This is a genomic window from Sporosarcina pasadenensis, assembly GCF_047228845.1.
Taxonomy (GTDB): domain Bacteria; phylum Bacillota; class Bacilli; order Bacillales_A; family Planococcaceae; genus Sporosarcina.
In genome coordinates this window covers 173015-227070 of record NZ_JBFEGM010000006.1, presented here as the reverse complement: position 1 = coordinate 227070, position 54056 = coordinate 173015, and the positions used below count along the sequence as shown (strand labels likewise).

Here is a 54056-nt window from a genome sequence, read left to right as displayed (position 1 = left end):
TGAACAATCGTCAATGCAATCGGGTCTTCTTGCTTCACAAATTGTGACGTGTAAAAAATATGGAATGCGAAACCGATCGCACAGCAAAACGACAGGAAATCGCCGATATTCAGTCCCGCTGACCATTGAAGTGACAAAACCGCTACGCCGAACATCGCAAGAAAAGCGCCAATGAGTTCGAACAGATCCAACTTTCTTCTATAAATCGCAAGCCCAATAAACGGCACGATGACAACATTCACCGCAGTCAAAAAAGCATTTTTAGACGGTGTTGTAAATTGGAGGCCGACCGTTTGCAGCGCAAATGCTATGTATAAGAAGACGCCCAAAACTGCCCCTTTCACCAATGCACCTCTTGAAATGAACTTCAATTTCTTATAAAAAACCGCACATAATAAAACAGCTCCAATAAGGAATCTGCCTGCTAAAATCTGATAAGGCGTGTAGGAATCGAGTGCAACTGCACTTCCGACAAACCCGCTTCCCCAAATGATTGCTGTCAATATCAATCCGATTTCACCAATATATTTCCGCATAGTATCCTCCGGTATCCAAGTAATTAACAATTTATTTCATTATAGCGCAACTGTCTTCATTCAAAGACTCAATTTTAAAATTTCATTCATGTATTGTTTCATCGCCAGAGGAAAACCTAAGCACAAAACCGGATAGGAGGTTTCCCAATTGAAACACTTACGCTTCTTGATTCCATTCCTCGTGATTTCCATGCTCATCCAACCTCTTACGTCCAAAGCGGAACAGACCAATATTGACCAACAATCCATCCAAGATGCACTGCTGTCAACCCTTCAGCCGTATATTTCGGAAGGGATCATCGACTTTTACGGCTACGACAAATCGTATGGATTATACGATGCAAAAATATTGAACATCCAGCGAGACGAGAAAGGTGGATTTTCCTTCACTGTTGAAGTTCAAGTGAATACATTTGAGACAGCAGAAAATCCGCCATACGGCAAGGAGACATTGCAGTTCGGAATCAGTCCGAAAGGTGTCAAACTGCTCGACTTTACGCATGAAGGTGATGATGAGGAAAAGAAATTACATCAATTTTATAAGGAAGCGCTCATCGACATTAAAAAGTCATTCCATTTAAATTTACTCCCTTATGAGCGATACGATTATAACCAGTTGCGGTACAAGGCGGAAAAACAAAATGATTTCAATTCACTGGCACATATCGCGGAAGAAATTGTCATCAATATTCTTAGTACGGAAATACAACCGCCTTATAAAAACGTAATCAATCCTGTAACCTTTATAAAAGGCAATGAAGGATTCATCCTGTTCAAGAAAGCAGATGGAACCAATTTCTATTACAAAGTCCTCAAGGAGAACGGTATTTGGAAGGTCGTCGAGCAGGAGAGCGAGAAAGGGAAGAAGATGGGGTACGACTTACTTTGGTATATGTAAGTAAAAAGAGGTGGCTGAGGATATGCCTAGTTATTATTTTTGCCCCTAAAACAGAGTGTAGACATAGTCAAAAAACAACTTTGTCTACACTCTGAGAGGCGGCTCCAGCCGCCTCTATTTTATCGATAAAATTAGTTTGTCGTTGCACCTTTCCAGTGTGAAATGTCTTCTTCCAACGGAACTTGTGCAGCTCTCGCTCGGACTGCAGCGAAGAAAAACAGGACGACGAGGAAAATTGAAATGACCGTTGCCCCGATATACGCGACATTCATCGGCAATCCGAAGCCGATCGACGCATTCAAAATATACGTCATCGTTGCCATCAGCATGAACGTTCCGGGGACGAGTGCCACCCAGTAGTTCTTCCGTGCAATGAACAGATACATCGCACCTACGAATAACGCGATCACGGCTGTCGATTGGTTCGCCCATGAGAAGTAGCGCCATAGAATGTTAAAGTCGACTTGCGTCAACGCAATGGAAATGACGAACATCGGTACAGCAATCCAAAGACGGCTCACCATTTTCACTTGTGACAACTTGAAATAGTCTGCAATAATCATCCGCGCACTACGGAAAGCCGTATCGCCGGAAGTGATCGGAAGGATGATGACACCGAGAATTGCTAGCGTTCCACCAACTGCACCCAACATCAATGTAGAAGCTTCGCTGACGATCAATGCAGGACCGCCTGCCGCCAACATTTCACTCAAGCCGCCATACCCGTTGAACAGCGCCATTCCCGCAGCTGCCCAAATCATCGCGATAATCGCCTCTGCAATCATCATGCCATAGAAAATCTTTCGGCCTTGCCCTTCTTTTTGCGTCGTACGTGATATGATCGGAGACTGTGTCGCATGGAAGCCAGACAATGCACCACATGAAATCGTCAAGAATAGAAGTGGGAAAATCGCCAATTTGTCAGGGTGCATATTGGCAAATGTCAACTCTGGAATCTCTACTCCTTTGATGACCATCATTCCCCCTACTCCGACCGCACTGATGATTAAAAGTGCACCGAAGATTGGGTAGAAGCGGCCGATGATCTTATCGATCGGCAATAGTGTTGCAAGAATATAATAGGCGAAAATAAGTGTAACGATGATACCCATTGCCATCCAACCGTTCATCAAGTTGTAAAGCAAACCTGCAGGTGCGGAAACGAATACCGTTCCGACAAGCACCAATAACAGAATGGCAAAGGCATTCACGATATGCTTCATGAATTTCCCTAAAAACTTGCCTGCAAGCTCTGGCAGATGCGCTCCCCGGTTACGAATCGAGATCATCCCTGTCAAATAGTCGTGGACAGCGCCTGCAAAAATTGCGCCGATTACAATCCAAATGAAAGCAATCGGACCATAAAGCGCCCCCATGATCGGACCAAAAATCGGACCAACCCCCGCAATGTTCAACAGCTGGATCAGCGAGTTCTTCTTCGTGCTCATCGGTACATAGTCGACGCCGTCCCCACTCGTATACGCTGGCGTCGCACGGTCCTCCTTCACCCCAAACATCTTCTCAATGAATTTGCCGTACGTGAAATAACCGACAATCAATAAGACGATACCAAATAAAAACGTAATCATTTCTTTTCCCCTTCCCCCCGATAGGAGTAATTTCTTCCAGCCCGGTGAGATGCCCACAAAAAAAGATTAACCCCAAGATGATTTCAATTTGATTAACGCGGGCAATACCCCAACTAATCTGAAAGGTTTATAGATTATTATACTTCATTTCAAGGTAAATTAATATACAGTTTTCAGTTTCTTTTAAATATTACAGATAACACTAATAGAATTTATGAATACAAAAAAAGCATGCGGATTCAGCCGCATGCTTGTTCAATTTCCTTTTCAAATAAACTTCCCGATGACTTCGTTAACAGTTCCGCCCTTTGTTTCGTGGACGCTCTCTCCCGCCCATAACGACATGAATTCTGATTTGCCCAGTCTTGCCGATTCGCTCCGGATTTTCTTCGTCAAGTCGTTTTGGTATGGATAAGGGGCGATCGGTCCATCTGCCATTATGTCTATGAATGAATTTCGAATGCCTCTTGCCGACTTGCCCGAGAACACTTTCGTCAGAACGGTGCTATTTTCGGCAGCTTCTATGACAGCTTGTTTATAGATCGGATGTGCCCCGCTTTCTTCAGCCGCTAGCAACGCTGTGCCAATTTGCACGGCTTGCGCTCCGCGGAGAAGTTGCTGGTCTAGATGCTCTTTGTTAGCGATTCCACCAGCCGCAATGACAGGAATTCCGACAGCATCGACGACTAAAGGCAACAAATCCGCAAGCGGCACTAACTGCTCACCGATGAAGGAGCCCCGATGTCCACCGGCTTCCTTACCTTGTGCGACGACTGCGTCCATTCCGACTTTTTCGGCTGCGACGGCTTCTTCGACTGTCGTTGCCGTGCCAATCAAGTAGATGGCATGCTCCTTTAACTTTCGGACAACTGTTTCATCGGGCAAGCCGAATGTGAAGGAACAAACTCCAACGCCTTCTTCGATGATGACTTCGATCTGCCCTTCGAATGACGGTTTGGACAGCCGGGCTTTCCAAAACGGCATGCCAAGTTTCTTGCCAACCGGTTGCAATGCCAAATAAGCTTTTCGCAGCTGTTCCTGGTCCAATTCCGCATATTCCGGCACGAATAAGTTGACTGAAAACGGTTTGTCCGTTAGCTTTTTAACCTCTCTAATGAAATCCCGAGTAGCTTCTGCGGATAAATAGCCTGCTCCTATTGACCCTAAAATGCCCGCATCCGATGATGCCGCCACAAATTCAGGTGTCGTTACACCCGCCATCGGAGCTTGGATAATCGGATGCTGGATTCCTAAATTATTTGTAAGGGTCATGTTTTCGCTCTCCTTCCTTCATGCCGATGAAATAAATAGATGATGATCAACGGGACAATCGAGAACAATGCAATAAGTTTGAATGCATTGTTGGCGCCTAAGAAATACAAGGCGATCGGTAAAGAAGTGAAAAAGCTAATGAGCAATGATGTTTTAGACTTAGTGAATAGGCCGAAAAAGAATGATAGAAATGATATGATCAATGATATTTGCCAAAGGACAACGATCAAGTCCAAGCACCCCCTGTACGCTAATCATTCCGAAAGTCATACACATCTTTACGGACGTCCAACTCGACACCGTTGATTGACACAGTATGCTCGTCAATCCATCGAATGACCGCTTCACTTTCACGGTATCCCCAATAAATATTCTTCTTTTTATCTCTCTTTTTATGATAGACAACCTCACCGCGTACTGCGTCTGCCACTGTTGCTCCACTGCGGGAGACGTACCCTTTTACCGTATAGTCCCCGTCCGGAGAAATTTCTTCCGTTAGAAATTCTCCTTTCGGCAACTGTTGCATGCTGAAGAAGAAGTGATTTATCAATAGGAACAGCGCTCCTAAAACCCCTATAGCGATGCCGAGTAGTAGTCCTGTCACTTTCCAAGCCCGTCTCATTCTATCCACTCATTTCCGAATTGGTACGTACCCCGTCTTTCTAATAATCTCTTGTCCTTCATTCGATAATATCCATTCAATGAACGCTTCGACATGCGGGTTGTCACTGCCCGCTGTTATGGCATAAAATTCATTTGTAATCGGATATTCGCCCGACCTAATCGTGTCTACAGTCGGTTCAACGCCGTTCACGGCTAGCAGACGGATTTTATTGTTTTTCACCATTTGCGTCGAATAGTACCTGAAAGTGTAGCCGATTGCATTATTATGATTTTTATAGTCCGATACTTGCCCGATGATCGTACCCATAAGTGATGCAATGTCCTCTGTCGGAGGGTCCATGATCGGCACATCTCCCATGAAACTTTGCAATGCCGTTTGGCTGCCGCTATCTTCGGGACGTTGGAAAGCGCGAATCGGGTCGTTCTTCCCGCCGACATCTTTCCAATTCGTAATGTTGCCGGAATAAACCCCTTTAATTTCATCCTCCGTCAAGCTTGCCACCGGGTTCTTGGCGTTAACAAAAAAGACGAACGCTTCTTTACCAATCGGCGTCAACTTCAATTCCTTGCCAACGTTCTTCGCACTCTCTATTTGCGCCTTCGATGGCTCCAATGCGAAAATGATATCCGCCCGTCCATTGATGAGATTCACATAAGCGGCTCCTGTCCGACTTGACATCACTTCGCTACTATACGGGTCGTACTCTTTTTCCGGATAGACTGCTTGTGCAAACGCTGAGTATATCGGGTAAAGTGCAGTTGCTCCGTCGATGACCGGTAATTCATCCTTTATTTGCAAGGAAGCCGGCTTGTCTAGTGACACTGCCTTCGTCTTCTCCTTGAATGGCTGGTATTCGACTAGATCAACTTGACCGTCACTAAGTACTGGTCTCGTCTTATCATAGATTCCAGGAACAGCATAGATTAGCGAAAGTGCGACTGCTGCTGATGTTCCGATAATGAAAACCTTCTTGTATCGATACAATTCGAAGCGTGACATGACGGCATAGGCTCCGATTGTAAGATACGCAGCTACAACTAGAGGAATTAAATACTCCATTGCTGTAAAATATGCGGTAAACGCCCCGAGTGCAGCAAGCGGAAAAAGCAATGCCATGATGAATAAAACAGACAGAACACCCCAAAATGTTTGCAATCTATTCCCTCCTCGCAATCTCTCTTTCGTTTAGTATACATTATTTAGAATTTAAAAAAGGTGCCGAACAGAAAGAATCTGTCGGCACCTGTTACTAAGCAGTTCCTAATTTGACTCCCAGCTCCTTTGGGCGCGCGGGAAGCCGCTTTGGATGCGGACCACCCTACTTTGGACGCGCCGAGAGCCACTTTGGGCGCGGAACACCCTACTTTGGGCGCGCGGGGAGCCACTTCGGGCGCGGAACACCCTACTTTGGGCGCGCGGGGAGCCACTTTGGGCGCGGAACACCCTACTTTGGACGCGGAACACCCTTGACGCGATACCAGTAACCCTAGCTTTTATTCCAAAATATCGCTCACCCGTCCAACTTGTCCGTCCTCTAGCCGCACTTTAATGCCATGCGGATGGAAGCTGGAATTTGTTAATAAATCTTTGACGACTCCTTCCGTCTTTATACCTGTGCGCTGATCCTTTTTCAGGATGACTGCGACCTTCATTCCTGGCTTCACATCACTTCGATTACGTCCGTCCATCAGTTCGCTTCCTCTCTCTTTTGAAAAATGCTTTGTACGACATGAGCCGTTCCCGTATGTAGCTGTCCTTCTTCACGGTTCACTTCCCCGACGTGGAAGTGTTTAATGAAATATCCATCAAACTTTTGCAAAATGTCTGCTGGATCCATGAGCATCGCTATATCGCGCGGACCGCCTGTGCCATATCGGAGCTGCTCTTTCGTATATAATTCGCTAACATAAAAACCGCCGACTTTCAGCGCTTTCTGCACGCCCGCCATCGTACGATTCATGACATCTTCGGGGAAATGGCCGAAAATGTGGACGATTGCATCCCACTGCTCTTCTTCCCATTCGACTTCCGCCAAATCACGGAGCTCCGTCTTCACGGCAACCCCTTTTTCATTCGCCAATTGCTCTGTCTTGTCTAGCCCAGCCTGCGCGTAATCCCAAGCAGTAACGTCATATCCGAGGGAAGCCAAGTACACGGAATTCCGCCCCTCCCCTTCTGCGATACAAAGCACCTTTCCTATCGGCAGCATGCGCGCAGCTTCAACGACAAACTGATTCGGCTCTTTTCCGTATATATACTCTTCTGTAGAAAATCGTTCATGCCAAAAATTCGTCATCAGCAATCCGTCCCTTTCATGCCAATTTCCTTAAGTTTATCATAACGTGTCTCTCGCATAACCATTCGCATACTTCGGGCAAATACGTTATCACCGACTTTAGCGAGTTTACCACCGACTTTACGGGGTTTACCACCGACTCTGACCACTTTACCACCCAATCGCCTCTTTTTACTTCATTTACAAAACAAAATCATACAAAAGTTCCTGAAAATGAAATTTTCCTGCGAGTAAACCCGTTATACTGAATGAAACACAATCGACATGCGCATGTCCGTTTCAGTTAGGAGGTCACTATGGAACACGAACAGCAATGGATCCAGCAAGTGCTGGCGGGCGATAAACAAGCCTATGCACATATTATTAACAAATATAAAAACCAACTGTATGCGACCATCTTGCGGATGACGAAAAATCCACAAGATGCGCAGGACCTAGTCCAGGATGCATTCATCAAAGTGTATCGCAACCTCGAGAAATATGACGCTAGCGGTTCATTTTCCAGCTGGCTTTACCGGGTGGCCATCAATCATTGCATGGATGAGTTCCGGAAAAAACGGTATTCCACAGTTCAAGTAGAAATAGACGAGACGAAGGTGGTTAATCGTGAGCATCCAGAAGTGGTCTTCTTGAAGAAAGAGAAAAGCCGTCAATTGGAGCGTCTGATCGCCACTTTGCCTGAAGACGAACGGCTCATCATTCTTCTCCGTTATGTGAATGAAATCAGTTACGAGGAAATTGGTGAAGTGATGGACGTGCCCCTTTCGACGGTACGCAATAAACTGCATCGGGCGAAGAAAAAGATGAGAGAAACGGTGAAACGAGAAGGAGGATATTTTCATGAACTGTCCAACGGCGGATAAGCTTTCACAATTTGTAGATCAGTTGCTACCTAAACAGGAGATGGCTGAAACTGAAGCGCATGTACAGTCATGTGCGTCCTGTGGAAAAGTAGTGAATGCCTTTCAAGAGGAACAGCGCTTCATTGAAGAAACGTTGCAGACACCTACCTTGCCTGGGAATTTCACTGAACTTGTCTTAGATCAGTTGGAGCCATATGGGAAATCGAAAAAACAACGCAAAGCCGTTTGGAAGCGAGTAGTACTTACTGCTGTGGGCATAGTTTTGGCAGTTGGTATTGGCGCAACTGTGAACCCGGCTTTTGCGCAATTAATCAGTGGTCTATTCACTAGCAACCAAGTTGATGAAGGCTTGCAAAAGGCGGCGGAGGCTGGACTCACGCAGCGGCTAAATCTGGAAGTCGAAGATCAAGGTCTTACGTTTGTTGTGGAAGACGTCATTGCCGACTCCTCTAGAGTTACTCTTTCTTACAAGATATTGGATGAAAGTAGAAAACCACAAAAACCGAACTTGAACATATGGAATGCCGACAATAAATATACAGCCATCGATCAAAACGGCAATATAGTGGATATGTCAGGGATTGGTTGGCCTAGGGGAAGCGACTATGGATACATTGAGTTCTCACTTTTCGATCATAGCAATCATATAGAGAAATTGACGATTCAATTCAACCTCGTCGAGCTGAATGGTGTACAGGGGAACTGGCAGCTACAGGTTCCTGTCGATTTGAATGAAAATCGCAAGTTGACTAAAATGGTGGAGTTGCAAGATGCAACTGCCGTCCATCACGGCGTCGAAATCGATTTGAAGAAGCTGCACATTGCTCCATCAGCCATGGAATTGTTTTTTGAGACATCTCTTGCAAAAGAGGAACTTCAGAGGGCCGAAGAGGCAAAGCGCAAGCTAGAGGAAAGGTTCGGCAAAGAGAAAATGGATTCTCTTGTAATAGGCGATACCTCTGGGATTGCGTACCATATCGAAAATGCTGCTGGCAACATAATTTATTCAACAGAGCGCTCAACTGATTCAGAGATAGCTAGCCTATTACGAGGGTCAAGTGAGGATACAGCTATACTGGGACGCACCACATATGCGCATTCTTTCGTCCCGAAGAATGAAGATCAATTGACCTTTGTATTGGATGGAGTCTTTAAAAAGGAACAAGCTGGCTTTTCGGTTGTCATAAAACCAAAGGACATTGAAAGACATCCCTTGTCTCTTGACTATAAAGGATATCATTTAACGGTTAAAAGCGTGGAAAAATCACTAGTTGAAGCAGAGGATTCTGTCATCATTAAGTTGGAGGGCAAAGTGGACTTTCTTGACGCGGGCTTCGGCAGCAGCTGGATGGTCGTTGACGAAATTGGCAAGGTCTACCCTGGCAAGCTAAGTAGTGGTTCAATGTCAATGAAAGGTAAAGACGGACGGCATGATATATCGATAGAGTTAGAATTGGACGGGTTACAGGAAGTTCCCGAGCAATTGACATTGCATCTTTTATACACAACAAATTATTATCCTGCTGACAATCAATGGAGGGTTCCTTTGACAAATTAAGTGACAGTTTATAGGTCGCATCCACACGTTTTTATTTAATGTGGATGCGACCTTCTGTATTTTCATCTATTCTTATATTAGTTAATTTAAAGTATTACACTAATTAAAATGTTTTCTATTATGACCGTTACCGTTTTTGAAAGGTTGCGTCTAAGTAAGTAACAAGTGAGGTGACGATATGTCCAGTGAAGTTTGGTTTGATGAACATTATGATGCTGTCTACAGTTATATCCTCATTCTCGTAAAAGATTCTCATACAGCAGAGGACTTGTCCCAAGAGACGTTTATGAAGGTCATTCGGAATGAACATCAATTCAAGGGGGACTCCCTCGTTAAAACATGGATTTTCCGTATCGCCTACACGACGACGATGAGTTATTTCAGAAAGAAGAATCCGATAACGTATTATTTTGATATGTATACTCATAGCACTAAGCACGAACGATCATCAGAGGAGATTGCCCTTCTTAATTCACAGCAAAAGCAATTTTACGAAGCGCTCAACCAACTTAAGCCGAGTTACCGGCAAGTGATCATTCTACGAAAGATCCAAGGATTCTCGACAAAGGATACGTCAGCCATCCTTAATTGGTCTGAAGGAAAAGTGAAGATGAGTTTATCAAGGGCACTTGCTGCATTCAAAGGAGAACTGGAAAAAGGAGGGGTTACAAGTGAAACACTTATCCGATGATCAGATAGCGAAGGAATTGGAGAATCTTGATCAGAAGTTTAAACCAACACGTGCACAAAAAGAGAAGGCTCATCGTACTTTTTTTCAAGAGAATGGCTATAGAAAAAAGGTTAGGATTCAAACGTGGATACCGACTGTTGTTACGTTTATCCTTTTACTATCTCTCATCTCTGGTGCCTTCTTTCTAATTAACGATACCGTTTTGCAAAGTAACGAAGACGTTACTTCTGATTGGGATGAATTTTACGTCCAACAAACAAGCACAAATAGCAATACACAATTCACTATTTATTTCCACGATGGAACGCTGTTTATATATGATATAACTCCGTATTCTACATTCGATGATAATTTTAACGAAGAAAAATTCAAAAAGTATATTACAATCACTGATACGAAACTAATCCCGGGAGAGTATAAAAAATACAGTGTATTAAAGAACAAGGATGCTTATACGATTAAAGTAACGGGAGAGACAGAATTCACTTATACCCTAACCAAAGTTGCTCCAAGAAAATATATAGGTGAAGATGGGATAGAATATTCAACTAGTTTATATTTGGATCTTTCGGAAGTTATCACAGATGATATGACGCCGGAACGATTGGAAATTGCCCAACAATCGGAACATACATTTTTGATTGAATGGGGATCCGATTCCATGGATAGAGGGAATCATGATTTCGAATCCCACGAGCACGGGCAACTTGTCGTTTCAACTGAATTTGGCGAGCTACAGCGGGGGCAAGCCGTTTATTATCATATGCCGTCTTCCGTCATCGCCAAAAATGCAGCAGTTCCTGAAATGTATATCGGAAGAATCGTAGGATTACCCGGTGAAACAGTCGAAATTAATGGCGGCCAAGTGTATATTGACGGAAAGATGCTTGATACGTTTTATGGCAAAGCAACAAGGCGCGGCGCAGGCGAAGAAGAGTATTTCAATACGGTACCGAGCAGTGTATATAGGGATGAAAAAGGGATAAGGGATTACTTCAATATGAACATGGCAGCCGTAACTGTTGAGGAAAATACGGTGTTCATTCTCGTTGATCAATGGTGGCGAGGATACGATAGCCGCGAGTACGGTCCTTTGCCGATCGGAGAGATTGAAGGGATTATTACCGGGACTGCGGAGTAATGTGATACGAGTTTGAGTAATCCATGACAGCAGGTAAGGTCATTGAGAGGTTTTCATTAGATAAAATAAAATACAGAGCAGGATGGCTGAAGTGCCAATCTGCTCTGTTTCGATTAACCACTCTTTCCACCCAACTCTTCTATTAGCGGTTTCAACCAAAAATCTGCCAGTTCTCACTCTTAGCTTTCCGAATGTATGATCTTTTTCAACTCAATTAAGTCGTCAATTACGACATCCGCCTGAGCAAGTTCGTCTTCCCTTGCAAAATCGAAGTTACAGCCAATAGAAAGTAAACCGTTATCTTTCGCCGCGTTTATATCAGATAGTCGATCTCCTACTACCGCTCCGTTGGTAATGCCATACTTTTGAACAATACTCCGGACAAGATCCGATTTATTCAGCGACTCAACATGTTCGATGCTGAATATTTCTGTAACCCAACGATCCAAACGATAATAGTTCACTATGGCTTCGAGATAGTCAATTAACCCATTACTTGCTATGTAGATTGAGCAACTATTCTCTGTCAAATAAGTGAAAACTTCCGTTACATCAGGATACAAAGCGCCGTTCCCGTTTCTTATTTTTTCAAGCAACCTTTCAAGAAAATATGCATCCGCGAGTTCCCTTTCTTCCATAGAATGATTCGGCATCAATGTCTCCCATACTATCGGCAAAGGAACCCCCATAATTTCACGGTACATCTCGATAGGTGTGGCGCTGTTCCATTTATCGATTGACCGTAAATGTTCAAACGTATCATCAAGGGCTAATTCCAGGATGCTATCTGTTTGAAAAAGTGTGCCGTCCATATCGAATATAAAAGACTGTATCATATTCACTCTCCTATACAATGTTTAGTTAGAGATTACTATGTCCTCTCCTCTACAGTCGATGTTAAGGCTTCATTTTTAACCTCTAAAATGTATTCCTTCAATACGTATTCCCGTCCACCGTTCTTTGCGTACCAATCTTTTACACGTTCTACATGAGCATGATCACCTCTTATCTTGGATTCAATTTCTACATAATCTTCATAACTGTCATATTCCCATATTGCAAAAATCTCAACAGTATCGTCCTCATTTTCCTTCATCCAACGACCGATTAACCGGGTACCGTGTTTCAGTTGGTTAGGCAAATTGGTTTTATTGAAATGTTCATTAAAGATCTCGACAAATTCTTTTTTCACCGTATAAAACTTTCTCCGATAAAACATAGGTATCTCCCCCGAAAACTGAAAAGAAGATACCAGACGATCAACATCATGTTATCTTCCTTCAGAAATATTTTTATCAGTTCCGATACATCACGTCGCCCGCTACAACCGTCATAACAACATTCGTTTCGAGGATTCCCTCTTCATCCACCTCGAACAAATCCCTATCAAGCACCGTGAAATCAGCATCGCAGCCGACGCCGAGCTTTCCGCGTGAATCAGCCTTTCCAATCGTCGCAGCGCTGCCCGATGTGAATAAACCGACCGCCTCGAACATGCTCAGCTTCTCTTGCGGCAAATACCCTTCGTGTGTCTCCCCAGGTTTTCTCCTCGTCACCGCCGCATAAATGCCGAGCAGCGGATCGACCTCTTCAATCGGCGCATCTGATCCCGCACCGCAAATGAATCCTTCGTCAATAAGCCGCTTCCATGCATACGCCCAGTCCAGGCGGTCCTCCCCTAGCTTCTCCATCACCCACGGAAAGTCGGACGGCACGAAAGCCGGCTGGATATCTAAGACGATAGGCAGCTTCTTCATCCGCTCCACCAAGTCGTCACGCAACACATTCACGTGAATGAGTCGATCCCGCTTCCCTTCTGGCACTGGATGACGCTCGATTGCGTCCAATCCTTTTTCAACCGCTCCGTCCCCGATCATATGCATCGCCACTGCTTGCCCATATTTCCGCGCAGTCGCCACGAGTTCATCGATCTCCTGATCTGTCAACACAGCCGTTCCGTATGTCAACGGATCGTTCGCATATGGCTCACTCAACAAAGCGGTGCTTCCGCCAAGTGACCCGTCAATGAAAAACTTCATCTCTCCTGGATCAATCCAAGGTTCATCATACGTCGCTTCGTCTTCCAACAGCTGCGTAAACACCGTCGAGCGACGCAGCAAATGCGCACGGAATTTCTTCTTCTCGCCGATGACATTCTTGAATGCCTGCAACGGATTGCGATAATCGCCGTAATATCCGAGATCATCCGTCACCGCGCCGGTCAGTCCGAGCGACAATAAGTCGTCGACTGATTTCTCCAGCGCCTTCGTCAGCATCTCCTCCATCGGTTCCGGAATGAGTTGCAACACACGATCCATCGGGCCTTCTTTCAATACCCCTGTCGGTTCTCCGTTTTCATCCCTCTCAATGACACCGTCATCCGGATCTGGAGTATCTTTCGTAATACCTGCAAGCTCCAACGCTTTCGAGTTGACGATCGCCGCATGCCTGCATGTCCGTTTCAGATACATCGGAGAGTTCGTCACATGATCCAAATCATGTCTCGTGAAAATCTTTTTATCCGCAAAATTGTTTTCATTCCATCCTTCTCCGATGAACCACTCGTCCTCTTTCAAATCGGGATAAGCGTCTTCAAGCATCTTCATCATTTCATCAGCAGACTTCGCCTTGGATAAATCCAAACTGAGCAATTTCTGTCCGTGCCCAATCATATGCATATGGTTATCGATGAATCCCGGGTAGAGCACAGCCCCATTTAAGTCAACTTCATTTTCAGATTCACTTTTTAATTCCTCATATGTGCCCACCGCAATGATTTTACCGTTTTCCGTCAGCAGCGCCTCGACGGTTTCCCCTTCCGTTTCCATTGTATACAGCTTGCCGTTATGCCAAATCGTTTTCATCTTGATTCCCCCTTTTCTTCCTTAATTCTAAACTTTCGTGCAACGTTGGGCAATCTAATTCGAAATGCTATAATAGAACCATCATTACAGGGAGGGATTTTTTATGAGATTGACTGTTTATTTAGCAGGGGAAATCCATACATCTTGGCGTGAAGAGGTGAAACAGAAAGTCGCGGCTTTGAATTTGCCGATTGACTTCGTCGGACCGATGGAAGACCATGACCGCTCGGATAATATCGGGGAGGAGATCTTAGGCAAGCAGCCGGATGCGATTTTCAAGGATGCCGCCGCTTCCAGTTTTAACAACTTGCGGACTGAACTGCTCATGAAGAAAGCCGATCTTGTCATCGCTCTTTTCGGCGAGCAATACAAACAATGGAACACGGCAATGGACGCGAGTGCTGCAGTCGCATACGGCAAGCCGCTCATCCTCATCCGTTCCGAACAGCATCATCATCCATTGAAGGAGCTTTCCCGCAAAGCGCATGCAACGGTCGAAACTGTCGACCAAGCTGTTAAGGCATTGCATTATATCTTCGAATGAAATGAAAGGCTATCCGACTCGGGATGGCCTTTTCTAATTTCGATGACGTTCTAAATCAGTTACCACCGACTCTGAGCGCGTTACCACCGACTCGGCATAATTTGGCTCATTTACGCATCATTTTTCATTTACAAAACCTTAACAACACCTTCATACTCCCTCAATAATCCTCTCGTACACTAAACGTAAGCCTCAATCCAACTAGGAGGATTTCAAATGACATTACTTCTTGATCGTATAAAAGAAAAACCATTATCAGTTGTGCGAAACGAAAGCTGGCATAAGCCGATTTATGAAACGAACGGCTTGAATTTATGGTACGGCACGTCGCATGCGTTAAAGAACATCGATCTCTCGATCAATGAACGCGAAGTGACCGCCATCATCGGTCCATCAGGATGCGGGAAGTCAACGTTCCTGAAAACATTGAATCGGATGGTGGAAACAGCGACAGATGTCTCCATCTCAGGCAATGTCACGTTCAAAGGAAATAATATTTTGGGCAAAGCGATGCCTGTCGAAGTTCTTCGTTCCAAAGTCGGCATGGTGTTCCAAAAGCCGAATCCCTTCCCGAAATCAATTTACGAAAACATTGCCTTCGGACCGAAAGTGCATGGCATCCGCAATAAGGCAATGATCGACATGATTGTAGAAGAAAGCTTGAAAAAAGCGGCATTATGGGATGAAGTGAAAGACCGTCTCCATAAAAGCGCGTATAGCCTTTCCGGCGGACAGCAGCAACGGCTATGCATTGCCCGCTGTCTCGCCATTGATCCCGAAGTAATCTTGATGGATGAACCGACTTCCGCCTTGGATCCGGTATCGACTCACAAGATTGAAGAATTGATCCGATTCATTAAAAACGATGTAACGATCGCCATTGTCACACACAATATGCAACAAGCCGCCCGGATTTCCGATCGCACCGCATTCTTCCTAAATGGCGAAGTGATCGAGGAAGATCGGACGACAACAATCTTCAACAACCCTTCGGATACATTGACAGACGATTATATTAACGGCCGTTTCGGCTGAAGCATGAACCCACTTATTATAAGTGGGTTTTTATTTATTCATTAACATTAATTTACAATACCTTTACACATTAACAATACCCGCTTAACAATGAGCCGTTATGATTTAGTTGTGAGGGAGATTCCTTCATCTACATTAGAATTTAAACCAGGGGAGGATTTATCAATGAAGTTTAACAAGTATCTGTTATTCATGATCATCGCTGCGTTTGCAGTTGTTCTTGCAGCATGTGGCAAAGACGGCGACTCCGGGGAATCGGACAAAAACAAAGCATCCGCGCAAGGATCCGAACTGGAAGGCAGTGTCGCTATCGACGGTTCCGGAACAGTGTACCCGCTTATGGCCCGACTAGCTGAGGAGTATATGGTGAATGAACAAGAGAACGTATCCGTTGAAGTGAGCCGTGCAGGTACAAGTGCAGGTTTCAAGAAATTCCTCGTTGAAAACGGAACGGACTTCAACGATGCTTCCCGTCAAATTAAAGATGAAGAAGCAACAGCAGCAAAAGACCTTGGAATCGAAGTGAAAGAATTGAAAGTTGCCTTGGACGGCCTTACTTTCGTCATCAATAAAGAAAATGATTGGGCTACTGAAATGACGCCTGAACAATTGGTCAGCATTTTCCTCGCTGATAGCACTGTCGAAAAATGGTCAGATATCAATCCTGATTGGCCGGACGAAAAAATCAATGCGATGGGCCCGAATGAAAACCACGGAACGTACGAGTTTTTCTATGAAAGCATTTTGGATAAGCAAGATATGGATAGCTCAGTCAACTTGCAACAGGAATATTCAACACTCGTGAACCTCGTTTCAGAGGACAAGAACGGCATCGCCTTTTTCGGATTCGGCTACTACGTCAATAACAAAGACAAAATGAATGCAGTTGCAGTCGACTTCGGAAAAGGTCCTGTCGAGCCGGCGTTGGATACGATCTCCGAGGACGGGGCTTATGCAGACTTCACTCGCCCGGTCTTCACATACTTGAATGTGAATCATGCGAAAGAAAAGCCACAAGTGAAAGATTTTGCAATTTACGTCATGAACAATATTAATAAATTCGCAGGTGAAACAGGCTTTGCACCAATTCCAGAAGCTGAAGTGAAAGAAAACGTAAGCTTCCTCGAAGGACTATAAGAAGAAACAAAAGCGCAAGTGCCTGTTCAGGGGCGACAGGCATAAGACGGATTGGCGAAGAGGCGGTTTTTGGCCTCATAGCCAATATGGCTTATGACCCGAGCCCCTAGGCGCTGGAGTCTAGACGAGGAGAGGATGGGGGCTGTTAAAGCCTTCATCCTCTTGCATCTTAATAGAAGGAGTATCTCCCATGATAAATAATGAAATGAAGGCAGATAAAGTGAATATCCGGGACATGATCGATCAAAACCAGCGAAGCAATTCGATTAGAAGAAGAATTGAAAAGCTGATTCCCAACTTCCTCATGTTGATTGCCTCACTATCCGTCCTGACGACAATCGGCATCATTTGGACACTGTTATCCGAAACGGTAGAGTTTTTTAAACGGGTGCCGATCCTCGATTTCTTTACGGGCACCGTCTTAAAGCCATTGAGCCAGAACCCTGAATTCGGGGTTCTTCCGTTATTGATGGGCACCATCACTTCTTCTTTGATTGCGATGACGGTAGCTGCTCCAATCGGACTCATGGCCGCCATCTATTTGAGTGAATACGCTTCGCCGAAAGTGCGGAAAGTCGTCAAGCCGATTCTTGAGCTGCTTGCCGGCGTGCCTACAATCGTCTATGGGTTCTTCGCCTTCACTTTTGTGACGCCTCTATTACGTGAATTTATTCCAAGCCTTCAAGCGACGAATATTCTCAGCCCTGGGCTCGTCATGGGGGTCATGATCATCCCGATGATCGCCTCCCTATCTGAAGATGCGATGAGCTCCGTTCCGAACTCGATGCGTGAAGGGGCTTCTGGATTAGGTGCCACGAAGCTTGAAGTAACACGCAAAGTTGTCATTCCTGCTGCTCTTTCCGGCATTATCGCTTCGTTCGTCCTCGGCATTTCTCGTGCCATTGGGGAAACGATGATCGTGACGATCGCAAGTGGCAGCACAAAAAACTTCACTTTCGACATTACACAATCGATGCAGACAATGACCGCTTATATCGTTGAAGTGACAGGCGGAGATGCCGCTGCTGGTTCGACAGTCTATTACAGCTTGTATGCAGTGGCAATGACCCTTTTCGTTTTCACGCTTGTTATGAACCTACTTGCAAGAGCTGTCTCTAAAAAGTTCAGGGAGGAATATTAAGATGAATCAACTGAGCGAAAAGCAACTGACGCGGCGGACGAAACGCCGTTTATTCCTGAACCGGTTTTCGAAGTCCATTTTCATGCTATCTGCGTTCTTCGGATTATTCTTTCTTGCCGTTTTGCTTGTCCGTGTCGTTACGGAAGGCATCGGTTCAGTCAACCTCGATTTTTTGACCGGTAAATTATCGACCCAGCCGGAACGCGCAGGCATCATGGGAGCGATTCTAGGAACGTTCTGGCTTATGCTCGTCGTCGCCCCCGTCACGATGTTCATCGGCGTAGGCACGGCCATTTACTTGGAGATGTATGCAAAGAAAGGCCGGTTGGTCAGTTTCATTCAGACGAATATTTCAAACTTGGCGGGTGTCCCTTCCATCGTATACGGGATACTCGGTTTGACGGTGTTTGTACGGGCGATGGATCTTGGCAATGTTGTCCTCGCCGGTGGTTTGACAATGTCACTACTGATTTTGCCGATTGTCATCGTCGCGAGCCAAGAATCGATTCGCTCTATCCCTTTCCATTTAAGCGAGGGGGCTTACGGGTTGGGTGCGACGAAATGGCAAACGATTCAGCGGATCATTCTGCCGGCAGCATTGCCGGGAATTTTGACGGGGGCCATTCTTTCCTTATCCCGCGCAATCGGGGAAACGGCGCCGCTCGTCGTTATCGGCATTCCGGCATTGCTTATCCCATTCCCGGGAAGCATCATGGACCGCTTCACAGTATTGCCGATGCAAATTTATTACTGGACACTGGATGCTTCGTTAGTTGCGGAATATGCCAATCTGGCAGCTGCCACGATCATTGTTCTGCTAGTTGCACTGTTCATCTTGAATTCCACAGCTATCATCATCCGGAATAAATTCCAGCGTGTATTCTGAGGGGCTTTGTTATCGCATCCAATTACGGGTGCGATTTTTTTATTCCACAAAAAAAACTGGAAACTCCCCTATGAGAAGTTTCCAGTCCATTTCTTATTCTTCTATACCCATTTCTTCACGCACGACGTCCGCAATACGGTTGACAAAGCGTTCGCAAGTATCGTGATCCGGTGATTCGACCATCACACGGACGAGTGGCTCCGTTCCTGATGGACGGACGAGCACTCTGCCGTTGCCAGCCATTTCCTCTTCAACTTCCTTAATAACTGCAGCGACTTTTGCATTTTCGGTCACTTTGTTTTTATCCGTTACCCGGACGTTGACGAGCTCCTGCGGATAAATCGTCATCTCGCTTGCTAGGTCGGATAGCTTCCGACCAGTTCGCTTCATAATGTTGACGAGTTGCAAGGCAGTCAACAGGCCGTCCCCTGTCGTATTGTAATCGAGCAGAATGATATGGCCCGATTGCTCTCCGCCGAGATTATAGTTTCCTTTTCTCATTTCTTCAACTACGTAGCGGTCCCCAACAGCAGTCTTTACGCTCATCATGCCGTGGCGCTCCAATGCTTTGTAAAAGCCGAGGTTGCTCATGATCGTGGATACGATCGTATCGGATTTCAGACGGCCTTTCGATTGGAGATGGCGGCCGATGATGAACATGATCTGGTCACCATTAATGACACGACCAAGTTCATCGACCGCAATGAGACGGTCTCCATCTCCGTCAAAAGCAAGTCCGATGTCCGCGCCTTTATCGACCACTAGCTGGCTAAGTCCTTCGGGATGTGTAGATCCGACGCCGTCATTGATGTTCAGGCCATTCGGAGACGCGCCGATTGTTGTCAGGTCCGCATCGAGATCTGCAAAGACGTGCGTTGCCAGTGAAGAAGTCGCGCCATGTGCACAGTCAAGGACGACATGAAGGTCTGTGAATTCCTCATCGACTGTCTGTTTCAAGTATTGGATGTATTTATGGCCACCTTCAAAGTAATCCGTCACAGTGCCGACATCCGCACCTACCGGACGAGGCAGGCGATCTGTTTCTTCATGCAAGAGTGATTCAATTTCCTCTTCCTGCTCATCTGTCAATTTGAACCCGTCCGCGCCGAAAAACTTGATGCCGTTATCCTCAAAAGGATTGTGTGATGCTGAAATCATGACACCCGCCTGTGCATTCATGACGCGCGTCAAATAGGCAACACCCGGCGTACTGATGATTCCGAGCCTCATCACTTCGACTCCCATTGATAACAGACCTGCAATCAAAGCGTTTTCCAGCAAATGGCCGGATATACGGGTATCCCGTCCAACAAGCACTTGGGATGTCTCCTGGGAATCTCTCGTTAACACATATCCACCAATCCTGCCAAGTCTAAAAGCAAGCTCTGGCGTTAATTCTTTATTTGCAATCCCACGGACGCCATCCGTTCCGAAATACTTTGTCATTGTCCATACTCCCTTTCAATGCTCATAATCAGCTTCTTCATTATGCAAGCTTTATTTCCAACGTAACTTCATTATCTGAAAGCTTCCAAGCGACATTATCAGGCGCAACTACAGATATCGGGTATGCATGCTCTCCTTCTTCGTCCGTGCCGGAAGCATCGATGCTAATATCGAAGTCCGAAGCGTCGAGTGAATTAATGACATCCTCTTTAGCAGTTACGGTCACATCGACAACTCCATCCGATGGCTTCAAAAAGGTGCTGCTATATTTTTCATCCAACCCTTTGACAGCGACTGGGATGTTTTTGAACTCCTTTGTTACATCCTCCTCAGTTGGAGTGATCGATACATCGGGAGGAGGATCTTCACCATTCATGATCGTTACGCTAATATTCACCTTGATTTTGTCCACCGAAAGCTTGGAAACTCCCTTCGGCTTTGGAAGGTTCAATTCTACCGTTCCTGATTCCTTCATCTTCGATATATCGACATCCACCCGAAGCTCATCGATGTCCTCAAGCGTCTTTTGCGGTCCGAACAGTGTCACCGTCTTTGTATCCGTGAAAACCGAGTCGATGACGATGTTCTCACCCGGAACACCTCTTTCCCTGAGGACAATCGGCACTTCTTTGCTATTTTCTTTAACTTCCACTTTGACCGTAACTTCTTCGGGTTCGATTGTGACATTCAATTTATTCAGATCCCGGTCGAGCACACGTACTCTGCCCTTTCGCTCAAATGATTTATTAATTCCCGGTTCCCCGGTTACCGAAACCTTTACGAAGCTGATTGATTCGACGACGCTTTTAGCGCCTGTCACCTGAATTGTGGAAGGCTCGACTTCCATTTTCCCGACATAGAAATCCTCTGCCAGCAATCGTTCATTCAACTCAGGGTCGACTTTGAACTGTTTCGATATTTTCTCCTCGATGAATACATCCACTGTAGAAGGATCCAATCTCACATCCAGCTTATCTGAGAGGTTCTCCGTTTGGATCTTGACAGTATGCCTTCCCATCGGCAGGCTCGTCAAATCGACCTTCAATGTGAAATCCTTCAACAGTTTCGTTGACTGTACAAGGTTGGAAGGTCCGTCAATTGACATATTGACCGTTTTCGGCACGCCTGTCACGACAAGATTTTCATTATCAAAAAAAACTTCCACCGGAACATCGCGAAGAATATCCTGGGTATCACCAATTGTGGAACTATTCGTTTCATCATCTGCCTGGACGGAAAAGAAAAGGATGATGGCAAGCGCCAATGCTGTGAAACGAAGGAACCATGGCCGATCCATTAACTTATCCATTTTTATGTTTCCCCCATTTCCAGAATGGAGTGGATGAAGTTTCAGTTTCCGCTCCAAACCATACTTGACGAAGCTGTTTCTCAAACTCTTCCATCGACAGATTCCGATTGATATCCCCATTTGCGGTGATGCTGACGGCACCCGTCTCTTCGGATACGACAACAGTGATGGCATCGGTCACTTCACTGATGCCGAGAGCTGCCCGGTGTCGAGTTCCGAGCTCTTTTGAAATAAAAGGATTTTCCGAAAGCGGTAAATAGCATCCTGCAGCAGCGATGCGATTTTTTTGTAAAATGACAGCCCCGTCATGCAACGGAGTATTCGGAATGAATATATTAATGAGCAATTCCGAAGTGACAATCGAGTTCAACGGAGTCCCTGTTTCAATATATTCACTAAGTCCTGTTTCCCGCTCAATCGAGATGAGTGCTCCGATTCGTCGCTTCGCCATATAGCTCACCGACTTGGTGAAGGCCTCAATCATTCGTTCACGTTCCTCTTCTTCCTGCATCGCGGACCTTGCAAACAAACGCCCTCGCCCAAGTTGTTCCAACGCACGGCGTATTTCGGGTTGAAAAAGGATAATAATAGCTAGGAAACCGAACATCAACACTTGATCCAACATCCACTTCAATGTATCAAGTCCAAGATATTCAGTAAGAATACGGGCGAATAAAATGACGAATATCCCTTTTAATAGCTGTACGGCTTTCGTGCCTTTTATGATGGTGATCAATTTATAGAATACAAACCAAACGAGAAGCACATCCACTATATTTTTCAGTATTTCAATCGGACTTGAGTTTGTAATCATTTCCCAACCAGGCATGCGCTTCCCTCACCTTCATCGCAAATTCTATACTTCAGTATATCATACAGCCCAGTTTCAATGCTCTTGAAAACGAACGAGGCTGGTTACTAATGGGAACGTTTTGGTTGATAATTTGTTTCCTTTCCCTATGTGTTAATCTTTCATTCATTTAATATAAAAAAAACGATTGCCCCCCCGTTGTCGGGAAGGCGATCGCTGTCATTGCTATTATTCTTGCGGCTCCTCGTTGGAGGACGGGAAAATGTCTTTGACAGTCGCCTTGATTTTATACCAAAGCCAGTCGAAAGCTTGATCAATCTCTTCACTTTTTCCTGTAACGACTGCTGTCGATGCCATATATTTTGAACCGTGGATAACAGTTACATTGCCATCCACTTCCCCTTCAATCCGAAGATTGCCGTTTTTGACGACAATGTCCCCTTTCACGACTTCACCGGCAGGAACGACGACCGTTTCCCCTTCGACGACAAGATTCGGCTGCTTCGTGAAGGAGAATTGTTGATCATTACTATAGCTTGAAAAGAGCGTTGCGCTCATTAATAGTAAAAATAGTGCGGCCGCAGCCACGAGTGGGTGCCTGCGTAATAGGCGCTGAAAGCCCGCTTGCGATTTTTCTTTCGGGAGACGTGCCATGACGCCCGAGACAAATCCGTCCGGTGCCTGGATTGGAGCAGCATCCTTCAGGAATAAAGCCGACATTTTCAGTTCATCCATCATTTCCCTGCAATGTTCACAGGCAGCTAAATGCTTTTGCAGCATCTGCTCATCATCCCGGCTTATGTCTCCGTCTAAATACGCGTGCATTAAATGGATTACTGGTTCCTGACACGTATTCATACTTAATTCCCTCCTACATATTACCCATTTGTTTCCGTAGTGCTTCCCGTCCACGGTGAACTCGGGTCTTTACAGTACCAAGTGGTAATTCTAAAATATCGCTGATCTCCTGCAACGGCAATTCTTCCATATAGCGAAGAATGATGACGGTACGGTATTTCTCGGGAAGCCGTCCAATCTCATACTGGACACGATCCTGCGCTTCCATACGCTCCACTTCTTCCTCCGGCAAGTCGCCCGCTGCTGCAATTTGCGAGTACATGTTGAGGCCATCCGTTCCAGGCACTGTCGCATCGAGATAATAATCCGGCTTCTTTTTGCGGATTCTATCGATGCATAAATTTGTTGCAATCCGAAATAGCCACGTAGAGAACTTTCGTTTCTGATCATACGTATGAATGTTCACATATGCACGTACAAAAGCTTCCTGGGCTATATCTTCTGCTTCTTGGGGATTGCCAAGCATTCGATAACAAACATGATACAGCCGATGTTGAAACATGGTGACGATTTCTTCGAATGCATCCTGATCGCCTTTGATCACTTCATTTATTCTTTTATTGACCAATTCATCCAATGACTTTCATCCTCCGCTCTATGCGGCTGTACCTTCTATACGATTGAAGGGTCCAACAGGTTTCATTTTTTAATCCATATTTTTTATTTTACCAAAGTTTGATAGTTATTTCCGTCTTTTTGGGGAACTCTTTACAAAAAAGACGCCTGGATCGGAATCCAAGCGGCCATTCTCATAATAATTTTTCCCCTAACAATGATCCCATCAGTCCGACTGCGACATCTGCGGTTTTGTTTCTTTCATCTAGGATCGGATTGACTTCGACGAACTCCGCAGACGTGATCAAACCCGAGTCCTCAAGCATTTCCATAGCAAGGTGGCTTTCGCGATAGCTTATTCCGCCAGGGACCGGTGTTCCGACTCCAGGTGTGTAGAGTGGGTCGAGGCCATCCAAATCCAATGATAGGTGGACCCCATCCAGGTTCTTTGCCTTCAAATAATCAATTGCTTCCTTCATGACCGAAGTCATGCCATCCCTGTCAATTTCATGCATTGTGAAAACTTTGATTCCTAGAGCTTTAATTAATTCACGCTCGCCAGGATCGACTGAACGCGCACCAATGATGACAATGTTTTCAGGCTTAACTTTCTGCCCTTCTTTGAAAATATTTACTAATCTTTCATGGCCTCGTCCCATAAGAACCGCTAGCGGCATTCCATGGATATTGCCTGAAGGTGAAGTTTCAGACGTATTCATGTCGACATGCGCATCATACCAGATGACGCCTAAGTTTTTATATTTTGCGGTCAAACCTGCAATTGTCCCAATGGCAATACTGTGATCGCCTCCGAGAACGAGCGGGAAGTTCCCTTTCTCTACGACCTTAGCTACCCGGTTTGCGAGTTCAGTCGTCGCTTGGACAACCTCCTCCAAGTTTTTCAACTTTGCAACTTCCCGTTCCTTACGTTCGACAGCACTTACTTGGACATCTCCCTCATCCTTCAGCGTGTGTCCGATCGCTTTCAATCTATTTACTGCTCCAGCATATCGGATGGCGCTCGGTCCCATGTCCACGCCTCTACGGCTTTGTCCGTAATCTAGCGGAACCCCTATTAATGATATATTCATTTTTTTCATATTTGTCAGCCCCCCATCCATATTGTAATTCGTTAAATGGAATGGCTCAACCTGACAAGTTTACGGATATTTATTCATTTTCCACGGATTTCGAAAACATGAATTCACAGTCTACTGGAGACAGAGGTTTGCTGAAGAAATATCCTTGGCCTTCCCTACAGCCTAATCTATGGAGGATATTCGCTTGCTCTTCTGTCTCAATCCCTTCAGCGATAACATTGAGGCCCGCCGTGTCAGCCAACGTTATAATCGCCTTGACGATAGCCCTGCTGTTTTCATTCACATCGATGTCCTTCACAAATGACATGTCGATTTTCACTGTATCCGCTGGCAGTTCTTTTATATAGCTGAACGTGCTATACCCCGTCCCAAAATCATCTATCGAGACATGCATGCCCAATTCCCTGATCTGTTGAATCGTATCCCGCATCTCAGCCCGATCCGCGAAGGAACTCTCGGTCAGCTCAATTTCAATCAGTTCCGGTTCAACTTCCTCTTCGAATAAAATCCGCTTGATCGTCTCGACGATATCCGGCTCCTCCAGCTGGACAGTCGACATATTCACCGCCATCCGAAAAGGCGCATACCCTTGCCGTTTCCATTGCACTGCCTGCTTGCAAGCTTCCCGCAAAACCCATTCGCCCAATGGCAAAATAATTTTCGTCTCCTCCGCCAAAGGGATGAATTTATCCGGCGGAATTCGACCAAGATCTGGGTGAACCCAGCGAACTAAAGCCTCAATCCCTGACAAATTTCCGCGCGACAAATTCATCTTCGGTTGATATTCCAACATGAAATGTCCCATTTGAACGCTTTTACGTAATTCATTCTCCATTAAAATGCGTTCCAACGTATTCGTCGCTGTCCCCGGCTCGTACACTTTATAGTTTCCGCCGCCACGCTCCTTGACATAATGAAGTGCCTTTTCCGCCTTCATAATTAACTCTGATGCCGTTTTCGCATGCTTCGGAAAAAGTGCAATCCCGCTGCTAGTGGAAATGGTGCATGTATCACCGTCAATGCTGATTGGACTTTCCAAACAGGCCTTTATTTCCTCCGTCAGTTGCTCAGCCTCTTCCTCATTCGCCGCCTTCGTTAACGTGAAAGCAAATTCATCTCCAGAAATTCGACCGATGATGTCCTTGGTACAGAGTACTTTCTTCAACCGCTTCGCAACAATCGACAGCACATAATCCCCGGCTTCCTGTCCAAAGGAGTCATTAACATTGCGCAATCTGTCGATGTTCAAATATACCAATCCTAGTCTCGACCCAGTGCTCTGCTGATCTTCTTTAATAGCCGCACGCAGCTTCTTGGCGAAAGCATTGCGATTGAGCAAAGACGTTAGTTGATCGTTATACGAAAGGTCACGGTTTTCTTCGACAATCTTACGGTATATTTCCGCGTCCTTGCGAATCTTCTCCTCCATGAGCTTCCGTTCCGTAATGTCATAGCGGATGGAAATATACCTATTCGGAATCCCTTGTTCGTTCAGAAACGGAACAATCTTCGTATCGACCCAATAGAATGTGCCGTCCTTGGCACGGTTACGGATTTCTCCCTGCCAGACCTTCCCCCGTCCAATTGTCGCCCACATGTTTTCGAAAAACTCTTTCGGATGATAGCCGGAATTGATGATCGAATGTGTTGCCCCGATGAGCTCTTCCGCTTCATACTTGGATATCTTCGTGAACAACTCGTTGACATAGGTGATCTTCCCTGTACGGTCTGTCATCGCGATGATGACTGATTGATCGAGAGCAAATGCTATATCAGCGAGCATCGCCTCCACATCCTGCTGATTGTCTTTTCCCGTCATTTTTCGCATCATTTTATAATAGTCATGCATAGGACACCAAATCCTTTCTGCTAACCCTCTTGCTGTCGTTTAGTTGAATTACTATCGTAACTTTACAGGTATAAAATCAATACGGGGAATCGCAAGTTCTCATTCCTCTACAATAAGTTCTCGTTTATGCTGGAAATGTTCTCATTTCTCTTTAAGGAGTTCTCGTTTTTGCCGTGGAAGTTCTCGTTTCTATCGAAGAAGTCCTCATACCTAACATAGGCTTGCTTCTCGCTGTCTCTACTATACCTTTCTATGATACCTGTAAAATCTGTATAAGATGGATTGGCTGTATGAACATTTTTCGAAAGTGTTGGGGGATTTTAGGCAATAAAAAAAAATCCTATCTTATTGATGGATTTGGGTGGGTTTGTATGTGGTTTGTGTGGTTGTTATTTAATGAGTTAATTATTGATTGCTTTTTAATTAAAACCGATTTGCTTGTAATGTCTATAACTTGGAATGCTCTATTATTAAACCTTTTGCTCCTAATTCCTTCGGAATTACTCGCAAATCATTTTTTTCGTGGAGCGAAAAAAATGATTGGCTGGGGTAGCTGGATTCGAACCAACGAATGACGGAGTCAAAGTCCGTTGCCTTACCGCTTGGCTATACCCCAACGTTAAAATTGAGATAAGCTTCGCACAACTGCGTCAGCTACACTCGATCAGTCAGTCACGTAATATTATTGATATGTATAGATGGTGGTGGGGGACGGATTCGAACCGCCGAACCCTGAGGGAGCGGATTTACAGTCCGCCGCGTTTAGCCACTTCGCTACCCCACCAGGTTAAAATTGTGATAAGCTGCGCATCTCTTTGTCAGCTTCTTTCGTTCACTCGGTCACGTACTGATGTACGCTCCCTCTTTCTCTCAATCGCTTCCGCGACCTGCTTGCTTCTCCCAATTTTAACGGGATATTGTAATAAGCTGCGCATCTCTTTGTCAGCTTCATTGGAGCTTCTTCTATAAAGTAGGAAAACAAACATGGTGACCCCTACGGGATTCGAACCCGTGTTACCGCCGTGAAAGGGCGGTGTCTTAACCGCTTGACCAAGGGGCCATATTAAAATTAGAATCTACTTCTGAAGCGCACAAATGTTATATTAACAAACTTACTTACATTGTGCAAGCCTTTTTTATATTTTCTTTTCAAAGCTGCAGGCTTACATAAAAAAAGCGTCTTCCCATGAAACAGAATTCGCAAGTTTCATCTGGAGCTTCCAACCGGATTCGAACCGGTGACCTCTTCCTTACCATGGAAGCACTCTACCTACTGAGCTATGGAAGCATAAAAATGGCTCCGCAGGTAGGATTCGAACCTACGACCGATCGGTTAACAGCCGATTGCTCTACCACTGAGCTACTGCGGAATCGTAATTAATTGTTCCAATGACAATATTCAGTTTAGCCGAGACGCAGAAAAAAATCAACCCTTTTTTCATTACCCCGTGACGACTTTTTTATATTAGCATGTCCAATCATATTGGTCAAGCCTCTATCATAAAGTACCTTATAGATTATTTTGTTTCAAAGGGGATATGACTTGAGAGCAAAACTAATTATACTCATAACCATTTGCTGCGCAGCCGCACTATTTTTCCCAAGCATGCCCGGTTCTGATTCATTAAAGGCTGTTTTCCGTTTGACGGACGAGCCAAATGAAGTCATCGTCAGGGGAATGTCGGGCTCCGCATTGACAATTAATATTTCATTCGGCGACCAGGAAGTAGAGGAGCTAATCCGTGAATTACAAGCTCCCTATCCATTGCTTCTTCTCGATATGGAATGGGCCGAGCGCTTTCCCGAAATCGTACAATTGATCAAAAAACGCAACATCCCGACCGGCTTGCTGGGACATGCAGGGATAGAGTATGAACAGAACACACCTCTTTTAGTCGAACAGCTGGAAATGTACGAGAAGTTTTTCAACGCCAAGCCGTTATGGTTCAGGACGTTCGATGAGCAGTTCCCTTACTCATTGCGAAGCACGCTTTGGGACACAGAAGTGAACGCCCTCGGCTCCTCTGTCCGTTGGTATAAGGGCGAGCCACCGCCGGTCATCGAAGGGGAAATCATTTCTTTGCCGCACCACCGCGAAGAACGGATTACATTAACCAATTTTAAGAAGCTGACTGAAACGCGGCAGAATAAATCATTAGAAGACGTCCTTTTCAACATGTCCATCAAGACAAAAAAATTGCCTGAATAAAACAAAAGCGCAGGGCGCCTGCCTAGAGGCGACAGGCATAAGGCAAAGATGTGGAGTGGCGGTCTTTGCCACGTAACAGCTTTGACTTATGACCCCGAGCTTCTGGCGCCCGGAGTCTAGACGTAAACAAAAGCGCGGTTCCCATGTTTGAGGAACTGCGCTTTTTGTCATTTTGCCTTCGCCGTTTTTGCCGTGTTCGATTTGCGCGACTGTCTACGTGCATCGAGTTTTGCCTTGTCCTCATCGGATTGGCGGTTGTACTTAGGCAACATTAGTATTTGATAAGCATTAACCGCGAGAAGCGGGAATAATAAAATTGTCACCCATGAATCGATATTGCCCGACCGGACCATTAATGCCGGTAGCCATTCGAGCGTCGTAATGACGATCATGAAAAACAATGCGGAAATGAGAGTGTGCTTTTTCGTCCACTTCGCTTTGAAATAAGCTGTGACAATGGATACAGCCAATAATGAAAACAGCAACGTCAAATAAAGGATTGTCCGCCCTGTTTCCCCTGCCGTCAGCTTGAATCTGAAGAACACCAAGTCAAAGATGACTACTGCGATGATCAGCAGTTGCACCCAATTCCATAACGTCAATGATTTGAATAAGTTCACGCCGAATTGGTGCACCGTCAAATAGGCGAAGAAGCCCATCTGCGCGACGACGCTCATCGTGAAGCCAAGGAAAATCATCCATAAGAATGCGCTAAGAAACTCCGTATATTCCCCAGCCGATAAATATTGTGAAAAGAATTCCCAACGGACGATCAAACCTAAAATCCCCGTGACAATTCCTCCGATTAACAATGCAGTAAAAAAGAATTTAACCCAATTTCGTATTGTCACGATACTGTTCCCCCGTTTTTGATTGCTCCCAATAGTGTATCAGCGTTTCGCGGAAAAATCTATTTCATTAAATGCGTAATGCATATTCCTACTTATATTGTGAACAATAATTGAAAAAGCAATCGGAAGGGAATTTGATCTCATGATGAAAAAATGGGTTCATTTACTTGTATTCGCCATACTCTTATCGGGTTGCAGCATGCAACAGCAAGGACCGAATTACGATGAAATGAAGAAGATGATGACGGATGCCTTGCAGACGGAAGATGGCAAAAAAGCTATCCGTAAAATGCTGTCTGATCCCGAGTTCAGGGAATTGATGGTGCTGGAGCAGCCGGAAGTGAAAAAATCTATCGAGGATACATTATTGTCGAAGAAAGGCGAGGATTTTTGGAAGCATGCATTCGAAGATCCGAAATTCACCGAATCCATCGCAAAAAGCATGAAAGATCAACAGCAGGACATCATGAAAAAGCTAATTAACGACTCTTCATTCCAAAAAGAAATGGTGGAGTTTTTCGGACAAGCTGATATGCAAAAGCAGATGGAAACAATTTTGCAGTCAGCGAATATGAAAAAGCAGATGGAAAAGTCCATTGAAGAGACGATTAACAGTCCGTTGCTCAAAGCGAAATGGCAGGAGCTGATCCTTAAAGCGGGTGAAGTGACACCGACCGGAAAACAAGGCGGTGGTGGCGGTGGCGGTAGCGGCGGAGGCGGCGGTGGTGGTGGCGGAGGTACGGGTGGAGGCGGAGGCAAATGACTTTCACCTCACACTCTTTTTCCGCACATTAACTCGCTCTAGTCCCATTTTATTATCAACTAGCAAGAAGCACTTCCGTTCAACAAATAATAAGTGGGGGATGAAAGGAATCCCCCACTTATTAAAGTTTTATCTTATTATTGAGTTTTATCGATAACTACCTGTGCAATTTTCGTGTATGTTTGGCCAATCGGATGACCTTCCGCATAGACGGAAGGAGCAAAATCAGTCTCATTCCAATCAGGCTGACCAAGTGGAATTTGACCTAATAGCTCGGTGCGTAATTCTTCCGCTAACCGGGTGCCTCCTCCTTGGCCGAATACATATTCCTTTTCGTTTGTCAGTTTCGATTCAAACCATGCCATGTTTTCGATGACACCTAATAATGCATGATCCGTTTGAAGCGCCATAGCCCCCGCGCGTGCCGCTACAAATGCAGCAGTCGGATGCGGCGTAGTAACTACGATTTCCTTCGATGACGGAATCATTTGGTGGACATCAAGGGCAACGTCCCCTGTTCCAGGCGGCAAGTCCAGGATGAGAAAATCTAGGGGACCCCAATCTACATCACGGAAAAACTGATCGAGCACTTTCCCAAGCATCGGACCTCGCCATACGACTGGAGCATTGTCTTCCACGAAGAACCCCATGGAAATTACCTTCACACCAAAACGTTCCACCGGAATAATCCGATCTTCGCGGATGACTGGCAACTCGGTAATGCCCATCATATCCGGCACACTGAACCCGTAAATATCTGCGTCAATCAAACCAACTTTCTTCCCAAGACGTGCGAGTGCAACTGCCAAGTTCACAGAGACCGTCGACTTCCCGACGCCGCCTTTCCCGGATGCAATTGAAATGAATTCAATATTATTCAATGGAGACAGTAAGTCCTGAGCTTCCGCCTCCGTCGCTGTGCCGCGGAATTTTTCAAGCGTTTCAGGCGGCAGTTCCTCAAAGCGGATACCGACTGAATCTGCCCCAGCCGCTTTTATCACTTCAACCACTTTCATCTGCAAATTCATTTGCTCCGCTGTGTTGACTTTAGCGATGGCCAATTTTACACTGACATGTTTTTTCTCCGGTTTAACCGATACGCTGACAATTCCATCGGTTTCCGTAAGGGTTCTATGTAAAAACGGATCCTTCAACTCGCCTACAACATCACGGACAATTTGTTCGTTAATCAATATGGCCACCCCTTAGAGATTTATTCATTCTTCCCTAAGTATACCATATTGCTCCTTCTTCAAAGTCTGAATTCACTTTCATTGTTTTTCGGATAAATGAAATTGAATGATTCCTTCGACTATCGCATCCGCCACTTTCCCGCGATAAGAAGGGTCCGTCAACAGCGCCCGTTCCTCAGGGTTCGAGATGAATCCAGTTTCAATAAGTACTGAAGGCATCGGAACCTTTTTTAATAAATACACGCCTTTTATCGCCAAGGCTTCACGTTCCGTATTTTTTAGATTCTGAACGAAAGAACCTTGAATTGATTTTGCTAGGAGTTCTCCTCCAGGATGTCCTTCAGCATGATAAAACACTTGGGAGCCTCGCCATCTTTGCTCTGGTATTGCATTGACATGGACGCTGAGGAACATATCAGGATCCTCTTCAATCGCAATGTTTTCACGCAGTTTTAAATCAGCCAACTTCCTTTGCCGAATCGTTCCAAACTGCTCACTTGGTGCATGCTCCGCAATGGCGTCTCCCTCTTTCTCACGCGTCATGACAACCATTGCACCCTTCTTTTCCAATCTCTTTTTCAACTCATGCGCAATGCTTAGTGTAATATCCCTCTCAACAATATCTCCTACTGATGCCCCTCCATCCAATCCACCATGTCCAGGGTCAATGACAATCTTCACCCCCCCAAGCTGCTCAGGCATGAAAAACCCTCTGTCCGAGGCATTCACACCGTACAGCACAACAAGAAGGGAACTTGCAAATAACAACCCGATGATAAGCCATCGTTTCAATCTCACACCGCCTTTTTCCTCCACTATACGCAGGCCTTGGCCAAGATATGAATGCTTGTATCAACAAAAGCGAAAGCCGTCACGTAGAACGGCTTTTGCGAGTAAAAGCGGAGCGTTACGAGCACATCTTTGCACTAGCCGTAGCGTTGCGAGCATAGGTTCATGCCACAGAGCAGCTTTGACTTATGAGTCATTCGAAATGCGCAGGGTTCGATTTGCCTTACAGCCCCGGAGTCTAGTGAACAACAAAAAAGAAGCCGTGACGGCTTCCTTTTTGCATTTCTTATTCAACGTCTCCTTGCCAATCCAACATGCCGCCGACCATATTTGTCGCGTCATATCCTTGCGCCTCTAAAAACTCTGCTGCGCGTCCGCTACGGCCGCCTGACCGACAAATGATCACATACGACGTCGCTTGGTCGAGCTCTTCCAGACGGTCTGGGATTTCTCCTAACGGAATATGGATTGCGTCGGGAATCATCCCTTGCGCTACTTCATCCTCTTCCCTTACATCGATCATATGAAGGGTTTCACCATTTTCAAGCTTCTGCTTCAGTTCTGCTGTCGTTATTTCTTTCATGTCAAAAACCTCCTCGTATTCACTCATTTCATCTTAACTACGAGCGCAGCCTACCGTCCAGCACTTTGATTGTCATTCATCGAACAAAAAGGACTGCCACAAAATTGGCAGTCCCTTTAATGAGTTTTAAGCAAGTTAAATTAACATCCCTGCAATGGCCGCACTTGTCAGATTGGCAAGTGTTGCCGCAATGATTGCTCGGAATCCCATCTCCGCAATGTCTTGTCTTCTCGAAGGAGCCATCCCTCCTAAACCGCCAATTAGCATTGCGAGCGCTGATAGGTTAGCGAAGCCGCATAGTGCAAAGCTGATCATGGCGACACTCTTAGGTGACAGATTGGCGATTTCAGGTGCAAAAGAAGTGTAGGCAACGAATTCGTTCAGTATGAATTTTTGCCCAATGAATGAACCGGCTTGCAATGCTTCCTCCCAAGGAACACCAATTAGGAAGGCAATTGGGAAGAATAGATAACCTAATATCTTCTCAAGAGTTAACGATTCAAATCCAAACATACCGCCTATTGCTCCAGTGATTAGGTTAATCAAATAGATGATAGAGATAAACGCAATTAACATTGCACCTACACTAACCGCTATTTTCAATCCATCCATCGCCCCGCGAGATGCCGCATCGATGACGTTTCTGGATTCCGTGTCTTTCACCATTCGAACATCTTCAGCTGTGTTTAACGTTTCCGTTTGAGGAACGATGATTTTCGCAAATAATAATCCCGCCGGAGCACCCATGAAAGCTGCCGCCAACAAGTATTCGATAGGGACACCTAACATGGCGTAGCCGCCTAAAACCGCACCCGATACGCAGGCCAATCCCCCTACCATTACTGCAAACAACTCTGATCTAGTCATTTTTTCGATATAAGGTTTGACGACTAACGGGGCTTCTGTTGGACCAAGAAAGATATTGGCAGCAGCCGACATCGATTCAGTCTCACTCGTCTTGAGGGCCTTCGCCAAAAGTCCTCCAAGGATTTTCGTCAAAAATTGCATAATTCCTAGATAATAAAGTACCGCCACTAAGGAAGCAAAGAAAATGATAATGGGCAGCACTTGAAATGCAAAGGTGAAGCCTGCACCTTCTGCTCCTAGTACTCCTCCAAACAAAAATTGAATTCCTTCATTGGATGAGTCAATCACTTTTTGGACAATTCCTGAAACGAATTCCAAGATTTTTCTTCCGAACTCCCATTTCAACACCATAAAACCAAAAATAATTTGGATGGCCAAAGCGCCAAAAACAGTTCTCGGATTGATGGATTTACGTGCTGTCGATAAGGCCCATGCAATTGCTAAAATACCGACGATGCCGCAAATTCCCCAGATGTATTGCATAGTATCTCTCCCGTCATGTTGAAATTTGAGTTATTGACTCGTTTATATTACTTGGAGTTTTCTCCGCTTACTTGCTTTGCCAATTCGGTAATATAATCGAAGAAAGCGTCGCGATTCACATCATAAACAACATTTACAGGGCGCCCGTCAGGTGTTTCAACTGTACGTCCTTGACTTGGTCCATCTGGAATGACAATACTGTTTACCGTTTGTACTTTAACAAGATCTTTTTTACCGATGAAGGCAGTTGTTAACACGTCCCATAAATAGTACGTGGAATTTGTTTTGAAGTGGACAAGAGGCGGTACCATCGCATAACTTTGACCGAGAAAATCAACCCCGATATATTTGCGATCCTTCGCCCAACGCTCACGCACATCTAACGTCAGAGGCACTTGATTTGTACTTTCTAGCGCGACTAAATCAATTTCGATGTTTGTTTTCCATACACGTGACGCTGCTTCCGGATCCCAAAACGCATTCCATTCCGCTGTCCCATCGTGTTCAGGTTCATGAACATTTCCATCTTCACGGAAAGTGCCGCCCATCCAAACGAGTCTTTCGATCTTCTCTTCAATATCCGGAGCCTCGTCCAATGCACGGGCTAGGTCAGTAAGTGGACCTGTGAATAATAAAGTTGTCTTTTCTGCCGTATTTCGAATCGCATCGATCATATGAAGATGTGCCGGTTTTTCTGCTACTGGTGTAACAATTTTTCCGAACTCATTTAAAATTGGCAGTGCATCGACAAGGAACGCATGCATTCTCCAGTCTTTCGGGAAAGGATTCTTTCCACGGGAGTTAGATTCAGCTACATCGAGGCTGACGCCATTCCCGAAGCGATCAATGATCTTCCGGCTTGCATAAACAGCCGGCTCTAAATAACAATCGGCAGGAATGACCGATACACCTGTCAGTTCCACATTATCCATTCGAAGCAATAAGAATAATGATATAAGGTCGTCGACTCCACCGTCGTGGTTGAAATAAATAGGTTTCTTCGTCATGCTGTCCCATCCTCTACAATAAATATTGTTTGAATCATATCGATTAGTCTCCCGTTATTAGCGGGAAGCTATTCATATGCTTCTTCCGGCAATTTCTTTTCTGGATGAAATGCAAAAAAACCGGATAGATTCTACCCGGTTTACCAATTCACGAAAAACCATGGAAAGATAATGTTTCCAGTCAGTTTTTCATGTAGTCCGGTAGTTTACGGTTACCAGGTAGAAACGCTTGAGCCATATTCTCAATTTATTATTTAAATGAAATTATTGCACAGTTTGTGAAGCTGTTTTTTCACTTTACATTTATAGCATAGAAACTTTTACACAGTCAATCAAAAACACGAATGTTATTTTATTTTGACAACTCATTCTTCGTGTTTGCGCTTTCAGTATAAAGAAAATTCTATAAAACAAAAACCTATACTACTTAATACCAAAATCCCCAAACAAAAAACCCTCTCCCGATAAACTCGGGAAAGGGCTGTACATATTCGTAGATTAACGTTTTGAGAACTGAGGTGCACGACGCGCGCCTTTAAGACCGTATTTTTTACGTTCTTTCATGCGGGAGTCACGAGTAAGCAATCCTGCAGATTTCAATGTACCGCGGAAGTCAGGGTCTACAGTCAATAGAGCGCGTGCAACGCCGTGGCGAATTGCGCCTGCTTGACCTGTGTATCCGCCACCGTGGACGTTTACATGGATGTCATAGCTGCCAAGTGTTTGAGTAGCTACAAGTGGTTGCTTGATCACTTCACGAAGTGTTTCGAATGGTACGTAGTCTTCTACGTCACGGTTGTTGACGACAATTTTACCTTCGCCAGGTACGAGACGTACACGAGCTACTGAGCTTTTACGACGGCCAGTGCCGATATATTGTACTTGTGCCAAAAGTGTTTCCTCCTCTTAATTATCCGCGAAGCTCGTATGCTTCTGGTTTTTGTGCCGTATGTGGATGTTCCGGTCCAGCATAGACATGAAGTTTCTTGATAGTTTGACGACCTAGTGGGCCTTTTGGAAGCATCCCTTTAATCGCAAGTTCCAACATTTTAGTTGGGTAGTTTGTACGCATTTCAAGCGCAGTACGTTGTTTAAGATTACCAGTATAGCCAGAGTGGCGATAGTAGATTTTATCTTTTAATTTATTCCCAGACAATTGGATTTTCTCAGCGTTGATGATGATTACGTGATCACCTGTGTCAACGTGTGGTGTGAACGTAGGTTTGTTTTTGCCGCGCAAAATTGCTGCAACTTCAGAAGCTAGACGACCAAGCGTCTGTCCTTCAGCGTCGACAACGAGCCATTTACGCTCTACTTCGTGACCTTTAGCCATGAATGTTGTACGCATGTATTGTTTCCTCCTAAAATTATCAAATCTGTTCCGTTTTCTCTATCCCTAAACACAAATAAACTTTCCGGGGCTTATTGTGGGGTTATTGAAATACCATTTATCATCTTATATTGAAAACAAGAATAAGTCAAGCGTTTTATTAGAAAACGCCTGGAAAAGTTGACTCGAGTCTAATACGTGACATTCATCAAGTACAAACCGTGTGCCGGCGCTGTTTTCCCTGCTTTTTTTCGGTCCTTCGCCTCAAGGATTTCCTTCATGTCCTGCGGCTCGTTCCAGCCGATACCTACCGCGAAAAGCATACCGGCAATCGTCCGTACCATATTGTACAGAAAACCGTCGCCTTCGATCGTCATTATCAGCTCTTCGCCTCGTTGCTCAACCGTCAATTCCCGCACTGTCCGGACTTTATTCTCAGTGGCGGTCTTTGATGAACAGAAGCTTGTAAAATCATGCGTGCCGACGATGTACTTGGCAGCCTCCCGCATCCTTTCGACATCCGGCCGCCATTTCCCCAAGTGAACGGCATAATTGCGTTCAAAAGGGCTTTGCACTTCACTCGACGACCATTTGAACATATACGTTTTTCCGGTCGCAGAATAACGTGCATGGAAGTCGTCATCAACGAACTCCGTTTCGACGATCCTGACATCTTTCGGCAATAAAACATTTAGTGCCATTTGCCAACGATCGAGAGGCAGTTGCAATGGCGTGTCGAAATGGATCACTTGCCCCCATGCATGTACGCCCGCATCCGTTCGCCCACTCGCGACCGAGTAAATGGAGTTGTCTTTATGAAGCTTCACAAGCGCCTTGTCGATGACGGATTGCACCGTCCGCATATTCGGTTGGAACTGGTAACCTGCATAGCCTGTACCGTCGTAGGCGACTGTGGCCTTGACTCGTCTCATATCAGTTCCCTCCTCTCATCCAAATGAGAGCAGCAACTAAAATGATGAAGAGAATGATCACAGATGTATCACGCCAATGCCATTGCAATTGACGGTACCTCGTCCTTCCCTCGCCGCCACGATACCCTCTCACTTCCATCGCAATGGCGAGATCCTCTGCCCGCTTGAATGCGCTGACGAAAAGAGGCACTAGAAGGGGCACTACTGCCCGAATCCGCTCTTTGATCGTTCCGCTCGTCAAATCGGAACCACGGGCAAGCTGCGCTTTCAATATCTTGTCGGTTTCATCCATCAACGTGGGAATGAAGCGAAGTGAGATTGACATCATCAAAGCAAGCTCGTGGACAGGCAATTTAATACGCTTCAACGGATTCAATAGTGTCTCCATTCCATCAGTGATGGATATAGGTGACGTCGTCAACGTCAATATGGTCGTCATGAGGACGAGGACGAGGAAGCGGATGGATATATAAATTCCTTGCCTGACCCCTTCTTCGTAAATCTTGATGACCTTCCAGTCAAACAGCAGCGCGCCTTCCTTCGTGAAAATGAAGTGCATGAGCAATGTGAAAATAATGAGGAAGAGGATCGGTTTTAGTCCGTTGAACAGGAAATAGAGCCGGATCCGCGCAATGAATATGACAAACAATGTGAAAGCCAATAGTAGAGCGTACGTTGCCGTATTGTTAGCTAGAAAGACCGCTATGATGAACAGGAAAACGAACAGCAGCTTCGATCTCGGATCCAGTCGATGGACGAATGAATCCCCCGGCACATAACGGCCAAAGATCATTTTCTCCAGCATTATCGCTCACCTTCTTCCTTCAGAGCGTCAGCAATAGCGCTAGCAAGCTGCTCTTCCGTCAATGCCAAAGTTCCGAGAGTCTTGCCGAACAGCTTTTCCACATCATGCTGAAACGCCACAGAACGCGGCAGGCCGAGCCGGAAAGACTTCAGCTGCTCAGCATCTCCGAACACCTCTTCAGGCGTTCCTGCCATGACAGAACGGCCCTCATGCATGACGAGGACTTGATCGGCATATCTCGCTGCGTCTTCCATGCTGTGCGTAACGAGAATGGTCGTCAAATTCTCTTCTTTATGCAATTTATTGAAGAGCTCCATGATTTCTTTCCGTCCACGCGGATCGAGTCCCGCCGTCGGTTCATCCAAAATGAGGATAGACGGCTTGAATGCTAGGACTCCGGCAATCGCAACCCGGCGCATCTGCCCTCCGGATAAATCGAATGGAGACTTCTGAGCGACGTCTTCCGGTAATCCCAACAGCTTGATCAACTCATGGGCACGCTGCCTCGCCTCATCTTCGGGAATTCCGAAATTCAGCGGGCCGAACATGATATCCTTCTCAACAGTTTCCTCAAAGAGCTGATGCTCGGGAAATTGGAATACGATGCCGACGTGCTTGCGAATCTTTTTCAATTCCTTCGCTTTCGTTTCGGAAGTGATGTTCACGTCTCCGATGCGAACTACCCCTTCAGTAGGCTTCAGAAGCCCATTCAAATGAAGGAGCAACGTCGACTTGCCCGAGCCCGTATGCCCGATGACCGCCGTATACGACCCCGATCTGATTGATGCATTCACCTCATAGAGGGCCCGTTTTTCAAAAGGCGTGCCTTTTGCGTATGAATAGCCTACTTGTTGAAGTGAGATGTCCATAATTCATTCACCAACTCTTCTTCTGTCATATGTTCCCCTTGTATCGCAATTCCTGCCTGGCGAAGGGAGCGCGACAACCTTGCTGCAAAAGGCAAGTCCAGTCCGATTGCCTCTAACTTGTCTCCATGCGCAAAAATCTCCTCCGGCTTGCCGGTCATCATTAACTTCCCATCATTCATCACAATGACCCTATCCGCCAACAGCACTTCCTCGAGATCATGTGTAATGGAAATGACCGTAAGTCCGGTCGTCCGCTTCAGTTCATCGACAACTTGGATTACTTCATCACGGCCTTGCGGATCTAGCATGGATGTCGCTTCATCCAAAATGAGCAGCTTCGGGCGCATGGCAAGTGCTCCGGCAATTGCCACACGCTGTTTTTGTCCACCGGATAGATGATGAGGCTCATGATCCAGAAATCCTTCCATTTTCACTTGTGCAAGTGATTCGTGGACACGTGGCACCATCTCCTCGAAAGGAATGCCGTTGTTCTCCAAAGCGAACGCAACATCATCCTGGACGGTCGAGCCGACGAATTGGTTGTCCGGATTCTGAAAGACGATCCCGATGTCTGAACGGATTTCCCACAGGTTGTCTACGTTCAGTTCCTCCAGAAATACCTTCACTTTGCCTTCTTCGGGAAATAAAAGACCGATCATCAGCTTCGCCAATGTCGATTTGCCTGATCCATTATGACCGACAATGGCAATCCACTCACCATCCCGCACAGTAAAACTGACATCGTCAACCGCTCTCCGCGTTTCGCCATCCTCCGATTCATAAGAATAGGACACGTGATCCAACGACAAAATTTCCTTCACATCTTTCACCTCCGGCATTTTTTCGATTATGTATGAAACTACTGAATTCTACAACTTTTTCTCAATATAAATAAAAAAAGCGCGCACCTCATCCGAAGAAATGCGCTCCATTCTATTCTGATTCCGGGTGCTCAATCCGAATCAGCGGATGAGATGCGTAGAGCTAGACCGAACGGCTGAACCGACGATTTTAACACTCCAGCTTTTAATATTGTCGTATAAATCATTTAAATAAGAAAAGGGCGTGGCTGTGCGTATGCCAGACACACCCTCGGTTGTGTTACATTCCAGCTTCGTGCGGCAGCTGCTCGGGTCGCTTCGGTCTTGAACCAAAAGGCAAAAAGCGCCTTTTGTTCAAGCCCTCCAGCGCCTGTCGCAGCTAAACGCCACCCTCAGCATTATTATACTAGCTCAATAACTACAACAGGTGCTCCGTCTCCGCGACGAGGTCCCATTTTCATGATACGAGTGTAACCGCCTTGGCGATCTGCGTAGCGTGGTGCAACGTTATCGAACAATTTTTGAAGTGCAAAGATCTCTTTCTCATTGCCTTCTTCGTCCTCAGTTGTCACCAACTCACGACGAATAAATTGTGCCGCTTGACGACGTGCATGCAAGTCACCGCGTTTACCAAGCGTAATCATCTTTTCAACGACTGAACGCAATTCTTTCGCACGCGCTTCTGTTGTTTGGATGCGCTCATGCACGATTAGGTCTGTCGCCAAGTCGCGAAGCATTGCTTTACGTTGTGAACTTGTACGTCCAAGTTTTCTGTAACCCATAGAAGTTTCCCTCCTTCAATCTAGTTGATTAATCTTCCGAGCGTAACCCGAGGTTCAACTCGTCCAATTTCGCCTTCACTTCTTCAAGTGATTTACGGCCAAGGTTGCGCACTTTCATCATTTCTTCCTCGGACTTGTTAGCAAGTTCGAGTACAGTATTGATGCCTGCGCGTTTCAGGCAGTTATAAGATCGAACAGATAGATCAAGCTCTTCGATAGTCATCTCAAGCACTTTTTCTTTCTGGTCTTCCTCTTTTTCCACCATAATTTCAGCAGTTTGTGCTTCGTCAGTCATTCCGACGAAAATATTCAAATGCTCCGTCAGGATTTTTGCTCCGAGCGAAACAGCTTCTTTCGGACCGATGCTGCCATCTGTCCAAATGTCAAAGGTCAACTTATCAAAGTTAGTGCTTTGACCTACACGAGTATTCTCGACTTGGAAATTGACGCGTGAAACTGGAGTGTAAATAGAGTCGATCGGAATAACACCAATCGCAAGATCCTCACGTTTGTTTTGATCGGAAGGTGCATACCCACGGCCACGAACAGCATACATCCGCATACGCAAATGACCGTTCTTGCCTAGTGTAGCGATTTGAAGATCCGGATTTAGCACTTCGACATCACTGTCATGGGTAATATCAGCAGCAGTGACCGTCCCTTCGCCTTTCACATCTATTTCAATCACTTTCTCATCGTCTGAATAGATTTTGAGAGCAAGTTTCTTCACATTCAAAATAATTGTTGCAACGTCTTCAACGACACCTTCAATTGTAGAGAATTCATGAAGAACTCCGTCGATCTGGATAGATGTCACGGCAGCTCCTGGCAATGAGGAAAGAAGCACGCGGCGCAAGGAATTCCCTAAAGTGTTTCCGTATCCACGCTCCAATGGTTCAATAATAAATTTACCGAACTTGGAATCTTCGCTGATCATAACTGTTTCAATCTTCGGTTTTTCAATCTCGATCATTCATTTACCCTCCTTCAAAACGTCTAGTATATAGGCCGTTCCATATTGAAATCGATTATCAAAAGAAATCAAAATGCAATCACACAATTTAGTTTTACCAAAAATTGTGCTTTTCAATCAAATGGAGAACAAACCATTATACACGACGACGTTTCGGCGGGCGGCATCCGTTATGTGGAACCGGAGTTACGTCTCTGATTGCAGTTACTTCTAGACCTGCAGCTTGTAGTGAACGGATTGCAGCTTCACGACCAGCACCCGGTCCTTTAACAGTAACTTCCAAAGATTTCAAGCCGTGCTCCATAGCAGTTTTGGCAGCTGTTTCAGCAGCCATTTGTGCAGCAAACGGAGTTGATTTACGGGAACCTCTGAATCCTAATGCACCAGCACTGGACCAAGAAAGGGCATTCCCATGACTATCAGTGATCGTTACGATTGTATTGTTGAACGTCGAACGGATATGTGCAATACCAGTTTCAATATTCTTTTTCACACGACGTTTACGAGTTTGTTGTTTACGTGCCATGTCTACGAAAAACCTCCTTTACCTATTATTTCTTCTTGTTAGCAACTGTCCGTTTAGGACCTTTACGTGTACGTGCGTTGTTTTTCGTGTTTTGTCCACGAACAGGTAATCCACGACGGTGACGGATTCCACGGAAGCTTCCGATTTCCATCAAACGTTTGATGTTAAGGGAAGTTTCACGACGAAGGTCCCCTTCAACTTTCAAGCTGTCGATTTGTTCACGAATTTTATCTAGCTCTGCATCAGTAAGATCACGGACGCGTGTTTCCTCAGAAACGCCTGCAGCCGCCAATACTTTTTGTGCAGATGTTTTACCAATTCCAAAAATGTATGTCAATGAAATGACTACGCGCTTATCGCGTGGTACGTCTACTCCAGCAATACGTGCCATATAGATTGTGCACCTCCCTTTGTATTAGCCTTGTCTTTGTTTATGTTTTGGATTTTCACAGATTACCATTACTCGGCCGCGTCTGCGAATAACTTTACATTTTTCGCAGATCGGTTTTACAGATGGTCTTACTTTCATCTTACCCAACCTCCTTCAATATTCCGGAGTTGCAAAAGTTTCATTTGAAACGGTATGTGATACGACCGCGTGTCAAATCATAAGGTGAGAGTTCCATCGTCACTTTGTCGCCAGGCAGGATACGGATAAAGTGCATGCGAATCTTGCCTGAAACATGTGCAAGAATCGTATGACCATTTTCCAATTCCACCTTGAACATCGCGTTCGGCAACGTTTCGACTACGGTACCTTCAACTTCAATTACGTCGTCCTTCGCCATCAATCCTGTCTCCCTTCTATATCCAATAAAGGTCTTAACCATCGAGCGGCAGCAGTCGCCTTCAAAGCTTCCTTCAACATATGTCCGGATTGCATGAGTGATGTTCGAAAGACGTCTGTCACACTTCGTTTCCCGTTAGTCAGTCCCCGACTTTTGTTGTGGAAAATCGCATCGGAAAAGACACAAACGACAGGATTGCCGTTGGTGTGTTCCATCCTTGCTTCACAGTTTCGAACATCTACTACATTATACCCACCTCGGTGAGCATTTGCATTATAGACGATCCAAAACCGTGCCGCCAATGGATTATCACCAGTTCCTATACCGGGCACCATATGCTTTTGCAGCTCGTTAATTATACGCTCTTTCCGTGCAACAGTGCGATGCTGCCCACAATATGGCGTGCATGAATTGCGTCCGGAAAGGATCACTGTCCACTCTCTTGCAAGATAGTGTCCAGATCTTTGAAGACATCATTGATGTCTTTTTGTCCATCTATGTTCGTCAACACGCCTTTGTCGTCGTAGAACGCCAATAGCGGTGCTGTTTGATTCATATTTACTTCCAGACGGTTCGTGACGGTTTCCGGATTGTCATCCGCTCGCTGATAAAGTTCCCCGCCATCCTTATCACATTTGCCTTCAACCTTTGGCGGGTTGAATTGCAAATGGTAGGATGTGCCGCATACTTTGCAAATTCTGCGACCGGTCAATCTTGCGATAAGTTCATCTTTCTCCACTTTGATGTTGAGCACATGCTCAATCTTCCGGCCCATATCCATAAGCAATGCATCTAATGCTTCTGCTTGAGGGACTGTGCGTGGAAAACCATCAAGTAGGAATCCGTTATCACAATCGGATTTGCTCAATCGTTCACGTACGATGCCGATTGTAACTTCATCAGGAACAAGGGCACCTTGATCCATGAACGATTTTGCTTTGACTCCAAGTTCCGTGCCTTCCGAAATAGCAGCACGGAACATATCGCCTGTAGAAATATGAGGGATTTCGTACTTTTCGACAATTTTATCTGCTTGCGTACCTTTTCCGGCACCGGGCAGACCCATTAATACGATGTTCATACGTTTTGCCCTCCATCGTTATTCGCAACAGAGTTAACCAAGGGTCACGCCTGTTAAGAATATTATTTCATGAACCCTTTGTAATGCCTTTTCACAAGTTGTGATTCAAGCTGTTTCATCGTTTCAAGTGCAACACCTACGACGATGAGCAAGCTCGTTCCTCCAATTTGAGCGGACTGTGGAAGGTTCGCAAAATTGATGAAGAAAATCGGCATGATCGCTACGACGGCAAGGAAAATCGAACCGACGAATGTCAATCTGTACAAAGTGCTCGTTAGATAGTTTTGCGTGTTTTGCCCTGGACGGATGCCCGGGATATACGCGCCTTGCTTTTTCAGATTATCTGCCATATTTTCCGGATTCACCTGGATGAATGCGTAGAAATATGTAAAAGCAAGTATCAGTGCTACATATATGATCATTCCGACCGGTTGATTGTAGTCAAACGTCCGTGTAATGAACTTAGTTACACTATTATCACCGAAAAATGCACTCAATTGCTGAGGTGTGATGAAAAACGCCACAGCAAAGATTACTGGGATAACCCCTGCAGCATTCAATTTCAACGGTAAGTGTGTTTGTTGGCCAGCCGTAGTCTGTTGACGGCCTGTCATACGTTTTGCGTACTGAATCGGAATTTTACGGAGTGCTTCCTGTACATATACAACTCCGACGATGATCGCGATAATAACGATCAACAACAATGCCATCGTAGCAAGACGAATGAACAAAGCATCTCCCGCATCTTGAATTTGAGTTGCATACAGTTGGTTCACTGCACTTGGAATAGCTGCGACGATACCCGCGAAGATGATAATGGAAATACCATTACCGACTCCTTTTGCAGTGATCTGCTCACCTAGCCAAAGCAGGAATGAAGTACCCGCAGTCAAGACAATCGCAATCATCACATAAGTGGAGACCCCTTCACCAACAATCAACGTACCGCCAAACATTTGGTTGAAGCCGAATGACATGGCAATCGCTTGAATAAAGGCGAGGACGACTGTGAAATATCTTGTGAATTGTGCAAGCTTCCGTCTTCCGACGTCCCCTTGCTTTGCCCATTCAGTGAATTTCGGAACTACATCCATCTGCAATAATTGCACGATGATGGAAGCGGTGATGTATGGCATAATTCCCATTGCAAAGATGGAGAACTGCGACAACGCTCCACCGCCGAATATGTTTAGAAATCCAATGAATTGGTTGTTTGATTGTTGCAAAGCTGTTGCATCAACGTTCGGGACCGGGACAAACGTACCTAGTCTGAATACGATGAGCACTACTAGTGTGAAAATGATTTTAGACCTGATATCTCTAACGCGCATAAAGTTGGAGATTGTCTGAAACATTAAATCACCTCTGCTTGCCCGCCCGCTTTCTCGATCGCTTCTTTAGCAGAAGCAGAGAATTTATGAGCTTTGACAGTAATCTTTTTCTCAAGAGTCCCATTTCCAAGAATCTTAATTCCTGATTTTTCATTGCTCACGATTCCAGTTTCAATTAGCAATTCAGGCGTAACTTCGGTACCTTCGTCAAAACGGTTCAGTACGTCCAAATTCACGATTGCATATTCTTTACGATTAATGTTCGTAAATCCACGCTTCGGAAGTCGTTGGAAAAGTGGAATTTGACCACCCTCGAATCCTAGACGGACACCGCCGCCGGAACGAGCATTTTGACCTTTATGACCTTTACCGGAAGTTTTACCTGTACCGGAACCGATTCCACGACCAATGCGTTTACGTGCTTTACGTGCGCCTTCAGCTGGCTTCATATCGTGTAATTTCATCTTATCGGCACCTCCTTATTTCGAAAATGTGCATTAAATTTCTTTAACAGTGACTAAGTGGCTAACCTTGTTGATCATGCCACGAATCGCTACATTGTCTTGATGTTCAACCGTCTGATTCAACTTACGCAGACCGAGAGCTTCAACTGTTTTACGTTGTGCTGGCTTAGAGCCGATTACACTTTTCGTAAGGGTGATTTCAAGTTTGTTTGCCATAGTGTTTCCCCCCTTAACCTAACAGTTCTTCTACGGATTTGCCGCGCAATTTAGCAACCTCTTCAGCGCGTTTCAAATTCTTCAACCCTTCAATTGTTGCACGTACCATGTTGATCGGCGTGCTAGATCCTAGGGATTTTGAAAGGATATCCGTGATTCCTGCAAGTTCAAGTACCGCACGGACAGGTCCTCCGGCGATTACTCCTGTACCAGGTGCTGCCGGTTTGATAAGGATTTGGCCTGCACCGAAACGTCCAATAATTTCGTGCGGAGTCGTTCCTTTAACCATTGGCACTTCGATCAAGTTCTTTTTCGCATCTTCGATAGCTTTACGGATTGCATCTGGAACTTCTTGTGCTTTCCCAGTTCCGAAACCGACGCGACCGTTTTTGTCTCCGACAACGACAAGTGCTGTGAAGCGGAAACGACGTCCACCCTTAACCACTTTCGCTACGCGGTTGATCGTTACTACGCGTTCTTCGAATTCACTTCTATTCTGATCATTACGACGCATGAAATATGTCCCTCCTTCTTAATTAAAATTCCAGTCCATTTTCGCGTGCTGCGTCTGCAAGAGCTTTCACACGGCCGTGGAATAGGTATCCGCCACGGTCGAAAACAACCGATTTGACATCCTTTTCAACGGCTTTCTTCGCGATCATCTCGCCGACTTTAGCTGCTGCTTCGGCATTCGCCTTAGAGTCCAATTCGAACCCTTTATCCATAGTGGAAGCACTAGCAATCGTAACGCCATTCACATCATCGATTAGTTGTGCATAGATATGTTTGTTTGAACGATAAACATTCAAGCGTGGACGCGCTGGAGATCCGCTGATTTTCGTACGAACACGTGCATGACGTTTCTTGCGGACAGCGTTCTTATCTTGTTTCGTGATCATCGTGGTCACTCCTTCCGAATGCCTTTACGCGGCATTATTTACCTGTTTTTCCTTCTTTACGACGGATTTGTTCGCCTTCGTACTTGATACCTTTTCCTTTATACGGTTCAGGTGGACGTACTTGACGAATGTTCGACGCCAAAGCACCGACGCGCTCTTTGTTGATACCGCGAACGACGATTTTCGTATTTGCAGGAACTTCAACTTCGACTCCTTCTTCCGGTGTGAATTCAACCGGGTGGGAGTATCCTACGTTCAATACTAGTTTCTTGCCTTGTAGTTGAGCACGGTACCCAACCCCGACAAGTTCAAGTGTGCGTTCAAAACCTTTAGATACACCAGTTACCATGTTGTCCAAAAGGGAACGAGTTGTTCCGTGGATGGAGCGGTGTTCTTTAGAGTCAGAAGGACGAGTCAAAGTGATGACGTTGCCTTCTTGCTCGATTTTAATATCAGTGTTAAATGTATTTGTAAGTTCGCCTTTAGGACCTTTAACAGTGACAACGTTGTTATCAGCGATAGTAACTGTCACGTTTTCAGGAACCTCGATCGGACGTTTACCAATTCGGGACATTCTATTGCACCTCCATTCAATTGTTACAGATTACCAAACGTAAGCTACGACTTCTCCGCCTACTTGTTTTGCACGAGCTTCCTTATCAGTAAGGAGACCGTTTGACGTGGATACAAGGGCGATACCAAGGCCATTCAAAACTTTAGGTACTTCATTTGTTTTTGCGTAAACACGAAGACCAGGTTTTGAGATACGTTTAAGACCAGTGATAACACGCTCGTTGTTTTGACCATATTTAAGGAAAATGCGGATAATGCCTTGTTTGCTATCTTCCACATATTCAACATCGCGGACGAAACCTTCACGTTTCAAGATTTCAGCGATTTCTCTTTTCATATTTGAAGCAGGTACCTCAAGCTTCTCGTGACGAACCATGTTCGCGTTACGGATGCGTGTAAGCATATCTGCGATCGGATCACTCATTGTCATTCCATTAACCTCCTTCCCAAGTTAGGGGATTACCAACTAGCTTTTTTAACGCCAGGAATTTGTCCCTTATATGCAAGTTCTCGGAAACAAATACGGCAAAGTTTAAATTTACGATATACGGAGTGCGGGCGACCACAGCGCTCGCAACGTGTATATTCTTGTACCTTGAACTTTGGCGTACGTTTCTGTTTAACGATCATTGATTTCTTAGCCACGTTTTCGCCTCCCTCTAGTTTACTTTTGGAACGGCATGCCGAACTGCGTTAGCAACTCGCGTGCTTCTTCATCGGAGTTAGCAGTCGTAACGATGACGATATCCATTCCACGTACTTTAGATACTTTATCGTAGTCAATTTCAGGGAAAATTAGCTGTTCTTTCACACCGAGTGTGTAGTTCCCGCGACCGTCGAATGATTTCTTTGAAACACCACGGAAGTCACGGACACGTGGAAGTGAAACTGAGATCAGCTTGTCCAGGAATTCATACATGCGTTCGCCGCGTAGTGTCACCTTCGCTCCGATCGGCATTCCTTCACGAAGACGGAATCCAGCGATTGACTTTTTCGCTTTAGTTACAACTGGCTTCTGACCAGAAATGATCGTTAGATCTTCGACCGCTGCATCTAGCGCTTTAGTGTTTTGAACAGCATCACCAACACCCATGTTGATGACGATTTTCTCCACTTTTGGTACTTGCATTACAGAACTATATTCAAACTTGCTCATGAGAGCAGGTGTGATTTCTTTCGAAAATTTTTCTTTTAATCGGCTCATCAGTTGGACCTCCTTTCATCCATTACTCATTTGTCCAGCGCTTCACCGGATTTTTTAGCAATACGAATCTTTTCGCCATTTTCGAATTTGTATCCTACGCGAGTAGGCTCGCCTGTTTTAGGATCGATTGGCATGACGTTGGATACATGGATAGCTGCCTCTTGGCTGACGATTCCGCCTTGAGGATTTGCTTGGTTCGGCTTTGTATGTTTCTTAACAATGTTTACGCCTTCCACAAGCACGCGATCCTTCTTAGGGAAAGCAGCTAAGATTACTCCGGTCTTACCTTTATCTTTCCCGGTGATGACCATAACTTTATCGCCTTTTTTAACGTGCATTTCATCGCACCTCCTTGATTGGCACTGTCATGTGATTAAAGAACTTCTGGAGCTAGGGAAATGATTTTCATGAAGTTGCTGTCGCGCAATTCGCGTGCAACAGGTCCGAAAATACGAGTTCCACGTGGGCTCTTGTCATCACGGATGATAACACATGCGTTTTCGTCGAACGTAATGTAGGAGCCATCTTTACGACGTACTCCGCTTTTCGTGCGGACGATAACAGCTTTGACAACGTCGCCTTTCTTGACAACGCCACCTGGTGTTGCTTTTTTCACTGTTACAACAACTACGTCACCGATATTAGCAGTTTTACGGCCTGTTCCGCCTAACACTTTAATTGTTAGTACTTCACGTGCACCTGAGTTATCGGCAACTTTCATACGGCTTTCTTGTTGAATCATTGAGGCTACCTCCTCTCGGAATTTACTTTCCGAACGATATTAGATGATGACCGCTTTCTCGACTACTTCGATGAGGCGGAAACGCTTTGTAGCTGAAAGTGGACGTGTTTCCATAATGCGAACTACATCGCCGATTTTCGCTTCATTCAATTCGTCATGGGCCTTGAATTTTTTAGAGTACTTTACACGTTTACCATATAAAGTGTGTTTTTTATGTGTCTCTACCATTACGGTAACCGTTTTATCCATTTTGTCGGATACAACACGGCCTGTATATACTTTGCGCTGGTTACGCTCAGTCATGGCTGCAACCTCCTTCATCAGTTATTTGCACTGATCTCTCTTTGACGTATTACAGTTTTCATGCGCGCAATCGATTTGCGAACTTCACGGATGCGTGCAGTGTTTTCTAATTGTCCTGTCGCTAATTGGAAGCGAAGGTTGAAAAGCTCTTCTTTCAGTGATTTCACTTTTTGCTCGATCTCTGCAGTTGTTAAGTCACGGATTTCTTTAGCTTTCATTAGATTCACCACCAATTTCTTCACGTTTTACAAACTTGCTCTTCACGGGCAGTTTGTGAGATGCGAGACGAAGTGCTTCACGGGCAACCTCTTCTGACACACCTGCGATTTCAAACATTACACGACCTGGTTTTACTACTGCTACCCAGCCTTCTACAGCACCTTTACCGGAACCCATCCGGACTTCAAGAGGCTTTTTCGTATATGGCTTATGTGGGAAGATGTTGATCCAAACTTTACCGCCACGCTTCATGTAACGTGTCATAGCGATACGGGCAGATTCGATTTGACGGTTTGTGATCCAACCTGATTCAGTCGCTTGCAGGCCGAACTCACCAAACTGTACCGATGCTCCGCCTTTAGTAGTTCCGCGCATTTTACCACGGAATACACGACGATATTTAACGCGTTTAGGCATTAACATAATTAGTTGCCTCCTTCCTCAGAGTTCTTCTTCACTGGAAGGACTTCTCCCCGGTAGATCCATACTTTTACGCCGAGCTTACCATATGTTGTGTCAGCTTCTGCGTGTGCATAGTCAATGTCTGCACGTAATGTATGAAGAGGAACAGTACCTTCACTGTAGTGTTCCGCACGAGCGATGTCAGCACCGCCAAGACGTCCGGATACTTGTGTTTTGATTCCTTTTGCGCCAGCGCGGATTGTGCGTTGGATTGCTTGTTTTTGAGCACGACGGAATGACACACGGCCTTCCAATTGGCGTGCAATTGATTCTGCAACCAATTTCGCGTCAAGATCAGCACGTTTGATTTCTACGATGTTGATGTGTACACGCTTGCCAGTGATATCGTTCAACGATTTACGAAGTGCTTCGACTTCAGAACCGCCTTTACCGATCACCATGCCCGGCTTCGCAGTGTGGATAGTAATGTTGACACGCTTTGCGGCACGCTCGATTTCCACTTTGGAAACTGCTGCGTCAACAAGGCGTTTTTCGATGTACTCACGGATTTTCAAGTCTTCATGTAGAAGATTCGCATAGTCTTTTTCTGCATACCATTTCGAATCCCAATCACGAATGATGCCAACCCGTAAACCATTAGGATGTACTTTTTGACCCACGAATTACCCCTCCTTCTTTTCGGATACCACTACTGTAATGTGGCTAGTACGTTTATTGATCGCAGTTGCACGACCTTGTGCACGCGGACGGAAACGTTTCATTGTTGGACCTTCATCAACGAATACTTCGCTGACGATCATGTTCTCAACATCCATTTCATAGTTGTGTTCAGCATTAGCGATTGCTGATTTCAATACTTTTTCTACAACCGGAGATGCCGCTTTCGGCGTCAGGCGTAGAATCGCGACAGCTTCACCGATTTTCTTGCCCCGGATAAGATCAACGACCAAACGGACTTTGCGAGGAGCAATACGGACTGTGCGGGCAGTAGCTTTTGCTTGTTGCATCAGATTAACCTCCTCTCAATTAACGTCTAGTTTTCTTATCGTCAGCGCCATGACCTTTGTATGTGCGCGTAGGTACGAATTCACCGAGTTTGTGACCAACCATATCTTCAGTCACATATACAGGTACGTGCTTGCGCCCGTCATATACAGCAATCGTCAATCCGATGAAGGATGGGAAGATTGTGGAACGGCGAGACCAAGTTTTAATGACCTGTTTCTTTTGTGCATCTTTTTGAGCGTCGACCTTTTTCATTAGATGATCATCTGCAAAAGGTCCTTTTTTCAAGCTGCGGCCCATGGAAAAACCTCCCTCCGTGATGGTTGTACTACGGTCCACTTGCCGAACCGCAGTGTCATCACATTATTTTTTACGGCGACGAACGATAAGTTTGTCGGATTTGTTGTTTTTCTTACGAGTCTTGTAACCAAGAGTCGGTTTGCCCCAAGGTGTAACTGGGCTCGGACGGCCGATTGGTGTACGTCCTTCACCACCACCGTGTGGGTGATCGTTAGGGTTCATGACAGATCCGCGTACCGTTGGACGTTTGCCCAACCAACGTGAACGACCTGCTTTACCGATGTTGATCAATTCATGCTGCTCGTTACCAACTTGACCGATTGTTGCACGGCAAGTAGATAGGATCATACGAACTTCGCCTGATTGTAGACGGATGATGACATATTTGCCTTCACGTCCTAGAAGTTGAGCAGATGTACCTGCAGAACGTACTAGTTGACCGCCTTTACCTGGTTTCAATTCGATGTTGTGGATAGTAGAACCCATCGGGATGTTTTCAAGTGGAAGTGTGTTTCCAACTTTGATATCCGCTTCTGGACCTGACATTACTGTCATTCCTACTTCCAATCCTTTTGGTGCTAGGATGTAACGTTTTTCCCCATCAACATAGTTGATTAGAGCGATATTAGCAGAACGGTTTGGATCGTATTCGATCGTAGCAACGCGTCCTGGAATGCCATCTTTCCGACGTTGGAAGTCGATGACACGGTATTGGCGCTTGTGGCCTCCACCTTGGTGACGAACAGTAGTCCTACCTTGGTTGTTACGGCCGCCTTTCCGTTTTACCGGTTCAAGCAATGATTTTTCCGGCTTATCTGTAGTGATTGCAGAGAAGTCAGAGCTTGTCATGTTACGACGTCCGTTGGAGGTAGGTTTGTATTTCTTAATCGCCATTGGTGTTCCCTCCTTCGTTTATTTAGAAGTCAATTAGATTTCGAATAGTTCGATGTCTTTTGAATCAGCAGTCAAAGTTACGATCGCTTTACGGCGTTTGTTCGTGTAACCAGCATGTTTGCCCATACGTTTGAACTTGCCTTTGTAGTTCTGTACGTTGACTTTTTCCACTTTCACTCCGAAGATTTCTTCGATAGCTTGTTTTACATGCGTTTTGTTAGCGCGTGTATCAACTTCGAAAGTGTACTTTTTGTATTCCATTTGTTCTGAAGAACGCTCGGTAATGACCGGACGTTTTAGTACATCACGTGCTTCCATTAACCAAGCACCTCCTCAATTTTTTGGACTGCATCTTTAGTGATGACAAGCTTGTCATGAGCGACAAGGTCAAGTACGTTGATGCCGTTTGCTGTAACGACGCTAATTCCAGGGATGTTACGAGCGGACAATGCCACCGCTTCATCAAGATCAGCTGTTACGAACAATGCTTTTTTATCGATTGAAAGATCTGCAAGGACCTTCGTGAATTCTTTTGTTTTTGGCGCGTCGAATGTTAGAGCGTCCAATACGATGATTTCTTCATCGCGCACTTTTGTTGAAAGTGCTGAAAGGAGAGCCAAACGACGAACTTTCTTAGGAAGCTTGTAGCTGTAGCTTCTTTGAGTCGGACCGAATACGATACCGCCTCCACGCCATTGTGGTGAACGGATCGACCCTTGACGAGCACGTCCAGTTCCTTTTTGGCGCCATGGTTTACGGCCACCGCCAGCAACTTCCGCGCGAGTTTTTACTTTATGGTTACCTTGGCGCAATGATGCGCGTTGTTG

At 45.4% G+C, this 54056-nt stretch carries 71 protein-coding genes, 5 tRNA genes and 1 riboswitch (2 of these 77 running past the window's edge); of the genes, 13 read left to right on the top strand and 63 right to left on the bottom strand.

Going from position 1 to position 54056, the window contains the following annotated elements; all coding sequences use genetic code 11:
• Positions 1 to 536, bottom strand: the 5' portion of a protein-coding gene (locus tag AB1K89_RS10635; RefSeq protein ID WP_413054714.1) for a DMT family transporter. Its footprint begins 349 nt before the window's first position; the window shows 536 of its 885 coding nt (coding positions 1-536); it begins with the start codon at positions 534 to 536; its stop codon lies off the left edge, out of view.
• Positions 537 to 684: 148 nt separating this feature from the next.
• Between AB1K89_RS10635 and AB1K89_RS10630 the strand changes: the two genes are divergently transcribed.
• Complete coding sequence (locus AB1K89_RS10630) at positions 685 to 1434, top strand: DUF3888 domain-containing protein (RefSeq protein ID WP_413054713.1); 750 nt, start codon at positions 685 to 687, stop codon at positions 1432 to 1434.
• Positions 1435 to 1565: 131 nt separating this feature from the next.
• On the opposite strand, the gene AB1K89_RS10625 is transcribed toward AB1K89_RS10630, so the two are convergent.
• The 5 genes from AB1K89_RS10625 to AB1K89_RS10605 all read right to left on the bottom strand — a co-directional run bounded on the left by AB1K89_RS10625 (position 1566) and on the right by AB1K89_RS10605 (position 6075).
• Positions 1566 to 3023: a carbon starvation CstA family protein gene (locus tag AB1K89_RS10625; protein WP_413054712.1), complete on the bottom strand. Its 1458-nt coding sequence runs from the start codon at positions 3021 to 3023 to the stop codon at positions 1566 to 1568.
• Between the two features lie 267 nt (positions 3024 to 3290).
• On the bottom strand, positions 3291 to 4295 hold the full coding sequence (locus AB1K89_RS10620; protein WP_413054711.1) for an NAD(P)H-dependent flavin oxidoreductase: 1005 nt from the start codon (positions 4293 to 4295) through the stop codon (positions 3291 to 3293).
• Positions 4292 to 4525: a hypothetical protein gene (locus tag AB1K89_RS10615; protein WP_413054710.1), complete on the bottom strand. Its 234-nt coding sequence runs from the start codon at positions 4523 to 4525 to the stop codon at positions 4292 to 4294. The genes AB1K89_RS10620 and AB1K89_RS10615 overlap by 4 nt, the downstream gene beginning before the upstream one ends.
• Positions 4526 to 4545: 20 nt before the next feature.
• On the bottom strand, positions 4546 to 4917 hold the full coding sequence (locus AB1K89_RS10610) for a DUF5412 domain-containing protein (protein WP_413054709.1): 372 nt from the start codon (positions 4915 to 4917) through the stop codon (positions 4546 to 4548).
• Positions 4918 to 4926: 9 nt separating this feature from the next.
• Entirely contained in the window at positions 4927 to 6075 is a 1149-nt protein-coding gene (locus tag AB1K89_RS10605) for a PstS family phosphate ABC transporter substrate-binding protein (RefSeq protein WP_413054708.1), read from the bottom strand.
• Between the two features lie 147 nt (positions 6076 to 6222).
• Between AB1K89_RS10605 and AB1K89_RS10600 the strand changes: the two genes are divergently transcribed.
• Complete coding sequence (locus AB1K89_RS10600) at positions 6223 to 6390, top strand: hypothetical protein (RefSeq protein ID WP_413054707.1); 168 nt, start codon at positions 6223 to 6225, stop codon at positions 6388 to 6390.
• A 23-nt stretch (positions 6391 to 6413) separates the two neighbouring features.
• On the opposite strand, the gene AB1K89_RS10595 is transcribed toward AB1K89_RS10600, so the two are convergent.
• Both AB1K89_RS10595 and AB1K89_RS10590 read right to left on the bottom strand, forming a co-directional pair.
• Complete coding sequence (locus AB1K89_RS10595; protein WP_413054706.1) at positions 6414 to 6608, bottom strand: YwbE family protein; 195 nt, start codon at positions 6606 to 6608, stop codon at positions 6414 to 6416.
• Positions 6608 to 7216 (bottom strand): SAM-dependent methyltransferase, encoded by a 609-nt coding sequence (locus tag AB1K89_RS10590; RefSeq protein WP_413054705.1) that lies wholly within the window; start codon positions 7214 to 7216, stop codon positions 6608 to 6610. The genes AB1K89_RS10595 and AB1K89_RS10590 overlap by 1 nt, the downstream gene beginning before the upstream one ends.
• A gap of 296 nt (positions 7217 to 7512) precedes the next feature.
• Between AB1K89_RS10590 and AB1K89_RS10585 the strand changes: the two genes are divergently transcribed.
• The 4 genes from AB1K89_RS10585 to lepB all read left to right on the top strand — a co-directional run bounded on the left by AB1K89_RS10585 (position 7513) and on the right by lepB (position 11469).
• Positions 7513 to 8079: an RNA polymerase sigma factor gene (locus tag AB1K89_RS10585; protein ID WP_413054704.1), complete on the top strand. Its 567-nt coding sequence runs from the start codon at positions 7513 to 7515 to the stop codon at positions 8077 to 8079.
• Positions 8057 to 9637 (top strand): DUF4179 domain-containing protein, encoded by a 1581-nt coding sequence (locus tag AB1K89_RS10580; RefSeq protein WP_413054703.1) that lies wholly within the window; start codon positions 8057 to 8059, stop codon positions 9635 to 9637. The genes AB1K89_RS10585 and AB1K89_RS10580 overlap by 23 nt, the downstream gene beginning before the upstream one ends.
• A gap of 178 nt (positions 9638 to 9815) precedes the next feature.
• Positions 9816 to 10328: an RNA polymerase sigma factor gene (locus AB1K89_RS10575; protein ID WP_413054702.1), complete on the top strand. Its 513-nt coding sequence runs from the start codon at positions 9816 to 9818 to the stop codon at positions 10326 to 10328.
• Entirely contained in the window at positions 10309 to 11469 is a 1161-nt protein-coding gene (gene lepB, locus AB1K89_RS10570) for a signal peptidase I (protein ID WP_413054701.1), read from the top strand. The genes AB1K89_RS10575 and lepB overlap by 20 nt, the downstream gene beginning before the upstream one ends.
• A 179-nt stretch (positions 11470 to 11648) precedes the next feature.
• Here the strand turns inward: lepB and AB1K89_RS10565 are convergent, their stop codons facing one another.
• From AB1K89_RS10565 to AB1K89_RS10555, 3 genes are all read right to left on the bottom strand, one after another.
• A complete protein-coding gene (locus tag AB1K89_RS10565; protein WP_413054700.1) occupies positions 11649 to 12305 on the bottom strand; it encodes an HAD family hydrolase in 657 nt (218 codons plus the stop codon).
• Between the two features lie 35 nt (positions 12306 to 12340).
• Positions 12341 to 12688 (bottom strand): NIPSNAP family protein, encoded by a 348-nt coding sequence (locus tag AB1K89_RS10560; protein ID WP_413054699.1) that lies wholly within the window; start codon positions 12686 to 12688, stop codon positions 12341 to 12343.
• Between the two features lie 76 nt (positions 12689 to 12764).
• Positions 12765 to 14333 carry an amidohydrolase gene (locus AB1K89_RS10555; RefSeq protein ID WP_413054698.1) on the bottom strand — a complete coding sequence of 523 codons (1569 nt, stop codon included), beginning with the start codon at positions 14331 to 14333 and terminating at the stop codon, positions 12765 to 12767.
• A 103-nt stretch (positions 14334 to 14436) separates the two neighbouring features.
• Between AB1K89_RS10555 and AB1K89_RS10550 the strand changes: the two genes are divergently transcribed.
• The 5 genes from AB1K89_RS10550 (at position 14437) to pstA (ending at position 19076) form a co-directional block, all read left to right on the top strand.
• Entirely contained in the window at positions 14437 to 14877 is a 441-nt protein-coding gene (locus tag AB1K89_RS10550; RefSeq protein ID WP_252504676.1) for a YtoQ family protein, read from the top strand.
• A gap of 216 nt (positions 14878 to 15093) precedes the next feature.
• Positions 15094 to 15912: a phosphate ABC transporter ATP-binding protein PstB gene (gene pstB, locus AB1K89_RS10545; RefSeq protein WP_413054697.1), complete on the top strand. Its 819-nt coding sequence runs from the start codon at positions 15094 to 15096 to the stop codon at positions 15910 to 15912.
• Positions 15913 to 16077: 165 nt separating this feature from the next.
• Complete coding sequence (locus AB1K89_RS10540; protein ID WP_413054696.1) at positions 16078 to 17049, top strand: PstS family phosphate ABC transporter substrate-binding protein; 972 nt, start codon at positions 16078 to 16080, stop codon at positions 17047 to 17049.
• Between the two features lie 190 nt (positions 17050 to 17239).
• Positions 17240 to 18190, top strand: coding sequence for a phosphate ABC transporter permease subunit PstC (pstC, locus tag AB1K89_RS10535; protein WP_413054695.1), 951 nt, complete (start codon positions 17240 to 17242; stop codon positions 18188 to 18190).
• Between the two features lies 1 nt (position 18191).
• The gene (gene pstA / locus AB1K89_RS10530) at positions 18192 to 19076 is read left to right on the top strand and encodes a phosphate ABC transporter permease PstA (protein WP_413054694.1); all 885 of its coding nucleotides are present in this window, start codon (positions 18192 to 18194) and stop codon (positions 19074 to 19076) included.
• Positions 19077 to 19169: 93 nt separating this feature from the next.
• On the opposite strand, the gene glmM is transcribed toward pstA, so the two are convergent.
• The 12 genes from glmM to AB1K89_RS10470 all read right to left on the bottom strand — a co-directional run bounded on the left by glmM (position 19170) and on the right by AB1K89_RS10470 (position 28374).
• A complete protein-coding gene (gene glmM / locus AB1K89_RS10525) occupies positions 19170 to 20522 on the bottom strand; it encodes a phosphoglucosamine mutase (RefSeq protein WP_413054693.1) in 1353 nt (450 codons plus the stop codon).
• 40 nt (positions 20523 to 20562) lie between these two features.
• Complete coding sequence (locus tag AB1K89_RS10520; RefSeq protein ID WP_413054692.1) at positions 20563 to 21831, bottom strand: CdaR family protein; 1269 nt, start codon at positions 21829 to 21831, stop codon at positions 20563 to 20565.
• A complete protein-coding gene (cdaA, locus tag AB1K89_RS10515) occupies positions 21824 to 22660 on the bottom strand; it encodes a diadenylate cyclase CdaA (RefSeq protein ID WP_413054691.1) in 837 nt (278 codons plus the stop codon). The genes AB1K89_RS10520 and cdaA overlap by 8 nt, the downstream gene beginning before the upstream one ends.
• A gap of 210 nt (positions 22661 to 22870) precedes the next feature.
• Positions 22871 to 23500: a zf-HC2 domain-containing protein gene (locus tag AB1K89_RS10510; RefSeq protein ID WP_413054690.1), complete on the bottom strand. Its 630-nt coding sequence runs from the start codon at positions 23498 to 23500 to the stop codon at positions 22871 to 22873.
• 13 nt (positions 23501 to 23513) lie between these two features.
• Positions 23514 to 24077, bottom strand: coding sequence for an RNA polymerase sigma factor SigW (gene sigW, locus AB1K89_RS10505; RefSeq protein WP_252504684.1), 564 nt, complete (start codon positions 24075 to 24077; stop codon positions 23514 to 23516).
• A gap of 172 nt (positions 24078 to 24249) precedes the next feature.
• Positions 24250 to 25155, bottom strand: coding sequence for an arginase (gene rocF / locus AB1K89_RS10500; protein WP_413054689.1), 906 nt, complete (start codon positions 25153 to 25155; stop codon positions 24250 to 24252).
• Between the two features lie 70 nt (positions 25156 to 25225).
• Entirely contained in the window at positions 25226 to 27004 is a 1779-nt protein-coding gene (locus AB1K89_RS10495) for a putative bifunctional diguanylate cyclase/phosphodiesterase (protein ID WP_413054688.1), read from the bottom strand.
• A 541-nt stretch (positions 27005 to 27545) separates the two neighbouring features.
• A tRNA-Gln gene (locus AB1K89_RS10490) sits at positions 27546 to 27620 on the bottom strand.
• Positions 27621 to 27703: 83 nt separating this feature from the next.
• Positions 27704 to 27788: transfer RNA gene (locus tag AB1K89_RS10485), tRNA-Tyr, on the bottom strand.
• Positions 27789 to 27989: 201 nt separating this feature from the next.
• Positions 27990 to 28064 (bottom strand) — tRNA-Glu (locus AB1K89_RS10480).
• Positions 28065 to 28216: 152 nt separating this feature from the next.
• A tRNA-Thr gene (locus AB1K89_RS10475) sits at positions 28217 to 28292 on the bottom strand.
• 7 nt (positions 28293 to 28299) lie between these two features.
• Positions 28300 to 28374: transfer RNA gene (locus AB1K89_RS10470), tRNA-Asn, on the bottom strand.
• A gap of 173 nt (positions 28375 to 28547) precedes the next feature.
• On the opposite strand from AB1K89_RS10470, the gene AB1K89_RS10465 reads away from it, so the two are divergent.
• Positions 28548 to 29213 carry a polysaccharide deacetylase family protein gene (locus AB1K89_RS10465; protein ID WP_413054687.1) on the top strand — a complete coding sequence of 222 codons (666 nt, stop codon included), beginning with the start codon at positions 28548 to 28550 and terminating at the stop codon, positions 29211 to 29213.
• A 167-nt stretch (positions 29214 to 29380) separates the two neighbouring features.
• Here the strand turns inward: AB1K89_RS10465 and AB1K89_RS10460 are convergent, their stop codons facing one another.
• Entirely contained in the window at positions 29381 to 30064 is a 684-nt protein-coding gene (locus AB1K89_RS10460) for a KinB-signaling pathway activation protein (protein WP_413054686.1), read from the bottom strand.
• 142 nt (positions 30065 to 30206) lie between these two features.
• Between AB1K89_RS10460 and gerD the strand changes: the two genes are divergently transcribed.
• On the top strand, positions 30207 to 30827 hold the full coding sequence (gerD, locus tag AB1K89_RS10455) for a spore germination lipoprotein GerD (RefSeq protein ID WP_413054685.1): 621 nt from the start codon (positions 30207 to 30209) through the stop codon (positions 30825 to 30827).
• A 137-nt stretch (positions 30828 to 30964) separates the two neighbouring features.
• On the opposite strand, the gene AB1K89_RS10450 is transcribed toward gerD, so the two are convergent.
• The 39 genes from AB1K89_RS10450 to rplD all read right to left on the bottom strand — a co-directional run.
• Complete coding sequence (locus tag AB1K89_RS10450) at positions 30965 to 32020, bottom strand: Mrp/NBP35 family ATP-binding protein (protein ID WP_413054684.1); 1056 nt, start codon at positions 32018 to 32020, stop codon at positions 30965 to 30967.
• Positions 32021 to 32098: 78 nt separating this feature from the next.
• Entirely contained in the window at positions 32099 to 32812 is a 714-nt protein-coding gene (locus AB1K89_RS10445; RefSeq protein WP_413054683.1) for an N-acetylmuramoyl-L-alanine amidase, read from the bottom strand.
• A 283-nt stretch (positions 32813 to 33095) separates the two neighbouring features.
• Positions 33096 to 33392 (bottom strand): rhodanese-like domain-containing protein, encoded by a 297-nt coding sequence (locus tag AB1K89_RS10440; protein WP_413054682.1) that lies wholly within the window; start codon positions 33390 to 33392, stop codon positions 33096 to 33098.
• Between the two features lie 135 nt (positions 33393 to 33527).
• Positions 33528 to 34742 (bottom strand): NupC/NupG family nucleoside CNT transporter, encoded by a 1215-nt coding sequence (locus AB1K89_RS10435; protein ID WP_413054681.1) that lies wholly within the window; start codon positions 34740 to 34742, stop codon positions 33528 to 33530.
• A 47-nt stretch (positions 34743 to 34789) separates the two neighbouring features.
• Entirely contained in the window at positions 34790 to 35749 is a 960-nt protein-coding gene (locus AB1K89_RS10430; protein WP_413054680.1) for a nucleoside hydrolase, read from the bottom strand.
• Between the two features lie 174 nt (positions 35750 to 35923).
• Positions 35924 to 36029: riboswitch (purine riboswitch) on the bottom strand.
• Between the two features lie 218 nt (positions 36030 to 36247).
• Positions 36248 to 36640 (bottom strand): 30S ribosomal protein S9, encoded by a 393-nt coding sequence (gene rpsI / locus AB1K89_RS10425; protein WP_413054679.1) that lies wholly within the window; start codon positions 36638 to 36640, stop codon positions 36248 to 36250.
• Positions 36641 to 36659: 19 nt separating this feature from the next.
• Positions 36660 to 37097: a 50S ribosomal protein L13 gene (rplM, locus tag AB1K89_RS10420; RefSeq protein WP_252504694.1), complete on the bottom strand. Its 438-nt coding sequence runs from the start codon at positions 37095 to 37097 to the stop codon at positions 36660 to 36662.
• Positions 37098 to 37270: 173 nt separating this feature from the next.
• Positions 37271 to 38011 (bottom strand): tRNA pseudouridine(38-40) synthase TruA, encoded by a 741-nt coding sequence (gene truA / locus AB1K89_RS10415; protein ID WP_413054678.1) that lies wholly within the window; start codon positions 38009 to 38011, stop codon positions 37271 to 37273.
• A gap of 1 nt (position 38012) precedes the next feature.
• Positions 38013 to 38816: an energy-coupling factor transporter transmembrane component T family protein gene (locus tag AB1K89_RS10410; protein WP_413054677.1), complete on the bottom strand. Its 804-nt coding sequence runs from the start codon at positions 38814 to 38816 to the stop codon at positions 38013 to 38015.
• Entirely contained in the window at positions 38816 to 39685 is an 870-nt protein-coding gene (locus AB1K89_RS10405) for an energy-coupling factor ABC transporter ATP-binding protein (RefSeq protein ID WP_413054676.1), read from the bottom strand. The genes AB1K89_RS10410 and AB1K89_RS10405 overlap by 1 nt, the downstream gene beginning before the upstream one ends.
• Positions 39661 to 40506, bottom strand: a complete 846-nt coding sequence (locus tag AB1K89_RS10400; protein WP_413054675.1) for an energy-coupling factor ABC transporter ATP-binding protein — start codon at positions 40504 to 40506, stop codon at positions 39661 to 39663. The genes AB1K89_RS10405 and AB1K89_RS10400 overlap by 25 nt, the downstream gene beginning before the upstream one ends.
• Positions 40507 to 40907: 401 nt before the next feature.
• Positions 40908 to 41288: a 50S ribosomal protein L17 gene (gene rplQ, locus AB1K89_RS10395; protein WP_252504699.1), complete on the bottom strand. Its 381-nt coding sequence runs from the start codon at positions 41286 to 41288 to the stop codon at positions 40908 to 40910.
• Between the two features lie 28 nt (positions 41289 to 41316).
• Entirely contained in the window at positions 41317 to 42261 is a 945-nt protein-coding gene (locus AB1K89_RS10390) for a DNA-directed RNA polymerase subunit alpha (RefSeq protein WP_252504700.1), read from the bottom strand.
• Positions 42262 to 42397: 136 nt separating this feature from the next.
• A complete protein-coding gene (rpsK, locus tag AB1K89_RS10385; protein WP_009499031.1) occupies positions 42398 to 42787 on the bottom strand; it encodes a 30S ribosomal protein S11 in 390 nt (129 codons plus the stop codon).
• Positions 42788 to 42812: 25 nt separating this feature from the next.
• Positions 42813 to 43178, bottom strand: coding sequence for a 30S ribosomal protein S13 (gene rpsM, locus AB1K89_RS10380; protein WP_413054674.1), 366 nt, complete (start codon positions 43176 to 43178; stop codon positions 42813 to 42815).
• Positions 43179 to 43202: 24 nt separating this feature from the next.
• Complete coding sequence (gene rpmJ / locus AB1K89_RS10375; protein WP_076758849.1) at positions 43203 to 43316, bottom strand: 50S ribosomal protein L36; 114 nt, start codon at positions 43314 to 43316, stop codon at positions 43203 to 43205.
• Between the two features lie 40 nt (positions 43317 to 43356).
• Positions 43357 to 43575 (bottom strand): translation initiation factor IF-1, encoded by a 219-nt coding sequence (gene infA / locus AB1K89_RS10370; protein WP_060203457.1) that lies wholly within the window; start codon positions 43573 to 43575, stop codon positions 43357 to 43359.
• Positions 43575 to 44006, bottom strand: a complete 432-nt coding sequence (locus AB1K89_RS10365) for a hypothetical protein (RefSeq protein WP_413054673.1) — start codon at positions 44004 to 44006, stop codon at positions 43575 to 43577. The genes infA and AB1K89_RS10365 overlap by 1 nt, the downstream gene beginning before the upstream one ends.
• Positions 44003 to 44656, bottom strand: coding sequence for an adenylate kinase (locus AB1K89_RS10360; RefSeq protein WP_413054672.1), 654 nt, complete (start codon positions 44654 to 44656; stop codon positions 44003 to 44005). Before AB1K89_RS10360 ends, AB1K89_RS10365 begins: the two co-directional genes overlap by 4 nt.
• A gap of 62 nt (positions 44657 to 44718) precedes the next feature.
• Positions 44719 to 46011, bottom strand: a complete 1293-nt coding sequence (secY, locus tag AB1K89_RS10355; RefSeq protein ID WP_413054671.1) for a preprotein translocase subunit SecY — start codon at positions 46009 to 46011, stop codon at positions 44719 to 44721.
• Positions 46011 to 46451, bottom strand: a complete 441-nt coding sequence (gene rplO, locus AB1K89_RS10350; protein ID WP_060203448.1) for a 50S ribosomal protein L15 — start codon at positions 46449 to 46451, stop codon at positions 46011 to 46013. The genes secY and rplO overlap by 1 nt, the downstream gene beginning before the upstream one ends.
• Positions 46452 to 46484: 33 nt before the next feature.
• Positions 46485 to 46667, bottom strand: coding sequence for a 50S ribosomal protein L30 (gene rpmD, locus AB1K89_RS10345; RefSeq protein WP_252504705.1), 183 nt, complete (start codon positions 46665 to 46667; stop codon positions 46485 to 46487).
• Between the two features lie 13 nt (positions 46668 to 46680).
• Entirely contained in the window at positions 46681 to 47181 is a 501-nt protein-coding gene (rpsE, locus tag AB1K89_RS10340; protein ID WP_060203444.1) for a 30S ribosomal protein S5, read from the bottom strand.
• 22 nt (positions 47182 to 47203) lie between these two features.
• On the bottom strand, positions 47204 to 47566 hold the full coding sequence (gene rplR, locus AB1K89_RS10335) for a 50S ribosomal protein L18 (protein ID WP_252504706.1): 363 nt from the start codon (positions 47564 to 47566) through the stop codon (positions 47204 to 47206).
• Positions 47567 to 47600: 34 nt separating this feature from the next.
• Positions 47601 to 48140 (bottom strand): 50S ribosomal protein L6, encoded by a 540-nt coding sequence (gene rplF / locus AB1K89_RS10330; protein WP_252504707.1) that lies wholly within the window; start codon positions 48138 to 48140, stop codon positions 47601 to 47603.
• A gap of 30 nt (positions 48141 to 48170) precedes the next feature.
• Positions 48171 to 48569 carry a 30S ribosomal protein S8 gene (gene rpsH, locus AB1K89_RS10325; RefSeq protein ID WP_060203437.1) on the bottom strand — a complete coding sequence of 133 codons (399 nt, stop codon included), beginning with the start codon at positions 48567 to 48569 and terminating at the stop codon, positions 48171 to 48173.
• A gap of 29 nt (positions 48570 to 48598) precedes the next feature.
• Entirely contained in the window at positions 48599 to 48784 is a 186-nt protein-coding gene (rpsN, locus tag AB1K89_RS10320) for a 30S ribosomal protein S14 (RefSeq protein WP_066366377.1), read from the bottom strand.
• Between the two features lie 19 nt (positions 48785 to 48803).
• The gene (gene rplE, locus AB1K89_RS10315) at positions 48804 to 49343 is read right to left on the bottom strand and encodes a 50S ribosomal protein L5 (RefSeq protein ID WP_252504708.1); all 540 of its coding nucleotides are present in this window, start codon (positions 49341 to 49343) and stop codon (positions 48804 to 48806) included.
• A 26-nt stretch (positions 49344 to 49369) separates the two neighbouring features.
• Complete coding sequence (gene rplX / locus AB1K89_RS10310) at positions 49370 to 49681, bottom strand: 50S ribosomal protein L24 (protein WP_413054670.1); 312 nt, start codon at positions 49679 to 49681, stop codon at positions 49370 to 49372.
• Positions 49682 to 49716: 35 nt separating this feature from the next.
• Complete coding sequence (gene rplN / locus AB1K89_RS10305; RefSeq protein ID WP_251695511.1) at positions 49717 to 50085, bottom strand: 50S ribosomal protein L14; 369 nt, start codon at positions 50083 to 50085, stop codon at positions 49717 to 49719.
• Between the two features lie 39 nt (positions 50086 to 50124).
• Entirely contained in the window at positions 50125 to 50388 is a 264-nt protein-coding gene (gene rpsQ / locus AB1K89_RS10300) for a 30S ribosomal protein S17 (RefSeq protein WP_060203429.1), read from the bottom strand.
• A 17-nt stretch (positions 50389 to 50405) separates the two neighbouring features.
• Complete coding sequence (gene rpmC / locus AB1K89_RS10295) at positions 50406 to 50606, bottom strand: 50S ribosomal protein L29 (protein WP_009499049.1); 201 nt, start codon at positions 50604 to 50606, stop codon at positions 50406 to 50408.
• Positions 50596 to 51030 carry a 50S ribosomal protein L16 gene (gene rplP / locus AB1K89_RS10290; protein WP_060203427.1) on the bottom strand — a complete coding sequence of 145 codons (435 nt, stop codon included), beginning with the start codon at positions 51028 to 51030 and terminating at the stop codon, positions 50596 to 50598. The genes rpmC and rplP overlap by 11 nt, the downstream gene beginning before the upstream one ends.
• Before the next feature lie 2 nt (positions 51031 to 51032).
• Positions 51033 to 51689 carry a 30S ribosomal protein S3 gene (gene rpsC, locus AB1K89_RS10285; RefSeq protein WP_252504710.1) on the bottom strand — a complete coding sequence of 219 codons (657 nt, stop codon included), beginning with the start codon at positions 51687 to 51689 and terminating at the stop codon, positions 51033 to 51035.
• Between the two features lie 3 nt (positions 51690 to 51692).
• Positions 51693 to 52037, bottom strand: coding sequence for a 50S ribosomal protein L22 (rplV, locus tag AB1K89_RS10280; RefSeq protein ID WP_252504711.1), 345 nt, complete (start codon positions 52035 to 52037; stop codon positions 51693 to 51695).
• Between the two features lie 19 nt (positions 52038 to 52056).
• The gene (rpsS, locus tag AB1K89_RS10275; RefSeq protein ID WP_060203421.1) at positions 52057 to 52335 is read right to left on the bottom strand and encodes a 30S ribosomal protein S19; all 279 of its coding nucleotides are present in this window, start codon (positions 52333 to 52335) and stop codon (positions 52057 to 52059) included.
• Between the two features lie 63 nt (positions 52336 to 52398).
• Entirely contained in the window at positions 52399 to 53229 is an 831-nt protein-coding gene (gene rplB, locus AB1K89_RS10270; RefSeq protein WP_413054669.1) for a 50S ribosomal protein L2, read from the bottom strand.
• A gap of 33 nt (positions 53230 to 53262) precedes the next feature.
• Positions 53263 to 53547 carry a 50S ribosomal protein L23 gene (gene rplW, locus AB1K89_RS10265; RefSeq protein ID WP_252504713.1) on the bottom strand — a complete coding sequence of 95 codons (285 nt, stop codon included), beginning with the start codon at positions 53545 to 53547 and terminating at the stop codon, positions 53263 to 53265.
• Positions 53547 to 54056, bottom strand: partial view of a 50S ribosomal protein L4 gene (gene rplD, locus AB1K89_RS10260; protein ID WP_413054668.1) — the 3' portion only. The gene runs 114 nt beyond the window's last position; the window shows 510 of its 624 coding nt (coding positions 115-624); its start codon lies off the right edge, out of view — the gene reads right to left on this strand; its stop codon occupies positions 53547 to 53549. Before rplD ends, rplW begins: the two co-directional genes overlap by 1 nt.

What these genes read in the sequence shown, in the direction of transcription:
- AB1K89_RS10625 (WP_413054712.1), bottom strand. Translation starts at nt 3,023, where the DNA reads ATGATTACGTTTTTATTTGGTATCGTCTTATTGATTGTCGGTTATTTC.
- AB1K89_RS10620 (WP_413054711.1), bottom strand. Translation starts at nt 4,295, where the DNA reads ATGACCCTTACAAATAATTTAGGAATCCAGCATCCGATTATCCAAGCT.
- AB1K89_RS10610 (WP_413054709.1), bottom strand. Translation starts at nt 4,917, where the DNA reads ATGAGACGGGCTTGGAAAGTGACAGGACTACTACTCGGCATCGCTATA.
- AB1K89_RS10595 (WP_413054706.1), bottom strand. Translation starts at nt 6,608, where the DNA reads ATGGACGGACGTAATCGAAGTGATGTGAAGCCAGGAATGAAGGTCGCA.
- AB1K89_RS10590 (WP_413054705.1), bottom strand. Translation starts at nt 7,216, where the DNA reads ATGACGAATTTTTGGCATGAACGATTTTCTACAGAAGAGTATATATAC.
- AB1K89_RS10585 (WP_413054704.1), top strand. Translation starts at nt 7,513, where the DNA reads ATGGAACACGAACAGCAATGGATCCAGCAAGTGCTGGCGGGCGATAAA.
- AB1K89_RS10580 (WP_413054703.1), top strand. Translation starts at nt 8,057, where the DNA reads ATGAACTGTCCAACGGCGGATAAGCTTTCACAATTTGTAGATCAGTTG.
- AB1K89_RS10575 (WP_413054702.1), top strand. Translation starts at nt 9,816, where the DNA reads ATGTCCAGTGAAGTTTGGTTTGATGAACATTATGATGCTGTCTACAGT.
- AB1K89_RS10565 (WP_413054700.1), bottom strand. Translation starts at nt 12,305, where the DNA reads ATGATACAGTCTTTTATATTCGATATGGACGGCACACTTTTTCAAACA.
- AB1K89_RS10560 (WP_413054699.1), bottom strand. Translation starts at nt 12,688, where the DNA reads ATGTTTTATCGGAGAAAGTTTTATACGGTGAAAAAAGAATTTGTCGAG.
- AB1K89_RS10555 (WP_413054698.1), bottom strand. Translation starts at nt 14,333, where the DNA reads ATGAAAACGATTTGGCATAACGGCAAGCTGTATACAATGGAAACGGAA.
- AB1K89_RS10550 (WP_252504676.1), top strand. Translation starts at nt 14,437, where the DNA reads ATGAGATTGACTGTTTATTTAGCAGGGGAAATCCATACATCTTGGCGT.
- pstB (WP_413054697.1), top strand. Translation starts at nt 15,094, where the DNA reads ATGACATTACTTCTTGATCGTATAAAAGAAAAACCATTATCAGTTGTG.
- AB1K89_RS10540 (WP_413054696.1), top strand. Translation starts at nt 16,078, where the DNA reads ATGAAGTTTAACAAGTATCTGTTATTCATGATCATCGCTGCGTTTGCA.
- pstC (WP_413054695.1), top strand. Translation starts at nt 17,240, where the DNA reads ATGATAAATAATGAAATGAAGGCAGATAAAGTGAATATCCGGGACATG.
- pstA (WP_413054694.1), top strand. Translation starts at nt 18,192, where the DNA reads ATGAATCAACTGAGCGAAAAGCAACTGACGCGGCGGACGAAACGCCGT.
- glmM (WP_413054693.1), bottom strand. Translation starts at nt 20,522, where the DNA reads ATGACAAAGTATTTCGGAACGGATGGCGTCCGTGGGATTGCAAATAAA.
- AB1K89_RS10520 (WP_413054692.1), bottom strand. Translation starts at nt 21,831, where the DNA reads ATGGATAAGTTAATGGATCGGCCATGGTTCCTTCGTTTCACAGCATTG.
- cdaA (WP_413054691.1), bottom strand. Translation starts at nt 22,660, where the DNA reads ATGCCTGGTTGGGAAATGATTACAAACTCAAGTCCGATTGAAATACTG.
- AB1K89_RS10510 (WP_413054690.1), bottom strand. Translation starts at nt 23,500, where the DNA reads ATGAATACGTGTCAGGAACCAGTAATCCATTTAATGCACGCGTATTTA.
- rocF (WP_413054689.1), bottom strand. Translation starts at nt 25,155, where the DNA reads ATGAAAAAAATGAATATATCATTAATAGGGGTTCCGCTAGATTACGGA.
- AB1K89_RS10495 (WP_413054688.1), bottom strand. Translation starts at nt 27,004, where the DNA reads ATGCATGACTATTATAAAATGATGCGAAAAATGACGGGAAAAGACAAT.
- gerD (WP_413054685.1), top strand. Translation starts at nt 30,207, where the DNA reads ATGATGAAAAAATGGGTTCATTTACTTGTATTCGCCATACTCTTATCG.
- AB1K89_RS10440 (WP_413054682.1), bottom strand. Translation starts at nt 33,392, where the DNA reads ATGAAAGAAATAACGACAGCAGAACTGAAGCAGAAGCTTGAAAATGGT.
- AB1K89_RS10435 (WP_413054681.1), bottom strand. Translation starts at nt 34,742, where the DNA reads ATGCAATACATCTGGGGAATTTGCGGCATCGTCGGTATTTTAGCAATT.
- AB1K89_RS10430 (WP_413054680.1), bottom strand. Translation starts at nt 35,749, where the DNA reads ATGACGAAGAAACCTATTTATTTCAACCACGACGGTGGAGTCGACGAC.
- rplM (WP_252504694.1), bottom strand. Translation starts at nt 37,097, where the DNA reads ATGCGTACAACATTCATGGCTAAAGGTCACGAAGTAGAGCGTAAATGG.
- truA (WP_413054678.1), bottom strand. Translation starts at nt 38,011, where the DNA reads ATGAGACGAGTCAAGGCCACAGTCGCCTACGACGGTACAGGCTATGCA.
- AB1K89_RS10410 (WP_413054677.1), bottom strand. Translation starts at nt 38,816, where the DNA reads ATGCTGGAGAAAATGATCTTTGGCCGTTATGTGCCGGGGGATTCATTC.
- AB1K89_RS10405 (WP_413054676.1), bottom strand. Translation starts at nt 39,685, where the DNA reads ATGGACATCTCACTTCAACAAGTAGGCTATTCATACGCAAAAGGCACG.
- rplQ (WP_252504699.1), bottom strand. Translation starts at nt 41,288, where the DNA reads ATGGGTTACAGAAAACTTGGACGTACAAGTTCACAACGTAAAGCAATG.
- AB1K89_RS10390 (WP_252504700.1), bottom strand. Translation starts at nt 42,261, where the DNA reads ATGATCGAGATTGAAAAACCGAAGATTGAAACAGTTATGATCAGCGAA.
- rpsK (WP_009499031.1), bottom strand. Translation starts at nt 42,787, where the DNA reads ATGGCACGTAAACAACAAACTCGTAAACGTCGTGTGAAAAAGAATATT.
- rpsM (WP_413054674.1), bottom strand. Translation starts at nt 43,178, where the DNA reads ATGGCACGTATTGCTGGAGTAGACGTACCACGCGATAAGCGCGTAGTC.
- rpmJ (WP_076758849.1), bottom strand. Translation starts at nt 43,316, where the DNA reads ATGAAAGTAAGACCATCTGTAAAACCGATCTGCGAAAAATGTAAAGTT.
- infA (WP_060203457.1), bottom strand. Translation starts at nt 43,575, where the DNA reads ATGGCGAAGGACGACGTAATTGAAGTTGAAGGTACCGTAGTCGAAACG.
- AB1K89_RS10360 (WP_413054672.1), bottom strand. Translation starts at nt 44,656, where the DNA reads ATGAACATCGTATTAATGGGTCTGCCCGGTGCCGGAAAAGGTACGCAA.
- secY (WP_413054671.1), bottom strand. Translation starts at nt 46,011, where the DNA reads ATGTTTCAGACAATCTCCAACTTTATGCGCGTTAGAGATATCAGGTCT.
- rplO (WP_060203448.1), bottom strand. Translation starts at nt 46,451, where the DNA reads ATGAAATTACACGATATGAAGCCAGCTGAAGGCGCACGTAAAGCACGT.
- rpmD (WP_252504705.1), bottom strand. Translation starts at nt 46,667, where the DNA reads ATGGCAAACAAACTTGAAATCACCCTTACGAAAAGTGTAATCGGCTCT.
- rpsE (WP_060203444.1), bottom strand. Translation starts at nt 47,181, where the DNA reads ATGCGTCGTAATGATCAGAATAGAAGTGAATTCGAAGAACGCGTAGTA.
- rplR (WP_252504706.1), bottom strand. Translation starts at nt 47,566, where the DNA reads ATGATCACGAAACAAGATAAGAACGCTGTCCGCAAGAAACGTCATGCA.
- rplF (WP_252504707.1), bottom strand. Translation starts at nt 48,140, where the DNA reads ATGTCCCGAATTGGTAAACGTCCGATCGAGGTTCCTGAAAACGTGACA.
- rpsH (WP_060203437.1), bottom strand. Translation starts at nt 48,569, where the DNA reads ATGACAATGAGTGATCCGATCGCAGATATGCTTACACGCATCCGTAAC.
- rplE (WP_252504708.1), bottom strand. Translation starts at nt 49,343, where the DNA reads ATGAGCCGATTAAAAGAAAAATTTTCGAAAGAAATCACACCTGCTCTC.
- rplX (WP_413054670.1), bottom strand. Translation starts at nt 49,681, where the DNA reads ATGCACGTTAAAAAAGGCGATAAAGTTATGGTCATCACCGGGAAAGAT.
- rplN (WP_251695511.1), bottom strand. Translation starts at nt 50,085, where the DNA reads ATGATTCAACAAGAAAGCCGTATGAAAGTTGCCGATAACTCAGGTGCA.
- rpsQ (WP_060203429.1), bottom strand. Translation starts at nt 50,388, where the DNA reads ATGACTGAGCGTAACCAGCGCAAAGTATATACAGGCCGTGTTGTATCC.
- rpmC (WP_009499049.1), bottom strand. Translation starts at nt 50,606, where the DNA reads ATGAAAGCTAAAGAAATCCGTGACTTAACAACTGCAGAGATCGAGCAA.
- rplP (WP_060203427.1), bottom strand. Translation starts at nt 51,030, where the DNA reads ATGTTAATGCCTAAACGCGTTAAATATCGTCGTGTATTCCGTGGTAAA.
- rplV (WP_252504711.1), bottom strand. Translation starts at nt 52,037, where the DNA reads ATGCAACAAGCAAAAGCTACTGCCCGCACAGTCCGTATTGCTCCTCGC.
- rpsS (WP_060203421.1), bottom strand. Translation starts at nt 52,335, where the DNA reads ATGGGCCGCAGCTTGAAAAAAGGACCTTTTGCAGATGATCATCTAATG.
- rplB (WP_413054669.1), bottom strand. Translation starts at nt 53,229, where the DNA reads ATGGCGATTAAGAAATACAAACCTACCTCCAACGGACGTCGTAACATG.
- rplW (WP_252504713.1), bottom strand. Translation starts at nt 53,547, where the DNA reads ATGGAAGCACGTGATGTACTAAAACGTCCGGTCATTACCGAGCGTTCT.